The sequence below is a fragment of the Leisingera sp. NJS204 genome, assembly GCF_004123675.1.
In the GTDB taxonomy this organism is placed as follows: Bacteria; Pseudomonadota; Alphaproteobacteria; order Rhodobacterales; family Rhodobacteraceae; genus Leisingera.
Window position 1 is genome coordinate 1,051,006 of sequence record NZ_CP035417.1, and the last position, 57,671, is coordinate 1,108,676.

Below are 57,671 nucleotides of genomic sequence, written 5' to 3' on the forward strand. Positions count from 1 at the left end.
CGGAACGGAATGGGATCCCGACTCGGTTATGCACTATGCCTTTGCCGCCGGCCTGATCAACCAGCCGCCGGAGTTTCGCAGCGGGCTTGAGCCTGCACCGGGGCTTTCGCAAAAGGACATGGAGGTGATCCGCCGCTTCTATCCGCCAATCGGCGCGGCGGCGCTGCCGCAGCTCATCCCGTTCAAATCCGAGCAGCTGGCCCTGATGCCCGGCGAGCAGAAGAATTTTGCAGTGATCCCGGACCATTCGCGTGATTACACGTTTTCAACCTTCGGATTGTCCGACACGGTTATGGTGCTGTTTGAGGATATTGACGGCACCCCGGTCTATGTGGAGGGCGACGATGACAGCGGCTTTAACCGCAACGCCCGTTTCACCGTACGGCTGATAAAGGACCGGAGCTATAAGCTGCGTATCCGCCTTTACTATGACTGGGCTGCAGGCGATGCGGCTGTCATGATGTGGTGAACGCATAGGTTTTGTTTCTGCGCGCCCGGGGGTAAAGCCTGGGCGCGCAGCCTGTGCCGGCATTTGGGATGCGGTTATCGCGCGGCGGCCGGAAGCCATTGATCCGGCCCCGGTGAGGCGGAATTGCTTCTGTCTGGTTTATTCCTGCGCCGTCTCCGCCAGCTCCATATGACCCCAGCCGCGCGACAGAACACGGCGCAGGATCGGCTCGAAGAACTCCAGCGGCTTGGTGGGATACTCGGGGTCAAAGGCGCATTGGTCGTATTTTTCGCAGAAATACCGGCAGTCCTCCCAATGGGGGCTGCCGCGGTATTTGTCGCGGGCGTTGCGGTCACCGCCGAAATGATGGTTGTAATAGAAACCCTGGAACACGCAGTGATGTTTCAGAATCCAATAGGTTTTCTCGCGGACATAGGGTTTCATCATCGCCGCTGACAGCTCGCCATGGTTGTAGGGCGACAGGATATCGCCGGTGTCATGCACCAGTGCGGCGACGATGATCTCGTCATCGGCGCCGTCTTCATGCGCGCGGGTCGCGGCCTGCAGCGAGTGCTGGTACCGGTTCACCGGGTAGGGGGTCCAATCCTCGTCCAAAGAGCGGATCGCGTCCAGAATCCGGTCGGGCAGGGCGGCGTTGTATTCCTCCTCATATTTCTCCACCGCGGCCCAGTCTTCGGGCGTGGCGTCTTCGAAACTGGTCCAGGTGGGCTTGTGGCTTTTGTCCAGCATGTCGCGGGTCCTTTGGTTGATATGGTTTCAGCCTAGCGAAACGTAACCAAGCAGAAAAACGAATTGATTTGCTCGATCCGAGCAGAAATAGTGATCATCATGCAGATCAGCGCTTTTGAGACCTTTCTGGCTATCGAGGCCGCCGGCAGTTTTCATGCCGCGGCGCGGCGGCTGCACATCACCCAGACCGCGGTCAGCGCCCGCATCAAGGCGCTGGAGGAGGCGCTGGGCGCCAGCCTGTTTGAACGCGGGCCGGGCGGCACCCGGCTGTCTGCGGCGGGCCGGCAGTTTCTGCCCTATGCCGAGCAGATGATGCGGACCTGGGAGTTTGTTTCCGGCGATTTGCGGGAAAGCCTGGCAGGAAGGGTTTCACTTCGGTTGGGGGCGCAGCTGTCAGTTTGGGATCCTCTGCTGGTCGATGTGGCCGTCTGGCTGGAACAGGCGCAGGGCACCGTGCCGTTCACGCTGAACTATGATCACGGTCTCAACATGGGCGAAGCGGTGGCGCGCAGGCTGCTGGATCTGGCAATTGTGAACGAGGTTCCCGCAGGCACAAGGCTGGGGGTAGAGGAACTGCCGCCGGAGGAGCTGGTTCTGGTGTCGGACCAGCAGTTGCGGCTGGGTCGGGACGCATTGCCCCTGTTCATCAACCTGGAGTTCGGCAGCGAATATGCGGCGCAGGTGCAGCAGGTGCTGCCGCAGCGCAGCCGCCAGCATATCGTTTTGGGTAACGCGCCGATGGGTTTGCGCTATCTGATGAAACGGGGCGGCATGGGGTATTTTCCTGCCTATATGGCGGCGGGGGCGCTGGCGGCGGGACAAATCCACAGGGTCGAGGACGCGCCGACAATCCAACTGAGCTGCAAGGTGCTGTACCTGCCGGACAACCCGGCGCTGGAGCAGATCCGCCAGGTCTTGCAAGGGTTGCGGGAGGTGCGCACATAAAATCCCGGTGCGGAATTTCCGCCGGAAAACAGGTGGTCTCCGGGCTGAATTCCGCGTCGGAGGTCAGCGGGTCAGCTGATCGAAACAGTCCATCGCCTTGGCCGCATACATCATTGCCGGCCCGCCGCCCATCTGGATCGACATCGCCAGCACGTCGCCCACTTCCGCCCGGCTTGCCCCCGACTTGACCAGCGCCTCCACATGCAGTCCGATGCAATCCTCGCAGCGCAGGGCCACCGCGATGCCAAGGGCCACAAATTCCTTTTGCTTGAACTCCAGCACACCGCCCTGTTTCACAGCTTTGCCAAGTGCGCCGAAGGCCTGCGCGGCTTCGGGGATGGCGCCGTTCAGATTGCGCAGACCCTTGCGGGTCTCATTCAGTTTGCCGTGCCAGTCCATCTGCCTGTCCCTCAGAAATATATTCCAGTTTCAGAAGGTTTATGGGCCGCAGGGGCGGGCAGCATTGATCCAGATCAGAGGCGTGGTTTTTCCGCAATCAGCGCCAGATTGTTGGCGGGCATCTCGACCGCCTGCAGCAGCTCCAGCCCGTTGCCGTGCAGCCAGTCGATGGTGTCGAAATCGTCCTTGTAGCCTATCTGCGGGTCGTGGGCGGTGAGGCTGGCATGGAACGCTTTGTCGCCCTCGCTGGTCAGCTCGCCGCCACGCAGGAAGGGGCCATAGATCACAAAGCGCCCGCCGGGGGCGAGGGCGGCGGCGGCCTCGGCGATGAGGGTTTCTGCTTCATCTTCGCTGATCAGATGCAGGAGGTTGACCAGCACGATCAAATTCTGCCCCGGGTGATCTGCACCCCAGCCGGGGGCGGTAGCATCCAGCGGCACCGGCGGGGCGATGTTCGCCAGGCTCGCCCCTTCGGCATAGGCTTGGATACTGGCAAGCCGGACCGCCTCCGCTTCGCTGGGCTGCCACATCAGACCGGGCAGGCGCGCGGCATAGGCCGCGATATGCTGGCCGGTGCCGCTGGCCAGTTCCAGCGCGCGGCCTTGCGGCGGGGCAACCTCTGCCAGCAGATCGCACAGCACATCGCTGTTGCGGACGGCGGCAGGGGCGAACAGCTTGCCATCCTCAGGTGCCGCGACCGAAGCTGATCCGGGGACAGAGCGCACCGGCATCAGCGCAGCCTTGCAGGCGACAGGGCCGCGACGGCGGACGCATCCAGTGCCGGCGTGCGGCCTGCCGCCAGATCGGCAATCAGCTGCGAGGCGGCGGGTGCGGTCATGATGCCATAGCCGCCCTGGGCCGCGCACCAGATGAAATCCGGCTGCTGCGGGTCCGGGCCCAGAACCAGGGTGCCGTCGGCCACAAAACTGCGCAGCCCGGCAAAGTTGCTTTCGACCCGCGTCACCGGCTCGGTCACCATATCCTCGTAGCGCGCCAGTCCCTCGGCCAGCACCATGTCGTCGGCATAGGCGTCATGCGGGTCCACCGGGTCGGTATCGGCGGGGGAGACCAACAGCTTGCCCGCGTCGGGTTTGGCGTACCAGGTTTCACCGACACCGATCATCATTGGCCAGCCGCTGACGTCATGCCCGCCCGGCGCAGGCAGCCGCGCCATCGAGCGGCGCTTGGGCTGAAGGCCGATGGTTTCCACGCCTGCCAGTGCCGCAACCTGATCCGCCCAGGCACCCGCCGCATTGACCAGCTTGCGGGCCTGATAGGATTGGCCGCCTGCAGTGACCTCCCATCCAAAAGCCGTGCGGGTGATGGCGGTCACCGGCGCCTTGGTCACGATCTGACCGCCGCCGGCGCGCAGGGATTTGGCGAAATCCTGCAGCATCCGGTCGGTGTCGATATCCTCGGCCGCGCCGCTGACGGCGGCAAAGCCGACGGTATCAGGGTTCAGGATAGGGATCATGGCGCGGGCCTCGTCCAGCTCCAGCGTGGCCATCTGCAGCTCATCCACGTCGCGGGCAAAGCCCTCGGCATCCTCCTTGGCCCCCACCAGCATCAGACCGCGCGGCGACAGATAGCCGCCGTCGCGCAAATGTGCTGCGCTGGCGCGGTTCAGGTCGATGGTGGGGCCGTGGCCGTAGTTTTCCTCGAACAAGGCGGCGGAGCGGCCCGAGGAATGGTAGCCAAGCGCGTCCTCCATCTCCAGCAGGGTAACGCTGCCGAGGTCTGCAAGCCGGGCGGCGGCGCTGGTGCCGGCCATGCCGCCGCCGATGACGATGAAATCCTGCATGGGTCTAATCCTGTTCTTCCAGCCGGTCGGTCGCGGGTGCGGGCCGGGGGCTGAGTGCTTCAATTGCTTGGTAAAGGTCCGGCTCCATACCAAAATCCAGCGCTGCCAGCGAGGGTTGCAGCTGCTGGACCGTGCGGGCAGAGATGATCGGCACAGGGCGGCTGGGATGCGCTGCGGCCCAGGCAACGGCCAGAGTGGCCGGATCGGTTCCATGATCCGCTGCCAGAGCGGTCAGGGCTTGGGCGGCTTCATGCATGAAGGCCTGCCCGTAGCGGGTGCGGTAGCCTTTGTCCTCGGTGATGCGGCCGCTGCCGCCGGCGGCGTATTTGCCGGTCAGCAGCCCGCCGCCCAGCGGCGAATAGGGGACGGCGGCTATGCCCTGATCAGCGCACATCGGCAGGATTTCCACCTCGGCCTGGCGTTTCACCAGCGAATACATCGGCTGCAGGATGTCCACGGCGGTGCCCGAGGCGAGGCCTGCCATCTGCGCCTTCATCACCTGCCATGCAGCAAAGTTCGACAGCGCCGCATAGCGGATCAGCCCTTCGCTTTTCAGTGCCGCAAAGCAGTCCATGGTTTCGCGCAGGTCGGTATGCGGATCAAACCGGTGCAAATAAAGCACATCGACCATGTCGAGCCCCAGCCGGCGGCGGCTTTCGTCAAACTGAGCGCGGATATTCGCGGCGCCGGCCCCGCCGGTATAGCCGGCCTTGGTGGCGATCAGCAGCTGCTCGCGCTCCTCCCGGATCAGGCGGCCCAGGATCTCCTCCGAACGGCCACCCGTATAAATCCAGGCGGTGTCAAAGTGGCTGATGCCGGCGGTGCGGCAGGCGGCATACATCCGGGCCGATTGCGCTTCATCGGCGCGGCCGCCGAACTGCATGCAGCCAAAGGCAAAGCGGCTGGCGGGGGTGCCATCGGGGGTGGTCAGATTCTGCGTCATGCGCGGAGCTTGGCATAGGGGGCGCGGCAGGGAAAGATGGATTGCAGCCTTCGTGCAGCCCAGGTCTGGATGCCATAATGCGGCCCGGTTTTCTTGTCAGGATAGGGGCCGCAAAGCTACGGAGAGCAAACGTGAAACAGTTTCTGATGATCGGGGCGGCGGCGCTTCTGGCAGCCTGTGCGGGACCGGAGAAGCCCGATTACTGGTCGGCAACGCGGGCCGGTTCCAGCGCGCAGGCGGGAGGGCAGACCGGGGTGCCGGCCGGGGCAAGCGGCACAGATTACCGGGCAGCAGCCGAGGCTGAGCTGGCCCCCCATGCAGCGATGCGCCCGGGCCTGCACAAGACCCGCACCGGTGCCCCATGGCTGGTGGCCCATTCGGCGGGTTTCCAGGCAGGCGGCGCACGGCTGGCCGCCCGCGAAGCCGCCGGGGCTGCAATTGCCTACAAGGCGTCTGAACGCAAGTCGCCCTATGCGGCAAAGACCAACCTGGGGGATGCGCAGACCCGGTTCCGGATCGTTACAGTGGACGGCAGCAGCTTTGCAGTGCTGTTCGCCATCAGCATGCCCAGGGCCGGGCTGCAGACCGGCGGCAGTGCCGCGCTGCAGGAGCTGACAGCCTATGTCGCGCAGATTTCAGGCTGCGCAGTGACCGGCGCGCCGCTGGCTGAGCGGGATGGCGGGCAGGTGCGGCGGCTGGCAGCGCCGGTGCGCTGTTCCTGACCGGGGCCGGGGACACCGAATGAAAAAGGCCCGCCAACCGGCGGGCCTTTCCATCTCTGAGTGACGCGCAGGTTACTGCGGGATGTCGCCTTCCAGGCCTTCGACATAGAAGTTCATGCCAGCCAGGGTGCCGTCGTCTGCGGTCTCGCCCTCAGCCAGCCAGTCAGAGCCGTCCTGCTTTTTGACCGGGCCGGTGAACGGATGGTAAGAGCCGTCGGCGATCGACGCCTTGATCGCAAGGGCTGCCTCTTTCACATCCGCTGGAACCGCATCGGAAATCTCGCCGATGCCAACCATGCCGGCGCCGATGCCGTCCCAGGTGTCAACCGACTCCCAGTTGCCGTCGATCACTGCCTTGGTGCGGGCGATGTAATAGGGCGCCCAGTCGTCGATGATCGAAGACACCCGCGGCTTGGGACCGTATTCCGCCATGTCAGAGGCCTGACCAAAGGTGATCACGTTGCCTGCGGCCTGTGCGGCGGCCTGCGGCGCGGTGGAGTCTGTGTGCTGCAGGATTACGTCGGCGCCTTGTTCGATCAGCACCTTGGCGGCATCTGCCTCTTTCGCAGGATCGAACCAGGTGAAGGCCCAAACGATCTTGAACTGAACGTCGGGGTTCACCTTCTTGGCGTGGAGATAAGCGGAGTTGATGCCGCGCACCACTTCCGGGATCGGATATGAGCCGATGTAGCCGACTACGTTGCTTTCGGTCATGTGGCCCGCGATGGTGCCCTGTACTGCGCGGCCTTCGTAAAAGCGGGCGGAATAGGTCGAGACGTTGTCGGCGCGTTTATAGCCGGTGGCGTGCTCGAACTTCACATTCGGGAATTTCTTGGCGACGTTGATGGTCGGGTCCATGTAGCCGAAGGAGGTGGTGAAAATCAGGTCGGCGCCTTCCAGCGCCATCTGGGTCATCACCCGCTCGGCATCCGGGCCTTCGGCGACGTTTTCCACGTACACAGTTTCGACCTGATCGCCGAATTCGGCCTCAACCGCCTTGCGGCCCTGGTCGTGCTCATAGGTCCAGCCGCCGTCGCCGACGGGGCCGACATAGACAAAGCCCACTTTGGTGGTGTCCGCCATCGCCGCGCCTGCGGCGAGGCCAAGCGCCATCGCGGCGCTGGTCAGAAGTTTGGTCAGTTTCATCAATTTCTCCCCAGTTTGGATCTTTTTGGCCCCGGTCTGCCGGGGCAGTGAAAAGCCCCCCATGTTCAACGGGAGGCGTGGAAGTTGCGGCCAAGCGAGGCGGGTGCGCTGCTTTTGTCCGCCGAAAGGATAACAAGCACAATGATCGTAATCAGATAGGGCGACATTGCCAGATACTCGACCGGAATGGCAACGCCTGCCGCCTGCAGATTGAGCTGCACCACGGTGACCCCGCCAAAGAGATAAGCACCCAGCAGCGCGCGCCAGGGTTTCCAGCTGGCAAAAACCACCAGCGCCAGGGCAATCCAGCCGATGCCGGCGGTCATGCCCTCGGTCCATTGCGGAACACGGATCAGGCTGATGTAGGCGCCGCCAAGACCGGCACAGGCGCCGCCGAACATGATCGCCATCAGGCGGATCTTCAGCACCTTGTACCCCAGCGCATGGGCGGCGTCGTGGTTTTCCCCCACTGCGCGCAGCACCAGTCCGATGCGGGAATACTTCAACACCCACCAGACCGCGGCGGTCAGCACGATACCGAAGTAAAGGATGATGTCATGGCCGAACAGGATCGGGCCGACCACGGGCAGATCGCTGAGCACCGGGATATGGATATCGCCCATCTGCGGCGGTTTCACACCGACATAGGACTGTCCCAACAGCGCCGAAAGCCCCAGCCCGAACAGGGTCAAAGACAAGCCCGAGGCCACCTGATTTGCCTGGGCAAACTGGGTGAGGATGGCAAACAGGACCGACAGGGCGGCACCGGCAATGGCGGCGGCCACGAAGCCGAGGAGTGGCGAGCCGCTCTCTACCGCCACGGCAAAGCCAGCGATGGCGCCGGTGATCATCATCCCCTCGACGCCAAGGTTCAGCACGCCGGATTTCTCGACCACCAGCTCGCCTATGGCGGCCAGCAGCAGCGGGGTTGCCGCCACCATCAGCGAAGCGATGAGCAGGACCGGGTTGATTGCAGAAAGATCCATTACGCCACCTCCGGCTTGCTGAGTGCGATGCGGAAATTGGTCAACAGGTCAAAGGCCAAGAGGAAGAACAGAAGCATCCCCTGGAACACCTGAATGGCAGCGGCGGGCAGCTGCAGGTTCGACTGCGCGATGTCGCCGCCGATATATGTCAGCGCCATCAGCCCGCCTGCCAGCAGGATGCCTACCGGGTGCAGACGGCCCAGGAAGGCGACGATGATCGCAGTGAAGCCATAGCCGACGTTGAAGTCGATGCTGACCTGGCCGGAGGGGCCCGAAACCTCGAACATGCCGGCAAGACCTGCCAAAGCGCCAGAGGTGCCAAGGCAGAACAGCACCAGCCGGGTGGGGTTCACGCCGGCAAACTTGGCCGCGCGCGGCGCCTCGCCGGTCAGGCGGATGTGGTAGCCGGTCATGTGGCGGTTCAGCAGCACATAGGCAAAGATCACCGCAATCAGCGCCGCCACCACGCCCCAGTGCATGCCGCTGCCCGCGATCAGCTCAGCGTTATGGGCGGCGTCCCAGGACTGCAGGTTGCGCGATCCGGGAAAGCCAAATCCCTCCGGGTTCTTCAGCAGCCCCAATGAGACCGAGGCGAGGAACTGCTCGGCCACATAGACCAGCATCAGCGACACCAGGATCTCATTGGTTCCAAAGCGGGTTTTCAGCACCGCCGGGATCATCGCCCAGAGCCAGCCGCCAAAGGCGCCTGCGAGGACCATGAAGGGGAAGATGAGAAAGGATTCGGAAGGATAGAAGGCCAGGCCCGCGCCAGCGCCAAAGATGGCGCCCATGATGTACTGGCCCTCGGCACCGATGTTCCAGATCCCAGCGCGGAAACCCAGCGACAGGCCGATGGCGATCAGCACCAGCGGTGCGCCTTTCACCAAGAGCTGCGGGCGGTAATAAAAGGAGAATTCGCCAAACAGCGGTTCCCAGAAAATGGTGCGGATCGCCTCCACCGGCGGTTTGCCAAGGGCTGCAAACAACAGCCCGCCAAACAGCATCGTCGCCAGCACCGCCACCAGCGGCGTCGCCATCGACCAGGCGCGCGACGGCTGCGGCCGTTTCTCAAGCCGGATCATGTAGCGGCTCCCTGTTTCATCTTTCCAAAAATACTCCCGCCCTTTGCCCGGCAGACCGCTTTGCCGCCGAGAGGGGAGGTGAAATAACTGCGGGCGGGGTCAAACATGCGCCACCTCCATGCCATGGGCGCCGCCCATCATCAGGCCGATTTCGTCTACGGTCAGGCCCGCAGCCTCGCGCGGGGCGCTCAGGCGGCCCTCGTTCAAGGCGGCAAAGCTGTCGGAGATTTCCATCAGCTCGTCCAGATCCTGGCTGATGCAGATCACCGCCGCCCCCTTGGCGGCCAGATCCAGCAGCGACTGGCGGATGGCTGCGGCAGCTGCGGCATCGACGCCCCAGGTCGGCTGGTTCACCACCAGAACGTCCGGATCCTGCAGCACTTCGCGCCCGATCACGAACTTCTGCAGATTGCCGCCCGACAGTGAGCGCGCAGCATTGCCGGGACCAGGCGTGCGGACGTCAAAAGCCTTGATGATGCGCTCGGCAAATTCCTTGGTTGCAGCCCAATCCAGAAACCCGTTCTTTTCCAGCCCCTCACGCACCGATCCGGTGAGCATGGCATTCTCCGTCAGGCTCATATCAGGCGCCGCGGCATGGCCCAGGCGTTCTTCGGGTGCTGCCAGAACGCCCAGCTTGCGCCGTGCGGCGGGGCCAAGGCGGCCAATGGGTTGCCCATGCAGTTTTACTGCATCCGCATCGGTCAGGACCTCGCCGGAAAGCACACCCAGCAGTTCGTCCTGCCCGTTGCCTGCCACGCCGCCGATGCCAAGGATCTCGCCCTTTTTCACCGTCAAATGCACGTTCTTCAGTGCAGTGCCAAAGGCCGAAGGCGCCGGTACCGACAGGCCGGAGATATCCATCGCCACACCGCCGAATTCGCGGTTGCCGCGTTCCGGGGTCTGCAGGGTGCTGCCGACCATCATCTCCGCCATGTCGCGGGCCGAGGTTTCAGCCGGGGTGCATTCGCCGACGTTCTTTCCCAGCCGCAGAATGGTGGCGTGATCGCAGAGCGTGCGGATTTCCTCCAGCTTGTGCGAGATATATAGGATCGAGGTACCCTCGGACTGCAGCTTCTGCAGGGTCTTGAACAGGATCTCCACCTCCTGCGGGGTCAGGACCGAGGTCGGCTCGTCCATGATCAAGAGTTTGGGGTCCTGCAGCAGGCAGCGGATGATCTCGACCCGCTGGCGCTCACCTGCCGACAAATCACCAACGGTGCGGAAGGGATCCAGCGGCAACCCATAGGTTTCCGACACTTCGCGGATGCGGGCGGCGAGGTCGCGCAACTCCGGCGGGTTCTCCATCCCCAGCGCAATGTTCTCAGCCACGTTCAAGGCGTCAAACAGCGAAAAATGCTGAAATACCATGGCGATGCCGTCAGCACGTGCCGCACGCGGCTCAGCAGGGGCGAAAGGCTCCCCGCGCAGCAGCATCTGGCCGCTGTCGGGCTTCACGAGGCCATAGATCATCTTGACCAGCGTCGATTTCCCGGCGCCGTTTTCACCAAGGAGGGCATGCACTTCGCCCTCGCCGATGTCAAAGGAGACGGAGTCATTGGCCACAACCCCGGGGTAGGCCTTGGTCAGGCCTTGCAGGCTCAACAGTGGTACACTCACGCGCGCCGGTCCTTTCTCAATTCATCTTTTGCACTCAGCCGCAGCAACTGGGCCGTGACGCCGACCGCAATCATCTGCGGATGTTTTCCAAGTTGCGGATCGCCGATCGGGCAGGCGATCCGTGAAATCCGGTCCGGGCTGTGGCCCAGGGCGGCAAGACGCGACCGGAACCGCGCCCATTTGGTTCTGGAACCGATCAGCCCAGCGAAGGCAAAGCCGCGGCCCAACAGCGCGTGGCATAGCGCCAGATCCAGCGCATGGGAATAGGTCAGCACCAAATGCACAGCGTTTTCAGGCGCATGCGGCACCAGAAGCGCAGGGTCTGTGGCAGGAACCACTGTGACGCCGGAAGGCGTTTCTGCCGGAAATCGCTCTGCGCCGGTGTCCACCCAGGTGATCTCCAGATCCGGCAGCGGTGCCAGAACGTTCACCAGTGCGCGGCCCACGTGGCCTGCGCCCCAGATCCAGACCGGGCTGTTAGGTTTGTGAACAGGTTCGATCATCCAGCCGTCCACCAGCTGCGGCGCAAGGGGCAGGCCCTGGCTGCGGGCGGCAGCGAGGATGCGTTTCACCGCCATCGGCATCGGCGCCGGGCTGGCGGAGCGGGCGATGATCTCCTGGTCCAGCGCAGCCAGATCCGAAGCCTCATAAATCTCGCTGAGCAGGGTGACGGCGCCGCCGCAGCATTGACCAAGGTCCGGTCCCAGCGCGTGAGTGCTGACGTGTTTGGGGGAAGTCTGCTCCCGTGCGGCCTCTGCAGCTTCAAACTCCAATGTGCCGCCGCCGATGGTGCCGCTTTGACCGTCCTTCCAAACCAGCATGGCAGTGCCGGCCTCGCGCGGGGAGGAGCCGCGGACAGCCGCGATCACCACCCGCACCACGCGGCCATGATCCTCGACCGCCTTGCGGAGGGCCTGGACATCAAACCCCATCACGTACCCTCCGGATTGCGCACCAGACTTCTTCCGCTGTGGCGGGGGCATCCAGCGCCGGGTAGGCATCACCAAAAGCCGAAACCGCATCGCTGAGCGCCAGCCAGGCGGAGATGCCCAGCATAAAAGGCGGCTCCCCCACAGCCTTGGAGCGGTAGATGGTGTCCTCGCGGTTCTGCCCGTCGTAAAGTGCAACGTTGAACACATCGGGCCGGTCCGAGCAGGCAGGGATTTTGTAAGTTGAGGGGGCATGGGTGCGCAGGCGCCCGGCGCCGTCCCAGACCAGCTCCTCGGTGGTCAGCCAGCCGGCGCCCTGCACATAGCCGCCCTCGATCTGGCCGATGTCGATGCCAGGGTTCAGCGAGGCGCCGGCGTCATGCAGAATGTCGGCACGCAGGATACGGTTCTCGCCGGTGAGGGCGTCCACCACCACTTCGGTCACCGCGGCACCATAGGCGAAATAGTAAAACGGGCGGCCCTGGCCCTTGATCCGGTCCCATTCCACCTTGGGTGTCTTGTAAAAGCCGGTGGCAGACAGGCTGACCCGGCCCTGGTAGCAGGCCATGGCGGCCTGATCGAAACTCATTTCGTCCTGGCCAATGCGCACCATGCCACCTTCAAACACCACATCGCCGGGGCGTGCCTGATGCTGCTGCGCCAGATACCCGGCCATGCGGTCGCGGATGGTGTCGCAGGCCGCCTTCACCGCCATGCCATTAAGGTCGGACCCCGACGAGGCCGCGGTGGCGGAGGTATTGGGCACTTTGGCGGTGTCGGTTGCGGTGATCCTGACCTTCTCCAGCGGGATGCCAAAGCGGCTGGCGGCGACCTGCGCCACCTTCTGGAACAGCCCCTGGCCCATCTCGGTGCCGCCGTGGTTCAGATGCACCGAGCCGTCCTGATAGACATGCACCAGCGCGCCGGCTTGATTGAGATGCGTCAGTGTAAAGGAAATCCCGAACTTCACCGGCGAAAGGGCGATACCGCGTTTCAGGTGGGTTTGACCCTTGTTCCACTCCGCAATTGCTGCCTTGCGCGCCGCATAATCCGAGGAGCGCAACAGATCCGCCGTCATCCCTTGCAGCTCAAAATCCGTGACTTCCATGCCATAAGGCGTGGTGTTGTCTTTCCTCTTGCCCGAAATATCCCGGGGGGGCGGGGGGGCAGAGCCCCCCTCCTCGGGGGCCGCATAATAATTCCGCTGCCGCAGCTCCGCTGGGTCCATCCCGAGGTCATGGGCGATATGGTCCATCACCCGCTCGATCCCGATCATGCCCTGCGGTCCGCCAAAACCGCGGTAGGCGGTGGCGCTTTGCCGGTTGGTGCGCAGGCGGTGGCTCTCAATCCTGATACCGGGGATCAGATAGGCATTATCGGCGTGCAGCATGGCGCGATCAGCCACCGGCAGCGACAGATCTTGCGCCCAGCCGCAATCCACCAGATGCAGGAACTCGACCCCTTGCAGCTGACCGTCGCCGTCAAACCCGGCGCGGTAGGAGATACGGAAGGCGTGGCGCTTGCCGGTGATGATCATGTCGTCGTCGCGGTCATAGCGCATCTTGCAAGGGCGCCCGGTCAGCCGCGCCGCAACGGCACAAGCGACGGCCAAAGCATTGCCCTGGCTTTCCTTGCCGCCAAAGCCGCCGCCCATGCGGCGGGTTTCGACCCTGACACTATGCATTGGCAGACCGATGGCGTCCGCCACTTTGTGCTGAATCTCGGCCGGATGCTGGGTCGAGGAGAAGACATGCATGCCGCCATCCTCCTGCGGCCAGGCCATTGCCGCCTGGCCTTCGAGATAGAAATGCTCCTGTCCGCCGAGTTCGAATGTGCCCTCAATCATGCGCGGAGCGGCAGCGATGGCGGCAGCGGCGTCGCCCTTGGCATAGATGCGCGGGCCTTCCTCGAACCGGCTGTCAGCGGCAAGGGCCGCGTCCAGGGTCAGCAGGGCGGGTTCTTCGGCATAGTCCACCTGGCCCTTGCGGGCAGCGATGCGGGCATTGCGGTGGCTGTCGGCAACCACCAGGAACACCGGCTGGCCGACATAGTTGACCGTGCCCGCCGCCAGCAGCGGCTCGTCATGGAGCGAAGGGGAGACGTCGTTGGAAAACGGCAGCCCCCTGGCGGTCAGCACTGCCGCCACGCCGGGGCTGTGCTGGACCTCGCTCAGATGCATTCCGGTGATGTGGCCGCGGGCGATGGGGGAGAGGCCGAAGGCCAGATGCAGCGTGCCGGCGGGCGAGGGGATGTCATCCACATATCGCGCGGCGCCGGTCACATGCAGTTCGGCGGCGTCATGGGGGAGGGGTTTTGAAACGCTCATGGTTTCACCTCCAGCACCGAAACTGCCGCGCCGTTCACCTCTGTGAAATAGCGGATCAGCATGTTGCGCGCGGTTTCCAGCCGGTATTCGGCTGAGGCGCGCATGTCGCTCATCGGGGTGAAGTCCTGATCAAAGGCCGCGGCGGCGGCTTGGATCGTGGCTTCACCCCAGGGCTGGCCTGTGAGGGCGGCTTCGACGTTCGCGGCGCGCTTGGGGATACCTGCCATGCCGCCGAAAGCGATGCGGGCCGTGGTGATCCGGCCGTTCTCGACTGTCACGTTGAAAGCACCGAGCACGGCGGAAATGTCTTGATCAAAGCGTTTCGATAGCTTGTAAACCTTCAGCGTGCCGGGCTGGCGGGGAAAGCTGACGGTCTCGACAAATTCGCCGGGCTGGCGGTCCTGTTTGCCGTAGCTGAGGAAGAAATCCTCCAGCGGCAAATCCCGGCGATCATCCCCGTTGCGCAAATGCAGGGTGGCGCCGAGCGCGATCAATGCGGGCGGGGTGTCGCCAATGGGGGAGCCGTTGGCGATATTGCCGCCGACTGTCGCGGCGGCGCGCACCTGCTGGGAGGCGAAGCGGCGGAGCATTTCGGCGAAGGACGGGTGCAGCGGTTCCATTGCGGTGCGCAGGGCGTTCATGTCTGCCATGGCGCCAATGCGGACGGCGGTGTCTGTGACCTCAATGTCCTTCAGGTCTGTGCAGCCGTCCAGGAAGATCATCTGCGGCAGGTGGCGCAGATGCTTGGTGACCCAGAGGCCGACGTCGGTGGCGCCGGCCACGAGGGTTGCATCCGGGTTGGCGCTGTAGAGTTCGGCTAGTTCGTCTGCGGAGGCGGGCAGCAGCGGGGGCGTTGGCGCAGGGGTGCCGGAGGGGTGCGCTGCCCCCCGGCCTGCGGTCTCCCCCCGGAGTATTTCGGAAAAAGTGAAAGAGGTTTCATCCGCGATCCATTCCGGGACCGGGGCGCCGTTGGCGGCCTCGGCGGCGCGGATGATCGGGGCGTAGCCGGTGCAGCGGCAAAGGTTGCCGGCCAGCTGGTCGTCAAAATCCGCCGCACCGTTGGTGTGGGCGGTCACCATCGACATGATGAAGCCGGGCGTGCAGAAACCGCATTGGCTGCCGTGATGATCGACCATCGCTTGCTGCACGGGGTGCAGGCTGCCGTCCGGGCCTGCGGCACCTTCGACAGTGCGGACAGATTTGCCGTTGAGCTGGGGCAGGAACAGAATGCAGGCATTCAGCGCTTTCGATCCGCGCCCGTCGGTGACCATGACGGTGCAGGCGCCGCAATCGCCTTCGTTGCAGCCTTCTTTGGTTCCGGTGAGACCCTTAGCGCCGCGCAGCCAGTCCAGCAGCGTGGACGATGGGTCTGCGTGTTCGATCAGAACGTCTTCACCATTCAGACGAAAGGCGAGTGCCATCTTCCCGAGACCGGCCGCGTTACCCTGTTGACCCGGTATGCCTCCCTTCGATGCGGCGTAGAAGGAAAGGCGGGCTGTGTGTTGCTTGCTGATACCAGCCTAGGGAGCAGCCCCTTGGCAAAGCAAGGAAAACCGCTGCTGCGCTGCAGTATTCCGCGGCGCAATTAAATTCCAAATGCGGCGGCTATGCTGTTATTTTTTATGCCTTTTAGCTGTATGTTTAGGGCGGGTCTCTCTTTGCGGGGCGAAACAGCTTCAAATTAATCCTGAAAATGGCGGGTAATCCTTTCGCTAATCCGGGAAGCAGGCTTTGCAGTTCGCTCTTTCACCGTGCTGCGGCAATAAGATAGCGTGGCGGTATGACAAGCTCTCCCCGATTCATTCACCTGCGCAGCCATACCGAGTATTCCCTGCTGGAAGGCGCGCTGCGGCTGAAAAAGCTGCCGGACCTGTGCAAAAAACACGGGATGCCGGCGATTGCTGTGACCGATACCAATGCCATGTTCTCGGCGCTGGAATTTTCTGTGACGCTGTCCGGTGCAGGCATCCAGCCGATCCTGGGCTGCCAGGTCGATCTGACCTTTCAGCAGGCGGAGCCGGGCGGCAAGCCCAAGCTGCCCGCGCCCCTGGTGCTGCTGGCGCAGAGCGAAGAAGGGTATGAGGGCCTGATGCGGCTGTCGTCCTGTCTGTATGTGGACAATGGCGGACAGCTGCCGCAGGTCACATTGGAGGATCTGGAGGCCAACAGCGCGGGGCTGATCTGCCTGAGCGGCGGGCCGGACGGGCCGGTGGGGCTGTTGCTGCAGCAGGGACAGCGGCCGGCGGCAGAGGTGCTGATGCAGCAGCTGAAGCGGATTTTTCCGGATCGGCTGTATGTGGAACTGCAGCGCCACCCCGGCGAGCACGGCCAGCCGGAGGCGGAAAAGCAGACCGAACGCGGCCACGTGGAGATGGCCTATGCGATGGAACTGCCGCTGGTCGCGACTAATGACGTCTATTTCCCGAACACCGAAATGTACGAGGCCCATGATGCGATGATCTGCATCGCTGAGGGTGCCTATGTCGACCAGTCCGAGCCGCGCCGCCGGCTGACCGCGCAGCATTACTTCAAAAGCCAGGAAGAAATGGTGGCGCTGTTTGCCGACCTGCCCGAGGCGGTTGAAAACACGGTGGAGATCGCCAAACGCTGCGCGTTCAAGGCCTATTTGCGGGATCCGATCCTGCCCAAATTCGCTGATGATGAGGTTTCAGAACTGCGCCGCATCGCCAATGAGGGCCTGCAGAAACGCCTGGCGGTGATCCCGCACGCGGTGAGTTTGGAGGAGTACCAGGCACGGCTGGATTTTGAGCTGGGCATCATTGAGGGCATGGGATTCCCCGGCTATTTCCTGATCGTTGCGGATTTTATTCAATGGGGCAAGGATCAGGGCATTCCGGTGGGGCCGGGGCGGGGCTCGGGCGCGGGATCGTTGGTGGCTTATGCGCTGACCATTACCGACCTTGACCCGCTGCGCTATTCGCTGCTGTTTGAGCGGTTCTTGAACCCGGAGCGGGTATCGATGCCCGACTTCGACATCGACTTTTGCATGGACCGCCGCGAAGAGGTGATCCGCTATGTGCAGCAGAAGTACGGCCGCGACAAAGTCGGGCAGATCATCACATTCGGTGCGCTTCTGTCCAAGGCGGCGGTGCGCGACATCGGACGGGTCCTGCAGATGCCCTACGGCCAGGTGGACCGGCTGTCCAAGATGATCCCGGTGGAAGGGGTGAAACCGGTTTCTATCGAAAAGGCGCTGGTGGATGAACCGCGGCTGAAGGAAGAGGCGCGCAATGAGCCGGTGGTGGACCGGTTGCTGACCTATGGCCAGCAGGTCGAGGGGCTGCTGCGCAATGCCTCGACCCACGCGGCGGGGGTGGTGATCGGCGACCGGCCGCTGGATGCGCTGGTGCCGCTCTATCAGGACCCGCGGTCCGACATGCCGGCCACCCAGTTCAACATGAAATGGGTGGAGCAGGCCGGGCTGGTGAAGTTCGACTTCCTTGGCCTGAAAACCCTGACCGTCATTCAGAATGCGGTGGACCTGATCAAACAGTCTGGCCGCGATCTGCATACCGGCGAGGACGGCACGCAATTGTACGATCCGCCCGAAGGCGCGGTGAATGAAATCAACGCCATTCCGCTGGACGACAAGGTTACATACGAACTTTATTCGCGGGCCAAGACGGTGGCGGTGTTCCAGGTGGAATCCACCGGCATGATGGATGCGCTGAAGCGCATGAAGCCGACCTGCATCGAGGACATCGTGGCGCTGGTGGCGCTGTACCGGCCCGGCCCGATGGAGAACATCCCGACCTATTGCGAGGTGAAGAACGGGCTGAAGAAGATCCAATCGGTGCATCCGCTGATCGATCATATCCTGGAGGAAACCCAAGGCATCATCGTCTATCAGGAACAGGTGATGCAGATTGCCCAGGTGATGGCCGGCTACAGCCTGGGCGGCGCCGACCTGCTGCGCCGGGCGATGGGTAAGAAAATCAAGGAGGCGATGGACGCCGAACGCCCGAAGTTTGAAAAGGGCGCGGCGGAGAATGGCGTGCCTGCCAAGAAGGCCTCGGAAGTCTTCGACCTGCTGGAGAAATTCGCCAACTACGGCTTCAACAAGTCGCACGCGGCGGCTTATGCGGTGGTCAGCTATCAGACCGGCTGGCTGAAGGCGAACCACCCGGTGGAGTTCATGGGCGGCGTCATGAACTGCGATATCCATCTGACCGACAAGCTGGCGATCTACTTTGAAGAGGTGAAGAAAGGGCTGGGGCTGAAATACGTGCCGCCCTGCGTGAACCGGTCGATGGCGACGTTTAATGTGGTCAAGGGCGAGTTGGTCTATGCGCTGGGCGCGCTGAAGAACGTTGGTGTTGACGTGATGCGGCTGGTCACCGAGGCGCGCAATGAGAGCGGGTATGATCGGGTTTTTGTGAACCTGTTCGATTTTGCCCGCCGGGTGAATTTGAAGCGCGTCGGCAAGCGGCCCTTGGAGATGCTGGCGCGGGCAGGGGCGTTTGACCAGCTCGACCCCAACCGCCGCCGGGTGTTCGAAAGCCTCGGCCCGTTGGTGGATTACTCTGCCGCGGTGCATGACCAGCGCAATTCCAGCCAGGTGTCGCTGTTCGGCGAGGCGGGCGAGGATCTGCCCGAACCACGCCTGCCGAGCGTACCGGACTGGCTGCCGGCCGAGCGGCTGAGCGAGGAATTCAAGGCGATCGGGTTCTACCTGTCAGGCCATCCGCTGGACGACTACATGCCCGCGTTGAAGCGCAAGGATGTGATGACGCTGGACGAAGTGACGGCGAAGGCCGAGCGCGGCCCGTTCATGGCCAAGATGGCGGGCGTGGTGGCCGGGCGGCAGGAGAGGAAATCCGCCCGCGGCAACCGCTTTGCCTTTGCCCAGCTATCGGATCCTTCCGGTGCCTTTGAGGTGACACTGTTTTCCGAAGTGCTGGAGAAATCCCGCGAGTTCCTGGAGACCGGCGCCAAGGTTGTGATCACCGCCGAGGCGACGATGGAGAGCGATCAGCTGAAACTGCTGGTGCGCTCGGTTGGTCCGGTGGACAGCGCGATTGCCGATGCCGGGCGCAGTTCTTTGCGGGTTTACCTGAGTGATGCCGCGGCGGTTGGCACCGTGGCGCAAGTGCTGGAGGACGCCAAGGCGGCGGCCCGCAATGCCGCGCGCGGCGAGGTCTACATGTACCTGCAGGATCCGGGCCTGCCCGGCGATGTGGAGATGGATCTGGGCCAGGCGTTTCCGATCAACCCGCAGATCAAAGGGGCGCTGAAGTCGCTGGACGGGGTGCTGGATGTGGAGGAGATTTGAGGTGGTAATTTTTAGGAATAATGTAAATGGCAAAGTACAGTGTTCGGCATGATAAAACCGAAGTTCACGGAGGTTTTCTTTCCGATGGAAAAGTAGCGCTGGGTCTCACTATCGGTCTGTTAAGTGCGATCTTGTTTTTTGTTTTTGGGCAGCAGGAGATTTCCGGCTTTGGTGCTCAAAATAGCCTAAGGGTCATTCCCATTGTAGTTTCTTTGTTGGTTGCAGGGGCATCAACAACTCTAGCCGCGAAAGCACTCACTGAGCAAAGCAAAGCGCGGGAAGCGGCTACGGATCCAGTTCTCATCGCACACTTTGGTCAGCGAGAAGATGCTCGCGAAGTGATTACCTTCAACGTTTCAAATGTTGGCGCGGGCGCGGCACTTAACGTTGCACTGGACATTGAAGAGCCGGCCGACAATCTGCTGAAACGTGATTTATTTGTTAACATCTTTGATAAGCATCACATTTTCACGGTCATCCCGCATAACAAGTCGGTGAAATTCAGTTTAGGGGTGGGGTGGCGGCTGTTAGGGGAAAAACCTCTGCCTCCTTTTGCTGTTTCATTAGTGTATGAAGATTTAGCAGGAGGGGAATATCGTAGCAATTTTGTGCTCGACATACGAGAGATGGCAAAGCTTGGAGCGGATAAGTCTCCGGAAATGAGAATGGTGTCTGCACTTGAAAAAATTGCTTTGTCCGTAGAGCAAAAGAACAAGTCTGATGTGTACGCTAAGTGAACCGTCTTTGAGGATGTCTCCGGTAGTCTTAGAAACTTTTGCCCGGAACAACGGCGCGGAGCGCCCCGGGCCTGCGGCAGCCCGTCGGGCGGGCTGGCGCAATGGCAAGGCCGGGTGCTCCGCCGGAGAAGTCGTACGGGTTTGGCCGGGATAAACTGCTCCGAACACCTGTTGAGGCGCCAGCCCACGGGCTGCCGCAGGTCCGTCATGACGGGATTTTCTCAGTAGTGCGGCGGGCGTTCGTCGCCAAAGACTGCGCCGCCGGTGCTGTCCTGCTCGCGGGTGGCCTCGCGCTGCATCAGCATGGCGACGCGGCGGGTCAGGGTGTCGATCTCCTGCTGCTGGCGGGCGATCACGTCGCTCATCTCCTCCACGCTGCGGGTCAGATGGGCGATTTGCTCTTCCAGATGCTGCATGGGGCTCTCCTGTGCGCGGCTGGCCTGTCATAGGGGCATTGCCTGCCTGGGTCCATGGGGCGGCTGTTGCTGACGAGGGTTTTCTGGTGGAAAACCAGCGGGCCTCCGGCGGGGATGTTTCCGCCAGAAGAAGGCGGCGCGGCGCTAGGGCCGTTGGGTTCCTGCGTTCCTGTGTGCGCCCGGCTCCTTCTTGCTGTTGCGGCTGGCATCCGCTAGACCGCCGGGCAAGTGAAACCGCTACCCGTGAGGAGGCCGAACATGGCCAAAGTGAAGAAACAGCCCCGCCCCAAGGCACAAACGCCCAAGGGGTTCCGCGACTATTTCGGTGCGGAGGTGACCCAGCGCAGCGAGATGCTGCGGGCCATTGCGGGTGTGTATCATCATTACGGGTTCGAGGCGCTGGAGTCCGCGGCGGTGGAAACCGTTGAGGCGCTGGGCAAGTTCCTGCCCGATGTGGACCGCCCCAATGAGGGTGTGTTTGCCTGGCAGGAGACCGAGGACGATGGAAACGGTGACTGGATGGCGCTGCGCTATGACCTGACGGCGCCCCTGGCGCGGGTCTATGCCCAGCACCGCAATGATCTGCCGACGCCGTACCGCCGCTATGCGATGGGACCGGTCTGGCGCAATGAAAAGCCGGGACCGGGCCGCTTCCGCCAGTTTTATCAGTGTGACGCGGACACTGTTGGCACCGCCTCGATGGCCGCTGACGCCGAGATCTGCGCGATGCTGTCGGACACGCTGGAGACCGTCGGCATTCCGCGCGGCGACTATCTGGTGCGGGTGAACAACCGCAAGGTTCTGAACGGCGTGCTGGAGGTGATGGGGATCGGTGACGACCCTGCTGTACGTGACAACGTTCTTCGCACTATCGACAAGTTCGACAAGGTGGGTGAGGCCGGCGTACGCGAGCTGCTGACCAAGGGGCGGCTGGATGCGTCGGGTGCTTTCATCGACGGGGTTGGCCTGTCTGATGATCAGGCCGCGCCGGTACTGGCGTTTCTGACCTCAAAGGCGGCGGAGGCGGCGGGCACCATTGCCAATCTGCGTGCTGCGGTGGGCGACAGTGCGGTGGGTCAGGAGGGCATTGCCGAACTGGAGCAGATCGGCGAGCTGCTGGCCGCGGGCGGCTATGGCAAGGACCGGATCGAGATCGACCCGTCGGTTGTACGCGGGCTTGGCTATTACACCGGGCCGGTGTTTGAGGCGGAGCTGACCTTTGATATCCTTGACGAGAAGGGCCGCAAACGGCAGTTCGGATCGGTTGCGGGCGGCGGGCGCTATGATGGTTTGGTCAAGCGCTTTACCGGGCAGGAAGTGCCTGCAGTGGGTGTGTCCATTGGCGTTGACCGGCTGCTGGCGGCGCTGCATGCTAAGGGGCGGCTTTCGGCAGAGGCTGCCGGCCCCGTTGTGGTCACCGTAATGGACCGTGACCGGATGGCGGATTACCAGGCGATGGTGGCAGAGCTGCGCAATGCGGGCATCCGGGCGGAGGTTTACCTGGGCAATCCCAAGAATTTCGGCAACCAGTTGAAATATGCGGATAAGCGGAATTCGCCCGTGGCCGTGATCGAAGGCGGCGATGAAAAAGCCAATGGCGTGGTGCAGATCAAGGACCTGATCCTGGGTGCCAGGATCGCTGAGAGTGCGACCCTGGAAGAGTGGAAGGAACGTCCGAGCCAGTTTGAAGTGCCGCGCAAGGAACTGGCCGCCAAGGTGCGGGAAATTCTGGACGGGCAGGACTGATCATGGCGGCTCAATCGCAAATTCAGGCCCGCGCTGCGATGCTGCGGGTCCGCTTTGAGGCCGCAGGCGCGCAGGTGGTGGACACGCCGCTGCTGCAGCCGGCCGGCACGTTGCTGGATCTTTACGGCGAGGACATCCGGGCGCGCGCCTATGTGACCTCAGATGCGCTGCACGGCGAGCAGATGCTGCGCCCGGATTTCACTGTGCCGGTGGTGGAGGCGCATATGCGCCACGGGGCGGAGCCTGCGCGTTACACCTATTCAGGCGAGGTGTTCCGGCGGCAGGAGATCGACCCTGACCGGCCCAACGAATACCTGCAAGTCGGCTATGAGGTGTTTGAGCGCAACGATGCGGCGGCAGCGGATGCGGAGGTGTTTGCGCTGTTTGCGCTGCAGGTGCGCGGGCTGCCTTTGCGGGCGGCAACCGGCGATATCGGCATTCTGATGGCCGCCGTGCAAGGGCTGAAAACCAGTGAGAAGCGCAAGGCGGCGCTGATGCGCCATATCTGGCGGCCGCGCCGGTTCCGGGCGTTGCTGGACCGGTTCGCGGGCCGGGCATCGGTTCCGGAGAACCGCAAGAAGCTGCTGGAGACCGAGGGCGATCTGACCGGGTCGGCGGTGGAGCTTGGCAAACGCCGCGCGGCAGAGGTGCAGGCGCGGGTTGAAGCGCTGCGCGAAGATGCCAAGGCACCGCCGATTGCCGAGAATGAGCTGCTGGCGCTGGAAGCGCTGATGGCGGTACGCGAAACGGTTCCCTACGCGGTAGAGCAGATGCGCGACATCGCCGTGGACCTGCCGCAGATCAATCTGGCGCTGGACCGCCTGGATGAACGCACCGCGGCGATGAAAGCGCGCGGAGTGGATGTGGAGACCCTCGATTTCGAGGCCTCTTACGGGCGCACCTCGATGGAGTATTACGACGGGTTTGTGTTCGGCTTTTACGCCGAGGCGCGGCCTGATTTGCCGCCGATCGCCAGCGGCGGGCGCTATGATGCGCTGACCCGGCGGCTGGGCGGGGGCAAGGAAATCCCGGCGGTCGGCGGTGTGCTGCGCCCGGACCTGATGCTGCAGCTTGAGGAGGTGCGCGCATGAGTTTGAAGCTGGGGGTGCCGTCCAAGGGGCGGCTGATGGAGAAGACATTCGACTGGTTCGCCAAGCGCGGCGTGACGTTGGCGCGCACCGGGTCCGACCGGGAATATGCCGGCGCGGTCGAGGGTGTTGCGAACATGGAGCTGGTGCTGCTGTCGGCGGGGGAAATCCCGCGCGAGCTGGCGGCGGGGCGGATCCATCTGGGCGTCACCGGCACCGATCTGGTGCAGGAGAAGCTGCCGCGGTTCGAGCAGCAGCTAGAGAGCCTGGCCGAAATGGGTTTTGGCCATGCCGACCTGATCCTGGCGGTGCCGCAGTTCTGGATTGATGTGGACACGCTGGATGACCTGGATGCGGTGGCGTCTGCCTTTCGCTCCGCGCATGGGCACCGGTTGCGGATTGCCACCAAATACCACCGGCTGGTGCGGGAATTCCTGACCGATGCCGGGGTGGCGGATTACCAGCTGGTGGACAGCCAGGGCGCGACTGAGGGCACGGTGAAGAACGAGACCGCCGAGATGGTGGCCGACATTACCTCGACCGGCGAAACGCTGCGGGCCAACCATCTGAAGCTGCTGGCGGACGGGCTGGTGCTGAAGTCCCAGGCGACGCTGTGGCGCAGCCGGGTGGCGAAATACGGGCTGGATGAGAAGGCGGCTCTGAATACGCTGCTGGACCTGCTGGAAGGCCGAAAGCAGGCGGGACCGCCCGCGCGCTAGCGCGGGCTGCGCCCGCCGCCATTCGGGCATCTTTGATGCCTGCAATGGCGGCGGGAGATCCTCTTTTTTGAACCCAAAGCGGTCCCTGAGCCAGTGTTCTCCCGCCCGGCGCAGCGGCATCCAGGATGCCGCCGTTCCGGTTGGGCCGGGCGCCGGGCTGACGCCCGGCGCTGGCGAGGCACGCCGCGGGGGGGGCGGAAAGCCTCAGATCACTCCGATTTCCGCCAGTGCCTGCGAGAGTTCCAGCGGCAGCGGCTCTTCTTGGCTTTTGCCGGCAGGCAGGTCGGCGGGTGAGTCTTCAGTCTTCAGATAGCGCCAGCCCTGGAACGGGCGTTTCGGTGCAGTGTGGGTGCGGTGCAATTCCGGTTCCAGAATGATGGCGCAGCGGCGGATGCCGTCTTCGCCGGTCACCTCATCCATTCGCAGCACGCGCTGGCGGCATTGGATCAGCCCCTTGATCACCCAATAGATCGAGCCGCCATTGAGGATCTCCGCCTCGCGCTTGGGCCACATGCGGGTGACGTGGCGTGGCAGGCCCTCCGGCAGTTCCCGGCGGCGCATCTCCTGCCAGGCCATCAGGCTTTCAACGCTTTCGGTGCCAACCGAAAGCTTCACAAGGTTCACGCGTTTATCCACAGGTTCCCCACAGAGTCGTCCAGAGCGGCACCTTTATATAGTAGTTCGGAGTTTGGCGCTAGCAAGGTCTTGTGGTACACTCGGTAATAAATTCTCAACGATGTACGTTTTCAGCGTTGAGAAATCCGCCTTGCCTGTAGTATCGAAGCCGCCATTCAAGCTGCATTCGTGCTGCCACACGACTCAAAGGATTCGCCATATGAGCCGCTTCGCCGCCCCCATCGCCGAGCAAATCTGGGATATGAAATACCGTTTCAAGCAGGCCGATGGCACGCCGATCGACGTCACCGTCGAGGACAGCTGGCGGCGCATTGCGCGCGATTTGGCGCGGGCGGAGCAGGCGCCGGATGCCTGGGAGGAGAAGTTCTTTGCCGCGCTGGAAGACTTCAAATACCTGCCCGCGGGCCGGATTACCGCAGGCGCCGGCACCGCGCGTCAGGTAACCCTGTTCAATTGTTTTGTGATGGGCACCGTGCCGGACAGCATGTCGGGGATTTTCGACATGCTGAAAGAAGCAGCGCTGACCATGCAGCAGGGCGGCGGCATCGGTTATGACTTCTCGACCATCCGGCCGCGCGGTGCGGATGTGAAAGGCGTGGCGGCGGATGCCTCCGGCCCGTTGTCGTTCATGGATGTGTGGGATGCAATGTGCCGCACCATCATGTCGGCGGGCTCGCGCCGCGGTGCGATGATGGCCACCATGCGTTGCGACCACCCGGATGTTGAGGCTTTCATCACTGCCAAATCCGATTCTGCCCGCCTGCGCATGTTCAACATGTCGGTGCTGATCACCGATGCTTTCATGGACGCGGTCAAGGCCGACGGGTCCTGGGAACTGGTGTTTGACGGCAAGGTCTATCACACCGTGCAGGCGCGCGATCTGTGGAACAAGATCATGCAGGCGACCTATGATTATGCCGAACCCGGCGTTATCTTCATCGACCGGATCAACAAGGCCAACAACCTCTCCTATATCGAAAACATCTGCGCCACCAACCCCTGCGGCGAGCAGCCGCTGCCGCCCTATGGTGCGTGCCTTTTGGGTTCGGTCAACATGGCGCGGCTGGTGGCCAGCCCGTTTGAGAAAGACGCGCATCTGGACCAGGAGGCGATGCAGGAGCTGGTCGCGACCGCGGTGCGGATGATGGACAACGTGGTCGATGTCTCCAAATTCCCGCTGGAGGCACAGGCGCAGGAAGCCAAGAACAAGCGCCGGATCGGCCTGGGGGTCACGGGTCTGGCTGATGCGCTCTTGATGCTTGGTCTGGAGTACGGCTCCGACGAAGCGGCGCGTCAGACCGACGAATGGCTGCATAGCATAGCCCGCGCCGCCTATCTGGCGTCGGTGGATCTGGCCAAGGAAAAGGGCGCCTTCCCGCTGTTCGACGCCGAGGCCTATCTGAACTCCGGCAACATGCTGAACATGGATGACGATGTGCGCGACGCAATCCGCGAGCACGGCATCCGCAACGCGCTGCTGACCTCGATCGCGCCGACCGGCACCATTTCGCTTTATGCAGGCAACGTATCCTCAGGCATCGAGCCGGTGTTTGCCTATGCATACACCCGCAAGGTGCTGCAGAAGGACGGGTCGCGCACCGAAGAGGAAGTGGTCGATTACGCAGTGCAGATGTACCGCGAGAAATTCGGCGCCGATGCCAAGCTGCCCGGTTACTTCGTCAACGCCCAGACCCTGCCGCCCGCGGCCCATGTCAAGATGCAAGCAGCGGCGCAGAAATGGATCGACTCGTCGATCTCTAAGACCATCAATTGCCCGGAAGACATCTCCTTTGATGACTTCAAGGACGTTTACATGCAGGCCTGGGATCAGGGCTGCAAAGGCTGCACCACCTACCGTCCGAATGACGTGACCGGCTCGGTTCTGTCGGTCAGCGAAAGCGCCGACACCGCGCCGGGCGAGACCGCCCAGGCACCGCATGAGAGCGATAGTGCCGAAGTGGTCTACATGTCCGAGCCGCTGGACCGCCCGCAGTCGCTGGAGGGCCATACCTACAAGCTGAAGTGGCCGGACAGCGAGCACGCGATCTATCTGACCATCAACGACATCATCATCAACCACCACCGCCGCCCGTTCGAAGTGTTTATCAACTCCAAGAACATGGAGCATTATGCCTGGACGCTGGCGCTGACCCGGATGATTTCAGCCGTGTTCCGCCGCGGCGGAGATGTGTCCTTTGTGGTCGAGGAGTTGAAAGCGGTATTCGACCCGCGCGGCGGCGCCTGGGTTCAGGGCAAGTATATCCCGTCGATCCTGGCTGCAATCGGCGGCGTGATCGAGACGCATATGGTCAAGACCGGCTTTCTGGAAGGTGAGGGCATGGGCCTGAAATCCGACCCGCAGGCGCAGGTGGTGAACCTGAACGCCCCGCGCGGCAAGGCCTGCCCGAGCTGCGGCCAGTTCGACATGCAGATGGTTGAAGGCTGCATGACCTGCCGCAGCTGCGGCCACTCGAAGTGCGGCTGAGGGGGCATGGGGGCTTTTTTGTCGGTTGACGTCCGACAGCGGAACTGCGTCTTTGCGACAAAAAACGGGTTTTTGATCTAGGCTTCTACGGCGCTGTAGAACTGTCCGTTTGGGCGGCAAAGTACCTCACCAATCAGAGAAGGCGGAGCTAGTGCTCCGCCTTCCTCGCTTTCTGGGTGGGTACTTGCGAAACTGGACTGCTTTCCGCAGTCATTTGCAATTCCTTGAGCCCAATATTGTTTGCCGCTCAACCCAGTATGACCTCCTGTTGTCAACGCGACCTAGCCTGAAGTTCAATGCTCAAGAAGGGCCGACAGCGTCCTTTCAGTGAGGTCTTCCGCAAAGTGCAGGTCCAGTTCGACCCGGGCGTTCGACGCGGTGTCTTCCGCGAACCTGCGGACCATTGCGCGCTCCCAGCAAGACAGCTTGCCCAGGATCATTAGGTCAATGTCCGAGTGCTCTCGGAAGTCCCCCTTAGCGAGGGATCCGAAAAGCTCATGTGCGATCCCTTTGCGTGCCAATTCCGAATGAATCGTCTGCCAGGCGGCTTTTGCCGCCTTCAGATGCAGTTGCCTGCGCTGCTCCTGCAAAACTTCGAAACGTGTCATCCGGGTCTCCCTGCCCCCAAAATATAGGCTGCTCCGGTAACTGTCATGGGAAAGGTTGATTTGGGGCAGCTGCATGGCCACAAGCGAAAGCTTGATTCGGGAAATGGCAAAGGGTCGTTCGCGGTACTCGTGTAAACAGGGCGGGAATCGGACCTTCTCCGCAGGCGCGAGCCGAACATGGTGAAACGTTGGAAGCCGACCTTCAGGCAACGCCGCATTAGGTTTCTGTTCTGCATCGCCGCAGGTCAACAGCCCCATATCGGCTGTTAGCACCTGGCAGCCTCTCGCCGGTGCAGCATGCCGCGAACGGCGCTAAGCGGCCATTGCAAGGTCCATCACGGAAAGTAGCCGATCCCAGTCCAATCTTCATGATGCGCTCGTTCACTACGGATTGACATGCAGCGGCGCGTGTGCAGCATCGATCCAAATTCACCAAGGGTTGCATTATGTCAGAAGTCATTGATCAGGGAGCTACAGTTGAGGAAGGTCAGAACCTTAGAGTAGCGTTCTCTACAACGGATAAGGTCAATTTCTCCTCTGCCCAGAACGGTGTTTCGATCCTGCGCAAGATTACCTTGATCAATGGGACAGATGCGCCGCTGGAAAACCTCGCTATTTCCATCGAGAGTAGCCCCTCCGTCATCAAACCTAAAACTTGGACGATGGATCGGCTCGGCCCCGGCGAAGAGAGGAACCTGTCAGACCTCGAAACGCCCTTGAATGACACGCTTCTATCCGGGCTGAACGAAGCGGAATTTGGCCAGTTGACCTTGAAGGTGTCCGCCAATGACACCGAGTTGTTTCGCGAAGAGCGCCGGATCGAAATGCTGGCCCGCGATGAGTGGGGCGGGATCGGTGACATGGCGCATCTGCTGGCCGCTTATGTCTCGCCCAATGATGCCGTGGTGGCGGCGATCCTGAAGGAAGCGGGTCGGTTGCTGGAGCGTGGCGGGCAGAGTGGCGCAATTGACGGCTACCAGTCGAAAGACCCGGGACGGGCGTGGATGTTGGCAGGAGCGATCTGGTCTGCGACAACGGCGCTCGGGCTCACTTATGCTTTTCCGCCGGCCTCTTTTGAGACCCGCGGACAGAAGGTACGCAGCCCTGCGCGCATCAAGTCCGAGGGGCTGGCTACCTGCCTGGACAGCGCCTTGCTGCTGGCAGCGTGTTTCGAAGCTGCCGGCCTGAACCCGGCGGTCCTGTTTTCCGAGGGCCACGCCTGGACGGGCGTATGGCTCACGGAGCGCGATTTCGGCCAGGTGACGGAACCTGACGTGATGACCGTGCGCAAGGCAATTGACGCGCTTGAGTTCGTCACGATGGAAACTACGCTTCTGACAAAGCGACCGACAATTGGCTTTGAACAGGCGGTCAGCGCGGGCCGAGATCTGACGGCGGAGCGCAACGAACACACGTTCCAGCTGGCTGTCGATATTCGCCGGGCACGCGTCGCGCGTATTCGGCCTCTTGCTTCCCACAACACCGAGACAAGCCAGGACGCCGAGCAGATCGAGGCCGCGCCGCCAGCCCTGCCGAAACCGCTGGCTTTCGATTTCCTGCCGGGTGATCTGGTGGACGAAGAGCCCCAAACGCCGCAGGATCGGATTTCCCGCTGGCAACGCAAGCTGCTCGACCTCTCCCTGCGTAATCGCCTGCTCAATTTCCGTGATACCAAGCAGACACTTCCGTTCATCTGTCCTAACGTATCGAGCCTCGAAGACCAACTGGCCGACGGCAAGAAATTCAAAGCCCTTGCACTCAAGGACGAAGACCCGGTTGGGCAGCGTGACCTGCTCAACAAGGAAGAACCGAAGCTGCTCGAAGAGGTCGCGCGTGATGCCTTCGCCAAGGGACAAGTGGCGGTTCCGCTGACGGGAAAGGATACCAACAACCGCCTCCTGGCATTGTTTCGCAAGGCCAAGAGCGACATGCAGGAAGGCGGCACCAATACGTTGTTCCTTGCGGCAGGTTTTCTGCGCTGGAAAAAGACCGAAACCGATACGCGCAGCTACCGCGCACCTTTGCTGTTGATTCCCGTCAAGATTTCGCGCCGCTCGGCCCAATCCGATTTCATTATCGAGCATCACGAGGATGATGTCCGCCTGAACGCGACCTTGCTCGAATTCCTTAAGCGCGACTTCGACCTGCACATCCCAGAACTTGAGGGTGAGTTGCCGCGTGATGACAGCGGCTACGACCTGCCGCTGATCTTCGAAATCATGCGACGCAAAGTGCGTGACGTGGCCGGGTTCGAGGTGGTGGAAGAATTGGCCATGTCCACCTTCTCCTTTGCCAAGTTCCTGATGTGGAAAGACCTGGTCGACCGGACGGACAGCCTACGCAACAGTGCATTGGTGCAGCACCTCGTCGACAATCCCACAGAGCCGTTCCTTGCCGAAGGCGCAGCGACCCTACCATCTGCCGTAGATGTGGATCGACGGGTGGCGCCCCGGGATCTCTTCACGCCATTGCCTGCGGATTCGTCGCAGTTGTCGGCAGTGCTTGCCGCACAGGAGGGGCACGACTTTGTCCTGATCGGCCCGCCTGGTACGGGTAAAAGCCAGACTATCGCCAACATCATTTCGCAGTGCCTTGCAGTGGGCAAGACGGTGCTTTTCGTTGCCGAGAAATCCGCTGCGCTGGACGTGGTTCATCGCCGTCTATCGGCGCACGGGCTGGGCGATGCAGTGCTGGAGCTACATTCCAACAAGGCGGACCGAAAGTCCGTTCTTGACCAACTCGGGCGCAGCTGGAACCGGCAGGGCGAGGTGTTCGAGGCAGAATGGATTCGCGTGACCGACGATCTCTCGATCACACGCACTCAGCTGAATCAATACGTGGCCACGCTACACCGCAAGGGAACCCAGGGGTTCAGCGTCTACGACGCCGTGGGCCATGCTGCTCGCGCCGAGGTGCCCTTTAGCCTGGCCTTCGACAACAAGGATGCCCACGATGCCGAGAGCTATGCGCATTTGAACAACTTGGCCGAGGCGGTCGGGCGGTGCCATCAGATTGTCCAGGATCGCCCCGACTTGCCGCTGGTCGGTGCCGAAGAGTGGTCCTTTGGCTGGCAGGCGGAACTGTTACAGCGGGCTGAGAATTTGCGCAAAGCCTCCCGCGACCTGGCAGAGGGCGCAGCCGCTCTGTCTACACTGTGCGGGTTGCCTGATGATGCGCTGACCCGGGATCGGCTCGGAAAACTCGTGGCGCTCGCCGGATGGCCGGCAAGCGGGTCCGATGTCAGCTGGGGCCTGGATGCGGACCTATCGAAAGCGGAGCAGGAGAGCGAACGACTTGGCCCACTGCTGGACGCGCATCGGGACACGACCGGGGCGCTGTCGGCAAGCTATCCTCTGGATCGGCTTGGCTCGATACCGCTCGATCAGATGGACGCCGACTGGCGGCGTGCCCAGACAAAAATCTGGCCATTCTCGATCTTCGCCAAGTCTGCCGTGCGGAAGCTGCTTCAGACCTATGCCACGGACGGAAAGGCCGATCCGGCAACGGACATTACCGCCTTGGATACCTTGCGTCGGATCAACGGCGATATCGACACCATTGCACTGTCCGGCTGTCCTGCTTTCGACAAGGCTGCAACGGACGCCATCCGATTGACGCAGCTCATCGGAGAGGCGCAGCAGTTTCGTGCGGTGACTGACCCGCTGACACCGCAGGTCTCGGATCACTCGCGATGGACGAAGGCCAAAGCCGCACTGGCCCGCCGCGAGGCTGGCGACTTGCGGGCAGCCCTGGATCGTTTCCGCGTGCTTTTTCAAAGCTGGGCAACGCAGGCGAATGCGTTCCGGGACACTGCAGGAACCGACCCGACACAGCATTCCCTCAATGACCTCGCCCAGCTCCTTGATCAGACGCTACAAAACCGCGAAGCCTTGGAGGATTGGACGCGCTGGATGAACGTGCGCAATCAAGCCTGCGGGGCGGGAATGACCTCCCTGGTCGAAGCTGTTGAAGCCCGAACTATGGCTGGCCCGGCGGAAGAAGCGTTCACCACGGCCTACGCTCAGTGGTGGCTGCCGCAAGCCATGGACGCAGAACCCGTGCTGCGGGGCTTTTCCCATTGGTCACACGAGGACGCGATCACCAAGTTCCGCGCCCTCGACGATCGCGCTACCGAGATGGCGGCAGAGCAAGTCCTTCACCGCATCCGGCATGGACTGCCAGCCCGCGACGGCGTGGCCCGCAAATCCGAGTTGGGAACCCTGCACCACCAGCTCGGCCTGCAACGCCCCAGCATGCCGATCCGAACGCTGATCTCTGAGATGCCGGATACCTTCACCAAACTCGCACCTTGCGTGTTGATGTCGCCTCTGTCTGTCGCGCAATACCTGCCCGCCGGGCAAGCCGCCTTTGACGTGGTGATCTTCGACGAGGCTTCTCAGATCACGACCTGGGACGCGATCGGGGCTATCGCACGGGGACGGCAAGCTATCATCGTCGGCGACCCCAAGCAGCTGCCCCCAACTAACTTCTTTGGCCGCACCGAAGACACCGAAGTAGACCTGCCGGAAAGCGAAAAAGACCTCGCCTCGATCCTTGACGAGGTGGCTGCCGCTGGCATCCCGACCCAGCAACTCGACTGGCACTACCGCAGCCGGGATGAATCCCTTATCGCATTCTCCAACTGGCATTACTATGGCGGAAGACTGGTGACCTTCCCGTCTCCAACCACAGAGTCGCAGGCGGTGCAGTTGCACCAGGTCGATGGCACCTATGCCCGTGGTATGGGGCGCACTAACGAGGACGAAGCCCGCGCGATCACCCGCATGGTAGTGCGTCGCCTGACGGAATGGCTCGCCTTACCCGAAGAAGAGCGCCTTACGCTCGGCGTCATCACTTTTAACGGTGAGCAACAAGGGCTGATCCTCGACCTGCTGGACGAAGAACGCCGCAAGAACCCCGATCTGGAATGGTTCTTCGAGGATGATCGCGAAGAACCCGTCATCGTTAAAAATCTGGAAAACATCCAAGGGGATGAACGCGATGTCATGCTGTTCTCGATTACCTTCGGTCCGGATCACGCGGGCAAGCTGTCCATGGCCTTTGGCGCGCTCAACGGTGATGGCGGGGAAAAGCGGCTGAACGTAGCGATCACCCGCGCCCGGCAGGAGTTACACATCTTCGCCTCGATCCGCGCGGATCAGATCGATTTGACCCGCACGAAGGCGCTTGGCGTCAAACATCTCAAGGGCTTCCTCGACTTCGCGGCGCGTGGGCCGGTTGCACTGCCCTCGCAAGACGATGGATCGCTCGGCCCTGTGGAGAATGTCTTTGAGGCGGCGATCAAGGCGGCCATCGAGGCAAAGGGCTGGGAGCTGCGACCACAAATCGGCGTCTCCGGTTTCCGCATCGACTTGGGCGTCGTGCATCCGGATCATGCGGGCGTCTACCTTGCAGGGATCGAATGCGACGGGGCGACTTATCACGGCTCTGCCACGGCACGAGACCGGGACAAGGTTCGGCAAGCCGTTCTGGAAAACCTCGGCTGGAAGATCTTGCGCATCTGGTCTACCGACTGGTTCAAGAACCCAAAAGCCGTCGTGGAGCGCATCCATGATGCGCTGACGGAGCATCTGGAGGCAGATAGGGAAAGGCGCGCGGAAGAGCGCGGCGCTCGAACTGCATCGTTCGAAGAGGCTTTTCCAGCCGACGATATCCTACCCGCCGAGCGGCGTTTTGCAGCCGAAAGGGCAACGGTTCCGGTGGAAATGGAGCAACGGCCTGAACCAGGCATGCCTGCGCCTGAACACCGCGAGGGGCCTCTTGTTGCAGGAGTGATAGCACCGGAACATGATGAAACAGACGTAGCCGCCATCACGCAATCGGATGACCTTATCCCCGACCCGGTGCAATTCTACGAACCTTCCTACATCCCGCGTCTTGAGCGTTTGATTGCGGACATCGTCAGAACCGAAGGGCCACTTCCAGTGACGCTCCTTTCGCGGCGTGTTGCCCAACAACACGGGTGGCAACGTACTGGCCGGCGTATCGTTGAACAGGTGTGCTCGGCTTTAGCGCGTATCGATATCCATGACGAAAATGGCGTCGATTTTGCCTGGAGCAAGGGCAGCCACTCAGACCGTGTGCCGTTCCAGATTGATCTGAGTCGCAGCATCCGCGACATTTCACGAGCCGAGATCGCCTGGCTATGCGATGCAAATGCCAAGGCGCTCGATGAAAGCGATGATCCGGCTCGCGATTTGTCACGTCTGGCAGGCATTAACCGCTTAGTGGCCGACAGCCGAAGCTACCTCGAAACCTGTATTGAATGGCGAAGAGAAACTGCTTCAATGGCAGGTGCTGACGCTTCATAGGCAATTCCACATTCCGATCCCAAATTTGCCATAGCAGAAGCACACAAGAGCTATGGTGAATTCGACCCCGATGTCAGACTCAAGACCCGCTTACATTCACTCTGCGACGTCTTCTGTAGAACCGTTGGGGCGCAATCCTTGCGTCGGCTGCAGTGAGTGTAGATGGATGGAAGAGCCTATGCAGCCTTGGCCTCCCGGCTCGGATGCTGTGGGCGAAGAAGATCACTCGCAACCCAAAGCGGCCCTATGCCTGGTGGCCAGCCAAGCGGGTCAGCACATGCAGGTCGGGTGGGAAACAACCATTCGCCGCGGGGGCATTCCCACATCCTGGAGTAAAAGCGAACTTTGATCGCGTTCGACCCGGAAGAAGAGCGCGTGAAAAGTCTGGACGATGAACAAGTTTAGATTGATAATTCCACATCTGATTCAAAAATATTTGATCGTCCTGAAGAATTGTTTGAGCGTTATGAATACACCACCCACTCCCAAACCCACCTTGAAAATATCGGCCACGCACATTGGCCCGATCATGTCTTTGGATGCACCGCTTTCCAAAAACAAGCAAAACTTGATTTTTGCACGGAATGGGACCGGAAAATCGTTTCTGGCACGTTCCCTTCGCCTCTTGGATGAAGCTTCGTTAGAAGGAGTTACACCCGAAGAGATGCCTGAGCTTCTCGTCTCAGAGGAAGCGCACGCCGGGCAGGGCACGTTCCTGCTCTACGAGGATCAGGATTGCATCGGTAGCATTGGCTTGAACTGTCTTAGTCAGTCTGTCAGCTTTTCAGTCCCGCGCTACATTTTTCACGTGTTCTCAGAGGACTACATTGACTTTCACCTAAGGCAGAATTCCTTCGAGTTAGACGGGGAAATCACGCATGAGATAATCGTTGGTCAAGAGAACCTAACGCTGGATGCGAAAGAAAGCGAAGTGGTTTCGAAGAAACAGAATCTGGAAGTAGCCCGAAGGAATTTTGATGAGGACTTCGCGGCGCAAAAAAAGAAGCTGCAGGATGATTTTAGCATCAACGCTTCTTTAGGCGGCTTTAAGTCTCTGACCAGTAATGTGTTTCTTACCCCGTCTCAATCTTCAGATGAGCAACCATCAAAGACCTTGGTTGAGCTGCTCGCGGACTTCAACAAGTTTAAATCGCTTCCAAATGATCCCAAAATGCCCTTGGCAACCGAGCTGGATGGACTTGGATTGGATTGGGTTGCGATAAGTTCATCCTTAGAGAAAATCACGAGCCCATCGAGTGTGGCGGAGGAAGTGAAGTCCAAAATAGCAGCCGACCCAAGCTTTTTTCGTTCGGGCCTAAAGCTCACAACTACTAGCGCGAACGCCTGCCCATTTTGTACGCAAAGTTTGACAGAAGCTGCGCAGCTGGCTCTGTCAAAGTACCAAGAGTACTTTGAAGATGCAGAAGCAACGGAAAAAGACACTCTTGCACTACTGGAACGAAGCGTAAAGACCGCTCGCTCGAAGTTGACAGCTTGGAGGACACTGTACCTGACGGCGAAATCGAACTTTGATGATTTGAAGGCCTTCTTTCCATCGTTACAGGATAAAAACGTAGAAGACGAAAGCGCTGTGCTCGAAGTAATCGATGCGATTCTCGTTTCGATACTAAAGGCTTTGGCGTCTAAGCAGTTGGATTTGTCATGCGATCAAACGATACCTATCGAGAATGCTGCATCTGAATATGATCGGCTTGTTAAAATTTGTGGACGCAATAGAAAACTTTTCGCAGACTTATATAGCCTAGTGAGTAATTCTTCCAGCGAGCGGAAATCAATTCAGAACGAGGCGTGCAAAGCGTTTTCAATTGAATTTGGCAAGAACAAATCAGCAGATATCGACGCCATCATACTTCTCGGTCAACAGGCTCTGAACCTACAAGACGAGATCGACGAACTCCGGCGAACACAGGGCGATAAAGCAGACGCGCGAACTCGGGTGGCAGAAACCTTCACACTGCTCCTGAAGCGGTTCTTTGGGGTCAAATACTCATTTGATGCCACAACATTCAAAGTTTTACGCGAACAGAAAAATATGGTACGCGGAGGCGATAGAACCTTGAGCGACGGCGAAAAGTCCGTGATGGCATTTTGCTATTTCATTGCACAGAGTCACCTGAGAGTAAATAGCAACGATGACTATGAACGGCTGTATTTTGTCTTTGATGATCCAGTAACTTCGATGTCGTCCGACTATGTTTATTCAATTGTACAAACGCTAAAACTCTTGAGGATCAGCGCGGCTGGAGAAATCGAGTTCAACCCTAAATCGGGGAATCCAAGACCTCGAATGCTGATCCTGACCCATAACAACTATTTCTACAATGTTGCTAGCAGCAACGGTGCAATACCTAAATCTGGCCTTTTCCAACTGGTGCCCGGGACAACTCAGCATACGTTGGCGAGTCAGAAGGGCTTTGCTACGCCGCATCAACAACAGCTCAAGCATGTTCATGATGTTAGTATTGGGAAAGTAGAGCCCGATTTCATGACCCCAAACTCAATCCGGTCTGTCGTCGAAAGCATGTGGAAGTTTTGCCGACCAGATGTAGTTGATTTTGGATCGTTTTCTGAATTTCTAATCGACGAATGTGAGATTGAGTTGAAAAGCGTACTCATCAACGACTTATCGCATGGCGGGAAATTTGATGATCAGCCACACAAATCAGACGATATCATTGAAGCTGCGCGAGAGGCTATCACTGTAGTGAGGCGATTTGCTGAGGGTCAACTCAAGCACCTCTAGGAGTATTTTAGGTAATGTCTGAATTAAAAATCCAGTGTCCGAAGTGTTCCAATGAAATTGAGCTTACTGAGCAGTTGGCGGGCCCAATGTTGGCGGATCTGCGAGCATCGTTCGATAACGAACTGGCCAAGCGGGAAGAGCAAGCTTCAGAAGCGCTGGCTATTGCGCAGGCGCAAGCCAAAGAGGCTGCACAGGCTGAAATTGCGGCTGAGCAAGCGGCTTTGAAGCAGCGTCTTGATGCCCAGGACGAAAAGTTGAGACATGCCCAGGCAGCACAAGCTGTTGCGATAAAGCGTGAGCAAGAGCTTAAAGACAAAGAAGCGGAGATGGATTTAACGCTTCAAAAGATGCTTGCCGAAGAACGACCGGTGTTGGCTGAGAAACTGACCCGCGAGGCGGATGAAAGAGCGGCGTTGAAACTTGCGGAGCAAGCGCAAGTAATGGAGGGCATGAAACGCCAAATCGAAGCCCTTAAGCAGAAGTCCGAACAAGGTTCCATGCAAACCCAAGGGGAAGCAGCTGAGATAGTTCTTGAAGAAACTCTAGCGGCTGCATTTCCTATGGATGGTTTTGTACCGGTTGCGAAGGGAGTCAGCGGAGCGGATGTCCGCCAAAATGTAACCGGATCCAACGGAATCGCGGGGAGCATCCTTTGGGAAAGCAAGCGCACTAAAAATTGGACCGCCGGTTGGCTCGCCAAACTGCGCGACGACCAGAGGACATCGGGATGCGAGGTAGCGGTTATCACGTCTCAAGCATTACCCGAGGGAGTTGAAAGTTTCGGGATGGTAGATGGCATTTGGGTTTGCGCGCCACGCTATGCAGTACCGTTAGCATCATCCTTGCGGCAGGGTTTGATCGATGTGGCGGGAGCAAAGAGCCGCGCTATGGGGCAAGAAACCAAGATGGAGATGATCTACGACTATTTGACTGGCACTCAATTCAAACAGCGTGTCGATGCGATTGTTGAGCGTTTCGAGGACATGCAAGACAACCTACGCAAAGAACGCGTATTCATGGAAAAGCAATGGGCCTTGCGGGCAAAACAGATTGATCTGGTAATTATATCTACTGTTGGGATGCATGGTGACTTGCAAGGAATCGCAGGACGTTCCATGCCCGAAATTGAGAGTGTTCAAGGGCTGATGATTGGCAAAGACGACTAATGTCATGCCGCGCAATTCTAGTACGAAGAATGTCTGGTATCGAGATGTAGGCCTGTAAGATATTGATCGCTTTGGATGTTCGGTTTAGGCCGACGAGGTTCCGAAGAGCGCCCTCAGTTCATAACTTTGCACTGGCAGCTTCCTGCGCAAAGCGAACGCGGGAGGACGTCTTGGCTGCACCTGCGACGAAAGTCCGGCTAGTCCCGCGGAGGCCTTGCTTGGGATGAAATGCTGCATTCGGTTGCCAATGGCCGCTCTAGCGACCGCTGCATTGCGGTGGAGGGTTGTGACGAATGTCCGCAAAGGGCCGACTATGTCTTTGGTGAGCACAAGGAACTACGAACCATAGTAGCCTCGCTTCTCAAGCTTAGCGGCAGAGAGGCAGAGCATGGCATTTCGTAAGTTGTAGTGGTTCCGATGTGATCTGACAGTTGGCCGTTTTTCCGGCGGCGTCTGTCAGGTCAAGTTTGGTTCAGGAACTTTTCCTTCCAGATTTCTTTGCCCTCGATCATGGTCTGAAACGGCGTTCTGCCGCAACACATTTTGCCCTGATGAGTGCGCTCGTGGTTGTAGTGGTGCAGCCATTCGTCCAGATCGGCCTGCAAGGCTTCGATGCTGTCGTAGAGCTTCTTGCGGAACGCGACCTGATAAAACTCCTGCAACACCGTCTTGTGAAACCGTTCGCAGATGCCATTGGTCTGCGGTGATTTCACCTTGGTTTTGGTGTGGTCGATATCGTTGATCGCCAGGAAGAGCTGGAAATCGTGTTTGTCGACGCGCCCGCAGTATTCCGTCCCGCGATCTGTCATGATCCGCAGCACCGGCAGGTCGTGCTCGTCATGGAATGGCAGCACTCGGTCATTGAGCAGGTCGGCTGCGGTGATCGGTGTTTTGGTGGTGTAGAGCTTGGCATGCGCCACCTTGCAATAGGTGTCCACGTAAGTCTGCTGATAGACCCGCCCGACGCCCTTGAGGGTGCCGACATAAAACGTGTCCTGTGATCCCAGATAGCCGGGATGGGCTGTTTCCACCTCGCCGCAGGCTTCATCGTCGAGCTTCTTCTTCTCCAGCGCCTGCACCTGGGCCTCGGTCAGGATCATGCCGTCCTCGGCCACCTTGGCTTCCAACGCCCTCAGCCGGGCCTTGAAGTTCGCCAGATCGTGCCGCAGCCAGATCGACCGGACACCCGAGGGTGAGACGAAGACACCCAGCTTACGCAACTCGTTCGAAGTGCGGGCCTGACCGTAGGCCGGGAAATCAGTGGCGGATTTGATGACGGCCTGCTCGGTCGCGTCGTCCACCCGGTTTGCCAGATTGGGCTTGCGCCGGGTGCGCTCAAACAGCGCTTCCACGCCGCCTTCTTCAACGGCTGACTTGTAGCGATAGAAAGTATCCCGGCTATAGCCCATCACCTGACAGGCTTTCGAGACATTCCCCAGTTTCTCGGCCAGATTCAGCAGGCCGGTTTTGTGTTTGATGATCTTGTCGGTAGTATTCAACATCGTGGTTTCCTCGTTTCGATGGTTTGGTTGGCACCACCATCAAAACGGACAACCATCTCCCTTCAAGGGAACCACCGCCCCCAATCCAATTTGAAAAAATGGGGGCGGTGTCAGATCACATCGAGGCTAATTCACGTAAGTAGCGGTTCACAGGTTGTACCCAGGTTCCACCGCATTCCAGTACTGGTTTACAGGCAACCTTCGGGCCCGTTGCTCAATCTCTGGCAGGCTCACCGGTTGGAAATCCCAAGCGTCGACACCCACGTTTATGCTGTTGCGCGTACCTTGCCAGTTATTGTGGACGTGGCCGAACAATTGGAGCGCTTTGCGGCGGGCGCTCGGGAAGGTGATCATTGGGTAATGGCATAGGAACAACCTCCGGCCATCAACCAGAATCTCAGCCATGTCCCTGACGCTGTCCCATTGCAGCCTTCGAACCCAGGGACGGTCATGGTTCCCCGTGATCAGGTGCTTTTTGCCCGGGATCTGCTCGAATAATTGGCGCAGTCTTTCCCGTTCCTGGTTGGTGACCTTCCCAACGGCAAAGTCGCCCAGAATCCAAAAGTCATCATCGGGCTGCACGCGCGCCCGGTACCTCTCAAGGATGTGCGCATCCATTTCTTCAGCACTGGCATAAGGCCGGTTGCAGAAACGAATGGCGTTCTCATGGCCAAAGTGCGGGTCAGCGGTAAACCAAACAGCCATGTGATCCCCTCGTTCTCAGCGCAGTACTGCCTGCCTGTTCTGGAAAGGCTGCCGTTTTCCGCCGCGAGACACAAGGAATAAGTTAGCCACTTCAAGTGCTTGTCAGAATTTCCCGTTTTCGCAAAGTCAGCGCACCATGGGGCTGTGGCTCCTTTTCAAAGCTGCTCGCTTGCCGTGATTTCCGCTTCGCCATTTTCCTCAACGTGTGCCGTGGCAGGAGTTGCCGATACACTTGAACCCCGTTCCAGGATCGAATTTTGCTTCCACCCCTCTTAGCAGGAACCGGCTGCAGCGAAGATCTGGCACATAGTTTTTCCGTCGCTGGAATAGAAGTGAGCCCAGCCTATTTGAGGCCGTGTTGAAGCCCCGGCGTCCAGGCAAATGGCCCGGTAGTCATCGATCCCGTCCATCTCTCCCATGGACTCCACCCGCAGGTTCAAATCCTCTCGCACGGCCGGTGTGTGTCCATGGACAACGACAGTTGCCCCCTTGAAATAACCCTCTTCGTCATAGTCCCATCCGTCTGTAAAACATAAGAACTTGTGACGGATCCCTGCCCAGTGGCTATCAGAGAGAGGCCGGTGCCGGTCCAGATGCTCTTCCGGAGAGGCATCCGGATCCAGACCGGCATGCACCATGAGGAGATCACCGATCCTCACATGCGATGGTGCGGAATGGATCGCGCGAATGAATGCCTCCGGAATGGAAACGGCAAGGCGCTCCCTCACATCCGAAAATGGCTCTGGAGCCATGTCCGGGGCGATTTCCGCCAGGAGTGACCGGCCGCCATTGGCCAGCCAGAGATGATGATCGCCGCCGTTCAGAACATTGAGGAGCGCCAGCTCATGGTTGCCTGGCAAAATGAGCTTTTCGTCTGCGCCTGCCAGGCTTCCCGCTTCTAGTGCCAACCGGATGGCGCGCAAGCTCTCAGGGCCGCGGTCAATCAGGTCACCGAGAAAGACCAGCACCCGCTTCTCAGCAGTTCTGTCCATGACGCGAATTGCCTCAAGGATCGCTGCAAGCTGGTCCGCTCTCCCATGCACATCTCCGATGACAACAAGCTCGATACCTTGCGGAAGGGTGCCGGGCAGAGGGCGCTGCGGAAGGCTGAAATTTCGGGTCTGCGGCATGTTCGATCACGGTGGTTGATTGTTGTTTTTTGGGGACGGAGGTGAATGACCTGAGATGTTTTCCTGGCACGGTCCTAGCGGTTCTTAGGGGAAACTATTCCATCCTCCAATTTCACCCTGAAGCACCCGGCAACGGGACCAGGCACAGCTCCTCGGGCGGAAGCTCTTCTGGACTGTGCTTTTCATAGGGAAAGCCGACAGAGACATTGCGTACGGCGGTGCTTCCGATTTGGGCCGCCAGCCGACGGTGAGAATGCCCGAAGTACCATCCGTGAATTCGGCACCGATCGAGTAGAGGCGTGAGGTCAGGGTGAAACGCCGGGGTGAGGCCGTCGATCTGGCTGGCGGCGTCGGGATGGGGGCCGTGGTGCGTGATCACGAAGTTTCGTCCGTTTGGCGCCCAGTGAGGTTTAGCAAGCTGGTCCTCCAGCCAACGCCGCTGGGCCTTGTGCAGTGCCAGGATATCCTCTGGAGTTATGGCAACGCGTTGCGGGCGCCCAAGCAATTCGGATCGCGAGAGCGGGTCAACTGCTAGCAGTTTGGAAATCTGCGCATAGTCGTTCATGTGCTGGTGCGCCACGTTCATGGCAATTTGGACGTCGCCGAGCAGTGCTAAGTCTGTCCAGAGCGTCGTGCAGATATACCGATCATCGCCATGACGCACCTCGCGCTGTTGCGCGAAGTGGCCTCCGGCCGCGATTGCCAGCTTTTCCAACTCGTCATCAGCGTTCAGATATTCAGCGTAATAGTCGTGATTGCCTGGGAAAATGATCGTCCTGGATGGGTCTACGAAGCAGCGCAGATAGGCAAAGGCTGTCGGCCAGTTTGTGAATGGAGCGTTTGCCAGGTCTCCTGCAATGATCAAGGCATCGAGTTCAGCCCAAGGCAGGCTGTTATCCAGGCCATGCGACTCAAATGGCCCCCTGCCGATTTTCTTGTAGCTGTCGTGGTGGAGGTCGGCGAGAACTGCGACCTTGCCCGTCTTCCGGGAAATTTCGATCGGGGTACGGGTGGTGGTCATGTTTCGGTGCTTCGGCTCTGGCTGGCTTTCTTGGATCGCCCTTAACATCCATGCACGTTTCCGGGGTGGAGTCTAGGCGCCTGGTTTTTAATGATTTTTCGCAAAAGCCATTTCCGTTCTCAGATCGGGTGGAATGGAAAAGACCGCTACCGAGAGCATCTCGGCGAACTGGCTTCAGCTCAGGCTTCGTCGAGCAGGAGGTCAATCTCTGATCTCTCAAAAATAGCCCCATAGTCTTCGCCATCCGGACTGAACGGAAGAACACCATTCTCTTTCAATCTGACCCGCAGGGACTGCCAAGTCATTCCCTTTTCGACGGCGAGGCCGCGCAGCGTGACGAACCTTTTGTGGAATACCTCGATATCTGCTGGCGATAGAAAGCGTTGCATTGCGCCCGTTTTGGGGTTCAACCCTTCGGTTGAAGGGGTGTGGCCTCTCCTCACCAAACGAACCGCGGCAGCCCTCACGAGACCGCATTGCTGTGCAAACTTTTCCAGGCTGATGCCTGGTGCATCGGGTCGCTGCATTAGGCGTTCAACTTCATCAGTCGTAACGAGAAGAGAAAGATAGCCGTCCTTGGTCATGTGTTTGCCAATGCGGCGCAGTTGGCCAGTTTCAATCATTTGGATGATCGCGCCAGGCCTGATCTGAAGACGCTGTCCAGCCTTTGGAATGTCAGACCATTGGTGCATCGGCACATAGATCGGTTCTGCTCCGGTCAACAGTTTTTCGATGAAGGCCCGGCCAGCCCGAACATCCCACAGGGGCTTATGATCCGCCCCATCGAGACAGGGTTGAAAATAGCCGTCTTCTCTAAGAAGTTCGATCTGATACCTTGGAATACTCAGTGCGGTCTGGAATTCACCTGCTGACTTTAGTGAATTCAAACCATCAAGGAATGGTTTGGCCGCAGCAGCGTCAAATACCTCCCACTTGCCCTTGTCGCCAGCTTCCCTAGGCCGGACGTATCCGGCTTCGACAAGGAGCTTGCGCAACCGGCGGGGGTCCATTCCCACCTCCCGCGAAGCCGTGATAACCGAGTGGACGCGGCGCTCCAATACAGGTTCGCCCATGAGATCGTCTCCAGGCCCCAACGGCCAGGTTGTCGCAATGTGGTCACGCAGAATAGCTCTGAATTGTGAGTACTCTTCAGAACGCAAATCGAACGCCAACCGGTCGTAGAGGTCTCCGAACTTCTTCTTGGGGCCCTCTGTCGGTTCTCCAACCTGGTCCTGGATCTGGCCCAGAGCATCGCGTATGCGTTCTTCGCCGCAATATGTCCACTGGAATCCTGCGCTAAAGACGAGCCAGGCATCTTCAGGTGGGAATTTTCTCCATTTCGGCCACTTTTGGGTCCAAAGGGTTCTACCCAACAACTCGCAGAAATGTGCGGCAGGATAGAGGGAAAACTGATCCAGCCAGATGCCGGATTTCTCGCCGCGCAGCCGCGCTCCAATCCATTTGTCGAAATCACTGGGTTCACGCGTGGGTTCGTCCAGTTCGCCTGAAAAGATGGCTGGAGCGATTTCTGCCATGCGAGCAGCTACATCGTACCTGTCTGATTTGGATGCAGCCTTCCAAAGCGGGACAAGCGGGTGAAGGTGATCAAGGCAAAGCATGACAGGCCGGAAAAGCCAGTCCCCGCGTAGATGCATTGCCTGTTCTGGCGGCACATCCTGACCTTCTGCGTCCTCGCGCAGGCATAGAGGGCAGCCGCGAACTGTCGTTTCTCTGATCGCCTTGGCATGCATGTCCTGCCCGCGGAACCGATGCCGCCTGGAGCCAAGGTATTTCGGAGACCAGGCTTCGATCGCCTCCGCGGACTGGCTGCAGAGTATCGCAAGCTGCGCCAAGTCCTTTGTTGCCCCGTCGATGATCCTGGTGAAAGAAAGCCCCATGTCGGCAGTGAAATCCTGGGTGCTGACGCCATTGTAGGCAGCAACACGGGAAGCGAAGGAAAAGGCTGGCTCGCGGTTGCCAAGCTCCGGGACAAGGGACAGGTGCTGGTTCATATCACTTGGATACCAAATGCTACAGGTGGTGTAAGGCGCGATTTGACTGGGAAAGCTGGGAAGTAAGGTAATCTAGATTGTGTCCGCGCTAGGCCTCAATGGAGAAGTAGTGCGTTGTAATCAGGGCTTGTATTTAAGCGTTGGGAGGGGCGGAGCTGACAGATGCTAGCCGCATCCGCCAGATTTGGTTCAAGTGGCCTGCCTCGAATGGTGTGTTGGGTCTTGAGCAGTCAGTGCCCTGATGCTTGGCACCCTATTTCGAATAGTACTTCTCCGCTTCAGGATGATCCTTGAGTTGTTCCGGCCGGTAGGCACGCATCTCACCGAGATGAGAGACGGTTTCAGCTTCCAGCCGGGTGATTACTGAAGGATGTAAGGGAAAAATGGGGTTCACAATCCGTGGCTTTTTAGGCCAGCGTTTTTTCAGCGGGCCAAAACTGAACATGAAAGCCTCTTCGTGCTGCATACCGAGAGGATCTGGCATAACGTAGAGCTTGTCGGCATTGATCTGGACTTCTGGTACGCATTCCTCCAGTTCTTCAAGCATCCAGCCAAGGGCAATATCGCTCAACCGGGATTCCGGTTCGGGATAGCTTCCACCGACGTCGCTGTGGCAGCCTGGGAACCAGACCTGCTTCAGCCATGGCGGGTTACGTCCTTCTGTCTTTTTTGCCTCTGCTTGCATTGCCCATTTCACGCGCGGAAAATTTTTCCTGTGCTCGTCGATAGCGAGCGCGTGCCGGGCAAAGCCGACATCTGAGTCCAGCCACTTGTCATAATTCTTCAGGTTCCATTTGGCGTAATGGCCATATCTCCAGATCAACGGCCAGTCCGCTATCCTGGAGAGCCTCAATGGGCGATCCTCGTCAGGCGAGAAAAATTTCCACTGCGACCACTTCAGCTTGCCGTACCAGTAAGCAATGACGCCCAGAAGAATGACAAGTGGTGCCCATACGATCCACGGCCAGGAGAGCCACAGTGCCGTTACTAGTGCAGCCAATAGAGCGACTACCGCCGTTCCAGCCGCAATTCCTACTTGCGCATTGCCTAGGGCTGCTACTGTATCGAAGACACCAATGAATGTTGGCTGCACGTTGCCTTGCACATCCTTTTCCGTATCCGGAACGTAGCTGCCGTACTTTTGCCGGAACCGGCGCCCGAGCTCTTCCCTTCTCTCGTAATACGGTTGCTGCCCCCGGGGAAAGCCGTTGCCGTGATTGTAAACGTAGTTGACGGCATCAGAGGCGAGCTTGCGAAGTCTTGGCCCGAACCGAGGTACCTGTGAACCGTCTGGCATCTTTGTGGGAATGCCGCAGAGGTTCATTACATTGGCTACAGCACGGACAGTGTATGCTCCGCGTGAAAAGCCAAAGAGCAGGATCCTGTCGCCAGGTTCGTAGTACGAAATGATCTTCTCATAGCAATCAATGACGTTTTCATCGATACCGGTTCCGACAGCGGCAGACAGGACATTGCGAAGCCGCTTCAGAGTAAAGCCGCCAACTTCCCCCGCGCCCAGGCCGGCGTCGTAGAAACAAACCTGCTCGCTTGGCTTGATTGGTGAGGATGGGCAGGGGCGCATCGCCCGATACATTTTGTAGATGTTTGAAAGGCGCTGGTCTGGACGTAGGCCGCCCACTTGTCCTGTTCCATCTGAGAAGATCAAAATGTTCTTGGGCATCAGAACGCTCATAGAATTCCGGGGGCGGTTAAGTAACGGATAGCGGTATTCTTGCTTCAAATCACCACTAATAATTGTGCGCCTGAAACTGAGTTGGGTATCCGCCCCTTAACCTGCTCCCGGAAGCCGACTTTTGTGCCGCCTGCAGCTGACGGACGGTTCGGGCCCATAGCGGTCTTTATCGCGTGCCAACTCTTCGCAAGGGCAGCACGACGCGAGCCGCGCTAAGCGGCCATTGGAAGACCCGTCTAGGAAAGGCGGCTGACTGGAATTTCCGACCAATCGCCGTAGCTGCAATAGACGCGACAAGGAACGGCTGTCTCAGGCCCGGCGAGCGGGAAGCTGACACTCTACAACGCGCTATACACTACTAGCCTTCAAGTAGAAATCAGTCTTCTAAGCGTAGAGGGATGCGCGAAGAGCTCTCAATACCATCTTCGCGAGGATTGCTTTGATGATTAGGTCTTTGCGGTTAAAATTTTGGTTTGTAAAGAAAAATGGAAAAGTTGCAGCCCCGCATTGTGCAGTTTTTGCGAGTGGCAGAGACAATGTCACCTGCCACTCACCTTTCTTCTTACTCAGGCATGATAGCGCCGATCTCGTACATTCCGTTGTTGTTCTTGAGCAGCATCAGCGTGACCAAAGCACCGTCTGATATGTCACCCATCATTTGAACATTTGAGGCTAGAGTGAGATCCATTGTCATTGCAGGCCAACCGATTTCAGGGATCGGCTCGTGGCTGACGTTTGCAGAGTTTTCGTCAATCGAATTGATGGTCGCCTTTGTATGAACAGCACCTTCCATTTGAGCATCGCTCATCCCCATGTTGGAATGGTCCATAGTGCTATGGCTCGTCTGAGCGGAAGCGATTGGTGCAGCCAAAAGCGAGGCGGCAAGGGTTACAGCAAGTTTTTTCATTGAATTGTCCTCTTGGGGTGATTTCACATTTCTGACTATTCTGCCGGTACTGGTGATGCCTCTCGGCCGGGTTCCTGCAGCAGGGTTCGGTTGACCCGGGTAAGAGCCAATCGCTTCCAGATCACAAAGATTGAAGGAATGACGAAAAGGGTTAGCAGCGTGGCAGTCGCCATCCCGCCTACCATCGGGGCTGCAATGCGCTGCATGATCTCCGAACCGGTGCCTTGGCCATACATGATCGGAATTAGACCGGCGAAGATTGTCGCCACCGTCATCACTTTGGGGCGTACTCGTAGAAGTGCGCCTTCGAATACCACCTCTTCGACATCATCGGTTGTCAATTTGCGCTGTGCCTCAGCCGCGAGGTTTTTTCGCTTTTCCCAAGCTAGATTGAGATACAGCAGCATAACAATCGCGGTTTCAACCGCGACACCGGCCAGCGCAATGAACCCCACCAGAACAGCGACAGAGATGTCGAAGCTTAAGTACCACAGGAACCAGACACCTCCTGCGAGGGCAACCGGCAAGGCAGCAAGGATGATCCCAACCTCGATTACTCGATTGAAGGCCAAAAATAACATCAGTGTGATGATAAGCAGCGTGGCCGGTGCTACCAGCTTCAGCCGCTCCTGCATGCGCTCAATGTACTCGTACTGACCGGACCATGTGATCGAGTAGCCAGGCGGCAATTCCACTTCGTCGACGACCAGTTGACGGGCTTCGGTTACGTAGCCTCCCAGATCCCGGCCCGCGATGTCGATGAAGACAAAACCAGTGCGGCGTGCGTTTTCAGACCGGATCATACCGGGCCCATCCACCACTTTAACCTCTGCTAGGTTGCCAAAGGGGATATGCGCACCGGACGGTGTGACCACCGGAAGGTCGCGCAGGCGTTCGGGACTGTTTCGCCACTCCTGGGGGTAGCGAAGGTTTATTGGAAACCGCTCGAGACCTTCCACGGATTCCGACACCTGCATCCCGCCGATGGCGGTCTGAACGACATCCTGCACTTCACGCACGCTCATCATATAGCGCGCAGCGGCATCGCGGTTGACGTCGATCTCCACAAAGCGTCCTCCAACTGGCCGCTCTGCATAGGCTGATGCCGTGCCGTCGATACCTGCAACCACGCGCTCGATATCGACACCAATCTGCTCGATGACGCTCAAATCAGCGCCGGAGATTTTGACGCCGACGGGTGTCTTGATCCCTGTGGCAAGCATGTCGATGCGGTTCTTAATCGGCTGAATCCAGACGTTGGTCACACCAGGAATTTGCACGGCGCGGTCGAGCTCGCCGCGTATGCCTTCCATCGTCATGCCCTCGCGCCATTCGGATTCAGGTTTCAGCTGAATCGTCGTCTCGATCATTGTGAGCGGAGCGGGATCCGTGGCGGTATCGGCGCGTCCAAGCTTACCATGCACCGTCGCGACCTCAGGGACCGTAGCAATCAGCCGGTCAGATTGCTGCAGCACTTCGCGTGCCTTGCCGATGGAAACACCGGGATACAGTGTCGGCATGTAGAGGAAATCGCCCTCGTTCAGCTCTGGCATGAACTCGGTTCCGATACGCTGCAGCGGCCACCACATGGAAGCGACGAGCACACCGGCAAGCAACGTCGTGGCCCAGGGCCACGCGACAGCAGCATCCAGAAAGGGTCGATAGATCCAGATCACGATACGGTTCAGAGGGTTCTTGTGCTCCGAAAGAATCCGGCCGCGCACAAAGTATCCCATCAGAACTGGTACTAGCGTGATGGAAAGGATCGCCGCCGCTGCCATTGCGTAGGTCTTTGTGAAGGCCAGCGGCTTGAAAAGCCGCCCTTCCTGGCTTTCCAGAACAAAGACCGGCAAGAAGCTCACGGTGATGATTGCCAGGGAAAAGAAAAGTGCTGGCCCTACTTCGGTTGCGCATTCGGTGACGAGGCGCCAGCGGTTCTGATTGGTCAGCTTTTCCTTCTCTAGCCTTCGATGCATGGCTTCGATCATGACGATGGCCGCATCCACCATCGCGCCGATGGCGATGGCAATCCCGCCCAAACTCATGATGTTGGCATTCACCCCCTGCAGCTTCATGATGATGAAGGCTGCAAAGATGCCGAGAGGCAGTGACAGAAGGATCACCAGGGACGAGCGAATGTGCAGCAAGAAGGCTGCACAGACCAGAATGACAACGATAAATTCTTCGGTCAGCTTTGTTTCGAGATTCTCGATTGCACGCTCGATAACGCCCGCGCGGTTGTAGGTCGTGACAAGCTCAACGCCTTCAGGCAGGTTTGCCCGCAACTCTTCGATACGCGCCTCAACAGCCTTGATCGTGGCCAGGGCGTTCCCGCCCCACCGCAGGATGACGACACCGCCAACGGCATCGCCTTCGCCGTTAAACTCCCCGACGCCGCGCCGCATTTCCGGCCCAAGGCGGATGTCTGCCACGTCGCCAACTGTCAGTGCTGCACCGCGTTCGTTGACCATAAGCGGTGCTTTGGCCAGGTCCGCCAGTTCATCAACATAACCAGTAGAGCGGATCATGAATTCCGCCTCGCCCATTTCGATCACAGAACCGCCGGTCTCGCGGTTGGCGTTTTGAATGGCACTGCGGATTTGCGGCAGGGTGACGTCAAAGGCTCGCAGTTTGTTCGGGTCCACAACGACCTGATACTGTTTGACCATCCCGCCTATGGTTGCGACCTCGGACACACCATCGACGGTTTGCAGCTCATACTTTAGAAACCAATCTTGGAGTGTCCGCAGCTGGGCCAGGTCGTGCCCGCCTGTCCGGTCAATAAGCGTATATTGGTAGATCCAGCCGACACCGGTTGCATCCGGCCCGAGCTGGGGCGAAACCCCTTCTGGAAGGTTCGCAGTAATCTGACCCAGATATTCGAGAACGCGGGTGCGAGCCCAGTAAAGGTCCGTGCCGTCCTCAAAAACGACATAGACGTAGCTGTCGCCGAAAAAGGAAAACCCCCTCACGTCACTGGCTCCGGGCACAGAAAGCATGGCAGTGGCAATGGGGTAAGTGACCTGATCTTCAACGACCTGGGGGGCTTGCCCGGCATAAGGCGTGCGGACAATGACCTGAACATCCGACAAGTCGGGAATAGCATCTACGGGAGTTTCGCGGACCGCCCAGACACCGATCACGCCCATCATGACTGCAAGTGCTAGAACTACGAAGCGATTTGCAACAGAAGCCCGTATTACAGAAGCGATCATTGAGTCACCTCAACCGGCTTTGTGCCTACCAGGGTCATTGAGAAGTCTGCATTCTGGGTGAAAAGCAGAGTCACTTCTTGTCCATCCGGCAATCCAGTTAAGTCGAGGGCTGGATCAATCGAGAAGTCCATGGTCATTCCCGGCATGCCAATCTGCGTCACTGGACCGTGGGTGATGTTCACCGTCCGCGTTGCGGAGTCGACACTATTGATCTTGCCCAACACCTCCATCGGCGGTGAGACCGTTTCCACCCCGGTGAGCACCAGGGTCATGCCGTCCGGCCGCGCAAAGGTCAGCGCCAATTCTTTGCCGACCGGAAGGCTGGTAATCTCCAGCTCTTCACCCACTTGGAAATTCATGGTCATGTCTGGCATGCCAATTTCCATGATAGGGCCGTGAGTTATCGTGACCATGCGGGTTTCCGCGTCGACCTGGTCAATGGTTCCTGAAACGAGAACCTCTGAAGCTCCCTCGGAGGTGTTTGGCTCATTGGTCTCTGGAGGTGTGTCTGCAATGGGCTGGAAGCCTGCAGCCCGGACAGCGGTAATGGTGAACATCCCGTCATCACTTTTTGAGAGATCGAACTCGACTGGCACATCCAGGGGTACTTCGGCAGTGTCTAGGCCTGCCACTGGCATATCCATTTGCATTGCAGGCCAGCCGAGTTCCGGAATAGGTTCATGTGAGAGCGACAGCTTTCCGTCCGTTGTCACGCCACTCACAATGCCGGTGCCTGTGGCAGCAACACTGTCGTCTGGACCAAGCTCAATGAGCCCGAGCAGGCCATCTGCTCCACGAGACAGCCGAAACGACACCTGTTGACCTTCAGCCAAACGCGAAAGAGAAACATCAGCCCGGATCGGGAAACTAGACGTCATTTCCGGCCAGTCGAGGCTGTCCAGGGCTCCGTGCCGGATCTGTGCGGTCCGGGCCTCAGGATCCAGCGCAGCCAGCTCGCCTGACCCACGTGCAGGGGCCTCGTCAGTCGGCGCCATGCGCATGAGCCCGGCGCTCAGTGCGCTTTCGCTGTCGATCAGGAATTGGGCCGAGGCAACAACCTCTTCCCCCGGCGCCAGCCCTTGTGCGACTTCTGTCCGCCCGCCGCCGCCGAAATTGTCACGCAGCCCCGCGGTGATGAGACGGGGTTTGAAAGTGCCGTCGCCGGTTTTCAGTATCACCCGTTCTGCGGCGCCGGTTCGGATAACAGCCTCGGTCGGGACCGTGAGCGCCATGCGGTTTTCTGACGGGATCAGGCTGACCGTGCCGAACATGTTCGGGCGTAGCAGCATGTCGGAGTTGTCAAATTGCAAGCGAACGGGAAGAGTCCGGGTTACTGCGTCAAGTTCAGGGTAGATGTAGTCAACTGAACCTTTGAAAACACGGCCGGGCAGATGCTCGAAACGCGCTTCAGCAAGCATATTGTCAGTCAGCTTTGCAATGTCGCGCTCAAAAACATCGACAATTAGCCAAACGGTTGAAAGCTCTGTCAGCGATGCAGCGCGTGTACCGGGCTGCAGAAACATTCCGTCCGCAGCCTCAAGTGAAATCACAACGCCGTCCTGAGGAGCCTCGACTTCAATGTTGCGCTCGGGAATGCCGCTGGTTGCAATACGCTCGATTTGCCTGTCAGACATGCCGTGACTGCGTAGTTTGTTACGGGCAGCATCAATGATCTGAGGGTTTCCCGCCTCAATGGCGCGAACCAGATCACCGGCTGACGAGCCGATCTGAGGAGAGAACATCTCAAACAAGACATCGCCCTTTTGAACGGGGTCTCCAACAGCGCGCACATTCAGCATTTCGATCCAACCGTCCACGCGAGTGTGAACATGGCTTGTCCGGTGCTCGTCATAGCCGACGAAACCAACGGTTTCGATCTTGCCGGAAACCTCGGACATGCGTGAAATCGCGGTACGGACGCCAATGGCGTTAATCTCTGCCGCAGATAGCTGCACTTCTGCAGGATCGCCGGAAGGCTCTTGGCCTGCATATACAGGGACAAGATCCATGCCCATGGGGGACTTACCCGGCCCCGGTTGCCGGAATTTCGGATCCATCGGTGCAACCCAATACAAGATTTCGGCCTCGTTTGCCCCGGTCATTGACGACGGGTTGAGGAAAAGTCTTTCGAGAGAGATGCCTCCAGCAACCCCTGCAGCAAGCGCAAGAATACCGAGAGCTAAATAGCGTCCACGCATGGAAAACCTCGTTTTGGCTTGCGACATGCAAGCCTTGTCTGATCAGAAACAGATGGCGCACTCGATTGAGCGCCAAGCGGATTCAATCAGATTGAACGGGGAGGACGATCATGCGGGAGCTCTGACCTGGAAAATACTCCAGCCGAGCTCGCTATCACGAGTTGAACAGATACCAGGCGGCGCTCAACAGACAGAATTGGTGCTGCGTTGAATTCATGAAAACAGCAGACAGCCACTGAACAAGTGGCATTCCGTTCTTCACCAAGGGTTTCACAGTCGCCATTTTGATGGTGCCCGTGCTGCATTCGTTTTGCCACTTTGTGCAAAGTGCAATTCTCGTGCTGTGCGTCAGAAACAGCTAGGGTGGTTTTTGCGGGAGGCGATGCGTGAGCAGAAATTGCTGCAAGCGTGTTCAGGAAAACCACAGCAACAAGGATGGTTGACGCAACGGTGCGTATCAACCGACCAAAGTCACTCCTGAACCCAGTAACTGCCATAGCGTGGCACATAATGAAAATTTTCTTCGGCGCAACCCCTCCCCGTGCGAAATGAAGGCCTCCAGGTTCCTTAGTTCTGAGCTGATAATACTGGAGTAATTCATTGGGCGCGTTGTCTCCCAAGCCTAGGCAATCGCTTCCCTGCACATCATCTAGGCTCTCTTCAGCAGTTCGTCTTCTTAGAAACACTGATGATCGCTCTCTGCTCAGAAAGGCCGCAAAGGTACTGAACGTTTTGTGGCGAACTGACGAAAGCGCACCCGGTTCGCAAATGTATCAAAACGTATCCTTGAGTTGGAGACCCGCACTGGCTAGCTAGATAGAGCGAAAGCAAACGGAGCTGTTTCATGCGCTCAAAAGCGGGAAAATTGTGGACATCGTTGACGCTGGTATTGTTGCTGGCGCTGTCCGCGTTTTTCGCGCCCCTGACTGCAGAAGTAGACAATCGGGCTGAAGCTGTTCCTGTTGCCCAGCATGAAACGGCAGACGGGCACAGCCATTCCAGCCCTGGCCTATGCCACAAGGCTGCGGCCTGTGAGGTGCCGGTTGCACTGCAGCCCTGTCAGCAAGTTTCCATCACCGAAAAAGCAGGAAAGCTGGCGGTCGCCCTGAATGATTCCGGCTTGGCTTCTGTGGCGCCTGAAGCGCACCTTCCACCTCCCAAAACGTGATCCCAAGCACCTGAGCCCACTACTTGCCATTCCCTTCGCTTGAGAACTGCAGAAGCGTGCAATTGCACCGTTCTATGAGTGAATGCTGCTTCGGGTGATCCTAGCGAGTAAGAAGCTGCGCTTGCGGATGCCTGCAGGGGCCAACTGATCAACATCTCAACAGACCAAAGGACTGACGATGCCACCCATCGCACCTTGGCGCGCGGCCGTTGCCGGCGCCGCCCTTGCCCTGTCCGCGGCTGCCGCCGCCCAGGCCGCGACCTATGACATCACCGTGGACAAGATCCGCATTAACGCCGGGGACTTCCGCAAGTCTGGTGTCGGCTACAACAACAGCCAGACCCCGACCATCCTGCGCTTTAGGGAAGGCGAGGAGGTCACGTTGAACGTGACCAACAACCTGCGCGAAGACACCTCGATTCACTGGCACGGGCTGATCCTGCCGTTTGACCAGGACGGGGTGCCGAAGATCAGCTTCGACGGCATCAAGCCGGGCGAGACCTTCACCTATAAATTTCCGATCGTGCAGGCGGGCACTTATTGGTTCCACAGCCATTCCGGGTTCCAGGAGCCGGACGGGGCCTATGGCGCCATCGTTATCGAGCCGAAACGCGGCGAAACGGTGCGGGCGGACCGCGACTATATAGTGCAGCTGACTGATACACATCCGCACCGCGGCAAGCGGATCATGCGGAACCTCAAAATGTCGGCGGATTACTACAACCGCTCGCAGCGCACGCTGCAGGACTTGATCCAGGATTCCGGCAGCATGGGGCTGAAAGCGGCGCTGGAAGACCGCAAGATGTGGGGCCGGATGCGAATGATGCCGACCGACATTGAGGACGTTCAGGGCTTTGCTCCGATGATCAATGGCCAGAGCACCGCGCAGAACTGGACTGGCCTGTTTAAGCCAGGCGAGAAAGTCCGGCTGCGGTTGATCAACTCGTCTGCGATGGCCTATTTCGATGTGCGGATTCCCGGTCTGAAAATGACCGTGGTGCAGGCAGACGGCAATGACGTGAAGCCAGTCGCAGTGGATGAGCTCCGTATCGCGGTGGCTGAGACCTATGACGTGATTGTACAGCCCCGGGAAAACCGGCCCTACAGCATTGTCGCGGAATCCATGGGCCGCACCGCGATGGTGCGCGGCACCCTGGCGCCGCGCGAGGGGCTGGTCGGACCGGTCCCCGAAATGCGCCCCAAGCCGCGGCTAACTATGGCCGATATGGCCGGCATGATGGGTGACATGGGCATGGAAGGCCATGTGATGCGCAGCGACACCGGCATGTCGGACAGTGTCATGATGATGCCGGGCATGGATCACAGCCAGCACGAGATGCCGGCCGCCTCTGACAGCCCGTCCATGGCCGGAATGGACCATGGCCAGCACAACATGGCTGCGCCGACCAAAGCTGAACCGATGGCTGAAATGGACCATAGCCAGCACAATATGAGCGGGGCCAAGAAATCCAAAGGCGGCGCAATGGCCGGGATGAACCACGACGGGCATCAAATGATGATGGCTGGCGAACAGGAAGGCTTTTACGCGGCGGGCAGCGGGCTGACTCCCAGCGCGGCAAACGGTGGAAAATTCCTGTCCTATGAAGATCTCAGCGCCCGCCGGCCGTTCTATAGGGACCGTCCGGCGACACGGGAGATCGAGCTGCGCCTCACTGGCAACATGGAGCGCTACATCTGGTCGATCAACGGCAAGAAGCTGTCCGAGGCCGAGCCGCTGCGGCTGAAGTACGGCGAACGGGTCCGGTTCAAATTCGTCAATGAAACCATGATGGCCCACCCGATGCACCTGCACGGCATGTGGACGATTCTGGATACCGGCAAAGGCCGCAGGGATCCCATCAAGCACACCGTCAGCATCGCGCCAGGCACCACCGTCTACACCGAAACCGAAGTCGATGCGACTGGCCAGTGGGCCTTCCACTGCCACCTCTCCTACCACGCCGACGCGGGCATGTTCCGCAAAGTAATCGTCGAAGGCGGCCCGGCTTGACCCTGCAAGATCAGAAAGAGACGCAAACATGAGCAAAACACGCAACGCGGCCTTTGCCGCGGCCGGCGCGGCGGCACTTTGGTCCGCCCCTGCCGGAGCAGAGCAGCAGATCTACGGCTTTCAGGCAGAGCAGCTGGAATACCGGAAAAGCGACGGCGCGGACACGTTCGTCTGGGATTTCGACGCCCTGATCGGCAACGATGAGCTGAAGCTTGTCTGGCGCAGTGAAGGCGAGCGGATTCAGGGCGCAGGCGGGTTCGAGGCCCTGGAAAACCAACTGCGGCTGCAGTTCCCGGTTTCCACCTTCTTTGATGCGGTGGCCGGGGTGCAAGCCAGCATGCCGGAAGGTCTTCCGGACCGCTACAATGCGGTTCTGGGCCTCAAAGGGCTGGCGCCGCAGTGGTTCGAAATCGACGCCGACCTGTACCTCTCGGACAACTCATTCTTCCGGTTCGAGGGCGAGTATGAGGCTGCGCTGACCAACCGCCTGATCCTGTCTCCGAACCTCGAGCTGACAGTGCCGCTGCAGGATGATCCAGCCTACGATCAAGCGGCTGGCGGCGCCACGGTCGAAGCCGGGCTTCGGCTGAGCTACGACCTGATCGACCGGGCGGTCTCTCCCTACATCGGCGTCAACTACGAGGAATCCTTTGGCGGCACAGCGGATCTGCTGCGCGCCAGCGATGAAGAGAACGGCGTGTTCTCAGTCGTCTTCGGGACCAGACTAATGTTCTGAAGCTACTACGCCCGGCCGGGTCAGCCTGGCCTGGCTCAAACCCTTCCCGCCACTGTTTCGGCGGCAGAAGGGCAACTCCCCTTCTCTAGATCAAGGAGATACCAATGAAGAAGCTTTTCCTTTCCGCGGCGCTGGCCGCCCTGGCCAGCACCCCTGTTCTGGCCGGTGTATCAGGCCACGGCGACGGCCATGGCGCCCATGGCAGCCATGGCGAACAGATGGCGGCCGGCATGCCGGGGAACCGCAGCAAGGTCAACCGCACAGTGAAAGTGATTATGAAGGAAACCGACGACGGCGAGATGATCTTCACGCCCTCTGCCATGGAGTTCAAGCAGGGCGAAACCATCCGCTTTTTGGTGGTAAATAAAGGCGAACTGGACCACGAATTCGTCCTGGACACGCCGGAGCGCAACGCCATGCACAAGCAGGCCATGTCGGAGCAGATGGAAATGCACAACACGCCGAACGCCGTCACCCTGGCCCCCGGCAAGCGCGGCGAAATCATCTGGAACTTCAGCAATGGCGGAACATTCGAATTCGCCTGCCTGATCCCGGGCCACTATGAATCCGGCATGTACGGCCAGGTTGCAGTCCAATGATCTGCTGAGTGCCGCTGCCTACCCCCTCAGGCAGCAGCACCGCGGCGCGGCAGCTCCAATGGGGCTGCCGCATTTCCCTCTATCTCAGCAGACTTATTTCAATGCCGCCCGAGCACAGGTTCCCGCACTACCATTCTTTTGCCCATGAGACCGCGAATTGGCTGGGCTTCAGCTACGGTGAAACCTCTCCGGAATGGGTGCATCCGGCGATGCATCTCGTATTGCTGCTGGCCCCGGCTCTGCTGGCAATCTCCGCGGCTACGCTGCTTGGCCGGGCGCTCCATCTGCGGCTTGCGCGTTCCTCCGCTAGCCTGGTGCCTCCTACGGCCGTGTCCATCGCTGGTCTAGACCGGAACCTAATTACCCACATTGCCCGGACCACGCGCCGGCAGCAGTTTTTCCTGCTGCTTCTGAGCCTGTCTTTATTGCCTGTGTTGTATCTATCGTTGGAACTGCCCAAGCAGATAGTGAACAACGTATTGAGCAAATCGCACGCACCGCTGAGCCTGTTGGGATTTGACCTGACTGCTACACAGCATCTGGCAGTTCTGAGCGGTGTTTTTCTGCTGGCAATCACGCTGAACGGTGTCGGGAAGTACCTGCTGAATGTGCTGAAAGGGCGGCTTGCCGAACGCTGTCTCAGACGTCTCCGGCTGCTCATCTATTGTCGTTGGCGCAAACAAGCCGGTC

Annotated in this window: 41 protein-coding genes (2 of these 41 only partly in view); 17 read left to right on the forward strand and 24 right to left on the reverse strand. The window is 59.5% G+C overall.

The features are described from left to right. Nucleotides 1-469 carry the end of a matrixin family metalloprotease gene (locus tag ETW24_RS05265; RefSeq protein ID WP_129370063.1) on the forward strand. Its footprint begins 683 nt before the window's first position, so 469 of the gene's 1,152 nt are visible here — the last part of the coding sequence; the start codon falls outside the window, past its left edge; its stop codon occupies nt 467-469. A gap of 138 nt (nt 470-607) precedes the next feature. On the opposite strand, the gene ETW24_RS05270 is transcribed toward ETW24_RS05265, so the two are convergent. Then, a complete protein-coding gene (locus tag ETW24_RS05270; protein WP_129370064.1) occupies nt 608-1,198 on the reverse strand; it encodes an HD domain-containing protein in 591 nt (196 codons plus the stop codon). Nucleotides 1,199-1,297: 99 nt separating this feature from the next. On the opposite strand from ETW24_RS05270, the gene ETW24_RS05275 reads away from it, so the two are divergent. After that, nucleotides 1,298-2,143 carry a LysR family transcriptional regulator gene (locus tag ETW24_RS05275; RefSeq protein ID WP_254695704.1) on the forward strand — a complete coding sequence of 282 codons (846 nt, stop codon included), beginning with the start codon at nt 1,298-1,300 and terminating at the stop codon, nt 2,141-2,143. Nucleotides 2,144-2,206: 63 nt separating this feature from the next. On the opposite strand, the gene ETW24_RS05280 is transcribed toward ETW24_RS05275, so the two are convergent. The 4 genes from ETW24_RS05280 to ETW24_RS05295 form a co-directional block, all read right to left on the reverse strand. Further along, on the reverse strand, nt 2,207-2,542 hold the full coding sequence (locus ETW24_RS05280; RefSeq protein ID WP_129370066.1) for a carboxymuconolactone decarboxylase family protein: 336 nt from the start codon (nt 2,540-2,542) through the stop codon (nt 2,207-2,209). A 74-nt stretch (nt 2,543-2,616) separates the two neighbouring features. Then, entirely contained in the window at nt 2,617-3,273 is a 657-nt protein-coding gene (locus ETW24_RS05285) for a DUF938 domain-containing protein (RefSeq protein ID WP_129370067.1), read from the reverse strand. Further along, a complete protein-coding gene (locus ETW24_RS05290) occupies nt 3,273-4,343 on the reverse strand; it encodes an NAD(P)/FAD-dependent oxidoreductase (RefSeq protein ID WP_129370068.1) in 1,071 nt (356 codons plus the stop codon). Before ETW24_RS05290 ends, ETW24_RS05285 begins: the two co-directional genes overlap by 1 nt. A 4-nt stretch (nt 4,344-4,347) precedes the next feature. After that, entirely contained in the window at nt 4,348-5,286 is a 939-nt protein-coding gene (locus ETW24_RS05295) for an aldo/keto reductase (RefSeq protein ID WP_129370069.1), read from the reverse strand. 131 nt (nt 5,287-5,417) lie between these two features. Here ETW24_RS05295 and ETW24_RS05300 point away from each other — a divergent pair, with 131 nt between their 5' ends. Continuing rightward, the gene (locus ETW24_RS05300) at nt 5,418-6,008 is read left to right on the forward strand and encodes a hypothetical protein (RefSeq protein ID WP_129370070.1); all 591 of its coding nucleotides are present in this window, start codon (nt 5,418-5,420) and stop codon (nt 6,006-6,008) included. A 72-nt stretch (nt 6,009-6,080) separates the two neighbouring features. Here ETW24_RS05300 and ETW24_RS05305 read toward each other — a convergent pair whose 3' ends face one another. The 7 genes from ETW24_RS05305 to xdhA all read right to left on the reverse strand — a co-directional run bounded on the left by ETW24_RS05305 (nt 6,081) and on the right by xdhA (nt 15,515). Further along, entirely contained in the window at nt 6,081-7,154 is a 1,074-nt protein-coding gene (locus tag ETW24_RS05305) for a BMP family ABC transporter substrate-binding protein (protein ID WP_129370071.1), read from the reverse strand. 65 nt (nt 7,155-7,219) lie between these two features. After that, the gene (locus ETW24_RS05310; RefSeq protein ID WP_129370072.1) at nt 7,220-8,140 is read right to left on the reverse strand and encodes an ABC transporter permease; all 921 of its coding nucleotides are present in this window, start codon (nt 8,138-8,140) and stop codon (nt 7,220-7,222) included. Beyond that, on the reverse strand, nt 8,140-9,222 hold the full coding sequence (locus ETW24_RS05315) for an ABC transporter permease (protein ID WP_129370073.1): 1,083 nt from the start codon (nt 9,220-9,222) through the stop codon (nt 8,140-8,142). The genes ETW24_RS05310 and ETW24_RS05315 overlap by 1 nt, the downstream gene beginning before the upstream one ends. A 99-nt stretch (nt 9,223-9,321) precedes the next feature. Then, nucleotides 9,322-10,839, reverse strand: coding sequence for an ABC transporter ATP-binding protein (locus tag ETW24_RS05320; protein ID WP_129370074.1), 1,518 nt, complete (start codon nt 10,837-10,839; stop codon nt 9,322-9,324). After that, the gene (gene xdhC, locus ETW24_RS05325) at nt 10,836-11,771 is read right to left on the reverse strand and encodes a xanthine dehydrogenase accessory protein XdhC (protein WP_129370075.1); all 936 of its coding nucleotides are present in this window, start codon (nt 11,769-11,771) and stop codon (nt 10,836-10,838) included. The genes ETW24_RS05320 and xdhC overlap by 4 nt, the downstream gene beginning before the upstream one ends. Next, nucleotides 11,761-14,094 (reverse strand): xanthine dehydrogenase molybdopterin binding subunit, encoded by a 2,334-nt coding sequence (gene xdhB / locus ETW24_RS05330; RefSeq protein WP_129370076.1) that lies wholly within the window; start codon nt 14,092-14,094, stop codon nt 11,761-11,763. The genes xdhC and xdhB overlap by 11 nt, the downstream gene beginning before the upstream one ends. Next, nucleotides 14,091-15,515 (reverse strand): xanthine dehydrogenase small subunit, encoded by a 1,425-nt coding sequence (gene xdhA / locus ETW24_RS05335; RefSeq protein WP_129370077.1) that lies wholly within the window; start codon nt 15,513-15,515, stop codon nt 14,091-14,093. The genes xdhB and xdhA overlap by 4 nt, the downstream gene beginning before the upstream one ends. A 359-nt stretch (nt 15,516-15,874) precedes the next feature. On the opposite strand from xdhA, the gene dnaE reads away from it, so the two are divergent. Together dnaE and ETW24_RS05345 are read left to right on the forward strand one after the other, a co-directional pair. Continuing rightward, nucleotides 15,875-19,387, forward strand: a complete 3,513-nt coding sequence (gene dnaE / locus ETW24_RS05340; RefSeq protein ID WP_129370078.1) for a DNA polymerase III subunit alpha — start codon at nt 15,875-15,877, stop codon at nt 19,385-19,387. A gap of 26 nt (nt 19,388-19,413) precedes the next feature. Beyond that, complete coding sequence (locus ETW24_RS05345) at nt 19,414-20,124, forward strand: hypothetical protein (RefSeq protein ID WP_129370079.1); 711 nt, start codon at nt 19,414-19,416, stop codon at nt 20,122-20,124. 221 nt (nt 20,125-20,345) lie between these two features. Here ETW24_RS05345 and ETW24_RS05350 read toward each other — a convergent pair whose 3' ends face one another. Continuing rightward, nucleotides 20,346-20,540, reverse strand: a complete 195-nt coding sequence (locus tag ETW24_RS05350; protein ID WP_024089107.1) for a SlyX family protein — start codon at nt 20,538-20,540, stop codon at nt 20,346-20,348. A 258-nt stretch (nt 20,541-20,798) separates the two neighbouring features. On the opposite strand from ETW24_RS05350, the gene hisS reads away from it, so the two are divergent. Genes hisS through hisG form a run of 3 tightly spaced genes read left to right on the forward strand, consistent with a single transcriptional unit; the run spans nt 20,799 to nt 24,093 of the window. Further along, nucleotides 20,799-22,286 carry a histidine--tRNA ligase gene (hisS, locus tag ETW24_RS05355; protein ID WP_129370080.1) on the forward strand — a complete coding sequence of 496 codons (1,488 nt, stop codon included), beginning with the start codon at nt 20,799-20,801 and terminating at the stop codon, nt 22,284-22,286. 2 nt (nt 22,287-22,288) lie between these two features. Beyond that, a complete protein-coding gene (locus ETW24_RS05360) occupies nt 22,289-23,377 on the forward strand; it encodes an ATP phosphoribosyltransferase regulatory subunit (RefSeq protein WP_129370081.1) in 1,089 nt (362 codons plus the stop codon). Further along, entirely contained in the window at nt 23,374-24,093 is a 720-nt protein-coding gene (hisG, locus tag ETW24_RS05365) for an ATP phosphoribosyltransferase (RefSeq protein WP_129370082.1), read from the forward strand. The genes ETW24_RS05360 and hisG overlap by 4 nt, the downstream gene beginning before the upstream one ends. Before the next feature lie 204 nt (nt 24,094-24,297). Here the strand turns inward: hisG and ETW24_RS05370 are convergent, their stop codons facing one another. Then, nucleotides 24,298-24,729 carry a DUF1489 family protein gene (locus ETW24_RS05370; protein ID WP_129370083.1) on the reverse strand — a complete coding sequence of 144 codons (432 nt, stop codon included), beginning with the start codon at nt 24,727-24,729 and terminating at the stop codon, nt 24,298-24,300. A gap of 199 nt (nt 24,730-24,928) precedes the next feature. Between ETW24_RS05370 and ETW24_RS05375 the strand changes: the two genes are divergently transcribed. Beyond that, nucleotides 24,929-27,214, forward strand: coding sequence for an adenosylcobalamin-dependent ribonucleoside-diphosphate reductase (locus ETW24_RS05375; protein ID WP_129370084.1), 2,286 nt, complete (start codon nt 24,929-24,931; stop codon nt 27,212-27,214). Nucleotides 27,215-27,507: 293 nt separating this feature from the next. Here ETW24_RS05375 and ETW24_RS24715 read toward each other — a convergent pair whose 3' ends face one another. Next, nucleotides 27,508-28,080, reverse strand: coding sequence for a nucleotidyltransferase domain-containing protein (locus ETW24_RS24715; protein WP_254695705.1), 573 nt, complete (start codon nt 28,078-28,080; stop codon nt 27,508-27,510). A 188-nt stretch (nt 28,081-28,268) separates the two neighbouring features. Between ETW24_RS24715 and ETW24_RS05385 the strand changes: the two genes are divergently transcribed. The 3 genes from ETW24_RS05385 to ETW24_RS05395 all read left to right on the forward strand — a co-directional run bounded on the left by ETW24_RS05385 (nt 28,269) and on the right by ETW24_RS05395 (nt 38,084). After that, the gene (locus ETW24_RS05385; RefSeq protein ID WP_129370085.1) at nt 28,269-34,154 is read left to right on the forward strand and encodes a DUF3320 domain-containing protein; all 5,886 of its coding nucleotides are present in this window, start codon (nt 28,269-28,271) and stop codon (nt 34,152-34,154) included. A 391-nt stretch (nt 34,155-34,545) separates the two neighbouring features. Next, on the forward strand, nt 34,546-36,918 hold the full coding sequence (locus ETW24_RS05390) for an AAA family ATPase (protein ID WP_129370086.1): 2,373 nt from the start codon (nt 34,546-34,548) through the stop codon (nt 36,916-36,918). Between the two features lie 14 nt (nt 36,919-36,932). Then, on the forward strand, nt 36,933-38,084 hold the full coding sequence (locus tag ETW24_RS05395; RefSeq protein ID WP_129370087.1) for a DUF2130 domain-containing protein: 1,152 nt from the start codon (nt 36,933-36,935) through the stop codon (nt 38,082-38,084). A 461-nt stretch (nt 38,085-38,545) separates the two neighbouring features. Here the strand turns inward: ETW24_RS05395 and ETW24_RS05400 are convergent, their stop codons facing one another. From ETW24_RS05400 to ETW24_RS05440, 9 genes are all read right to left on the reverse strand, one after another. Then, nucleotides 38,546-39,586: an IS481 family transposase gene (locus ETW24_RS05400; RefSeq protein WP_129370088.1), complete on the reverse strand. Its 1,041-nt coding sequence runs from the start codon at nt 39,584-39,586 to the stop codon at nt 38,546-38,548. A 147-nt stretch (nt 39,587-39,733) separates the two neighbouring features. Then, nucleotides 39,734-40,291, reverse strand: a complete 558-nt coding sequence (locus ETW24_RS05405) for a metallophosphoesterase (protein WP_129370089.1) — start codon at nt 40,289-40,291, stop codon at nt 39,734-39,736. A 272-nt stretch (nt 40,292-40,563) separates the two neighbouring features. Then, on the reverse strand, nt 40,564-41,421 hold the full coding sequence (locus ETW24_RS05410) for a metallophosphoesterase family protein (RefSeq protein ID WP_129370090.1): 858 nt from the start codon (nt 41,419-41,421) through the stop codon (nt 40,564-40,566). Between the two features lie 112 nt (nt 41,422-41,533). Beyond that, the gene (locus ETW24_RS05415; RefSeq protein WP_164982697.1) at nt 41,534-42,442 is read right to left on the reverse strand and encodes a metallophosphoesterase family protein; all 909 of its coding nucleotides are present in this window, start codon (nt 42,440-42,442) and stop codon (nt 41,534-41,536) included. Nucleotides 42,443-42,621: 179 nt separating this feature from the next. Further along, nucleotides 42,622-44,454 carry a TniQ family protein gene (locus ETW24_RS05420; protein ID WP_129370092.1) on the reverse strand — a complete coding sequence of 611 codons (1,833 nt, stop codon included), beginning with the start codon at nt 44,452-44,454 and terminating at the stop codon, nt 42,622-42,624. Nucleotides 44,455-44,707: 253 nt separating this feature from the next. After that, entirely contained in the window at nt 44,708-46,135 is a 1,428-nt protein-coding gene (locus ETW24_RS05425) for a phospholipase effector Tle1 domain-containing protein (RefSeq protein WP_129370093.1), read from the reverse strand. A 574-nt stretch (nt 46,136-46,709) separates the two neighbouring features. Continuing rightward, entirely contained in the window at nt 46,710-47,054 is a 345-nt protein-coding gene (locus ETW24_RS05430; RefSeq protein ID WP_164982698.1) for a copper-binding protein, read from the reverse strand. Nucleotides 47,055-47,089: 35 nt separating this feature from the next. Beyond that, nucleotides 47,090-50,269, reverse strand: coding sequence for an efflux RND transporter permease subunit (locus ETW24_RS05435; protein WP_129370094.1), 3,180 nt, complete (start codon nt 50,267-50,269; stop codon nt 47,090-47,092). Next, complete coding sequence (locus ETW24_RS05440; RefSeq protein WP_164982699.1) at nt 50,266-52,467, reverse strand: efflux RND transporter periplasmic adaptor subunit; 2,202 nt, start codon at nt 52,465-52,467, stop codon at nt 50,266-50,268. Before ETW24_RS05440 ends, ETW24_RS05435 begins: the two co-directional genes overlap by 4 nt. Nucleotides 52,468-53,311: 844 nt before the next feature. On the opposite strand from ETW24_RS05440, the gene ETW24_RS05445 reads away from it, so the two are divergent. The 5 genes from ETW24_RS05445 to ETW24_RS05465 all read left to right on the forward strand — a co-directional run. Next, nucleotides 53,312-53,635 (forward strand): hypothetical protein, encoded by a 324-nt coding sequence (locus tag ETW24_RS05445; RefSeq protein WP_129370095.1) that lies wholly within the window; start codon nt 53,312-53,314, stop codon nt 53,633-53,635. A gap of 178 nt (nt 53,636-53,813) precedes the next feature. Beyond that, nucleotides 53,814-55,646 (forward strand): copper resistance system multicopper oxidase, encoded by a 1,833-nt coding sequence (locus ETW24_RS05450; protein WP_129370096.1) that lies wholly within the window; start codon nt 53,814-53,816, stop codon nt 55,644-55,646. A gap of 28 nt (nt 55,647-55,674) precedes the next feature. Beyond that, a complete protein-coding gene (locus ETW24_RS05455) occupies nt 55,675-56,382 on the forward strand; it encodes a copper resistance protein B (protein ID WP_129370097.1) in 708 nt (235 codons plus the stop codon). Nucleotides 56,383-56,486: 104 nt separating this feature from the next. Next, nucleotides 56,487-56,981 (forward strand): cupredoxin domain-containing protein, encoded by a 495-nt coding sequence (locus ETW24_RS05460; protein WP_129370098.1) that lies wholly within the window; start codon nt 56,487-56,489, stop codon nt 56,979-56,981. A 101-nt stretch (nt 56,982-57,082) separates the two neighbouring features. Further along, nucleotides 57,083-57,671, forward strand: the start of a protein-coding gene (locus ETW24_RS05465) for an ABC transporter transmembrane domain-containing protein (RefSeq protein WP_254695706.1). The gene runs 641 nt beyond the window's last position; only the first 589 of its 1,230 coding nucleotides appear in the window; its start codon is at nt 57,083-57,085; its stop codon lies off the right edge, out of view.

Coding starts and splice junctions, on each gene's coding strand:
- ETW24_RS05310 (WP_129370072.1), bottom strand. CDS start 8,140: ATGGATCTTTCTGCAATCAACCCGGTCCTGCTCATCGCTTCGCTGATG.
- ETW24_RS05315 (WP_129370073.1), bottom strand. CDS start 9,222: ATGATCCGGCTTGAGAAACGGCCGCAGCCGTCGCGCGCCTGGTCGATG.
- ETW24_RS05275 (WP_254695704.1), top strand. CDS start 1,298: ATGCAGATCAGCGCTTTTGAGACCTTTCTGGCTATCGAGGCCGCCGGC.
- hisG (WP_129370082.1), top strand. CDS start 23,374: ATGAGTTTGAAGCTGGGGGTGCCGTCCAAGGGGCGGCTGATGGAGAAG.
- ETW24_RS05395 (WP_129370087.1), top strand. CDS start 36,933: ATGTCTGAATTAAAAATCCAGTGTCCGAAGTGTTCCAATGAAATTGAG.
- ETW24_RS05345 (WP_129370079.1), top strand. CDS start 19,414: ATGGCAAAGTACAGTGTTCGGCATGATAAAACCGAAGTTCACGGAGGT.
- xdhA (WP_129370077.1), bottom strand. CDS start 15,515: ATGGCACTCGCCTTTCGTCTGAATGGTGAAGACGTTCTGATCGAACAC.
- dnaE (WP_129370078.1), top strand. CDS start 15,875: ATGACAAGCTCTCCCCGATTCATTCACCTGCGCAGCCATACCGAGTAT.
- ETW24_RS05460 (WP_129370098.1), top strand. CDS start 56,487: ATGAAGAAGCTTTTCCTTTCCGCGGCGCTGGCCGCCCTGGCCAGCACC.
- ETW24_RS05410 (WP_129370090.1), bottom strand. CDS start 41,421: ATGCCGCAGACCCGAAATTTCAGCCTTCCGCAGCGCCCTCTGCCCGGC.
- ETW24_RS05455 (WP_129370097.1), top strand. CDS start 55,675: ATGAGCAAAACACGCAACGCGGCCTTTGCCGCGGCCGGCGCGGCGGCA.
- ETW24_RS05405 (WP_129370089.1), bottom strand. CDS start 40,291: ATGGCTGTTTGGTTTACCGCTGACCCGCACTTTGGCCATGAGAACGCC.
- ETW24_RS05435 (WP_129370094.1), bottom strand. CDS start 50,269: ATGATCGCTTCTGTAATACGGGCTTCTGTTGCAAATCGCTTCGTAGTT.
- ETW24_RS05425 (WP_129370093.1), bottom strand. CDS start 46,135: ATGCCCAAGAACATTTTGATCTTCTCAGATGGAACAGGACAAGTGGGC.
- ETW24_RS05415 (WP_164982697.1), bottom strand. CDS start 42,442: ATGACCACCACCCGTACCCCGATCGAAATTTCCCGGAAGACGGGCAAG.
- hisS (WP_129370080.1), top strand. CDS start 20,799: ATGGCCAAAGTGAAGAAACAGCCCCGCCCCAAGGCACAAACGCCCAAG.
- ETW24_RS05270 (WP_129370064.1), bottom strand. CDS start 1,198: ATGCTGGACAAAAGCCACAAGCCCACCTGGACCAGTTTCGAAGACGCC.
- ETW24_RS05450 (WP_129370096.1), top strand. CDS start 53,814: ATGCCACCCATCGCACCTTGGCGCGCGGCCGTTGCCGGCGCCGCCCTT.
- ETW24_RS05285 (WP_129370067.1), bottom strand. CDS start 3,273: ATGCCGGTGCGCTCTGTCCCCGGATCAGCTTCGGTCGCGGCACCTGAG.
- ETW24_RS05400 (WP_129370088.1), bottom strand. CDS start 39,586: ATGTTGAATACTACCGACAAGATCATCAAACACAAAACCGGCCTGCTG.
- ETW24_RS05290 (WP_129370068.1), bottom strand. CDS start 4,343: ATGCAGGATTTCATCGTCATCGGCGGCGGCATGGCCGGCACCAGCGCC.
- ETW24_RS05360 (WP_129370081.1), top strand. CDS start 22,289: ATGGCGGCTCAATCGCAAATTCAGGCCCGCGCTGCGATGCTGCGGGTC.
- ETW24_RS24715 (WP_254695705.1), bottom strand. CDS start 28,080: ATGGGGCTGTTGACCTGCGGCGATGCAGAACAGAAACCTAATGCGGCG.
- ETW24_RS05280 (WP_129370066.1), bottom strand. CDS start 2,542: ATGGACTGGCACGGCAAACTGAATGAGACCCGCAAGGGTCTGCGCAAT.
- ETW24_RS05430 (WP_164982698.1), bottom strand. CDS start 47,054: ATGAAAAAACTTGCTGTAACCCTTGCCGCCTCGCTTTTGGCTGCACCA.
- ETW24_RS05375 (WP_129370084.1), top strand. CDS start 24,929: ATGAGCCGCTTCGCCGCCCCCATCGCCGAGCAAATCTGGGATATGAAA.
- ETW24_RS05385 (WP_129370085.1), top strand. CDS start 28,269: ATGTCAGAAGTCATTGATCAGGGAGCTACAGTTGAGGAAGGTCAGAAC.
- xdhB (WP_129370076.1), bottom strand. CDS start 14,094: ATGAGCGTTTCAAAACCCCTCCCCCATGACGCCGCCGAACTGCATGTG.
- ETW24_RS05445 (WP_129370095.1), top strand. CDS start 53,312: ATGCGCTCAAAAGCGGGAAAATTGTGGACATCGTTGACGCTGGTATTG.
- ETW24_RS05440 (WP_164982699.1), bottom strand. CDS start 52,467: ATGCGTGGACGCTATTTAGCTCTCGGTATTCTTGCGCTTGCTGCAGGG.
- ETW24_RS05305 (WP_129370071.1), bottom strand. CDS start 7,154: ATGAAACTGACCAAACTTCTGACCAGCGCCGCGATGGCGCTTGGCCTC.
- xdhC (WP_129370075.1), bottom strand. CDS start 11,771: ATGGGGTTTGATGTCCAGGCCCTCCGCAAGGCGGTCGAGGATCATGGC.
- ETW24_RS05295 (WP_129370069.1), bottom strand. CDS start 5,286: ATGACGCAGAATCTGACCACCCCCGATGGCACCCCCGCCAGCCGCTTT.
- ETW24_RS05390 (WP_129370086.1), top strand. CDS start 34,546: ATGAACAAGTTTAGATTGATAATTCCACATCTGATTCAAAAATATTTG.
- ETW24_RS05350 (WP_024089107.1), bottom strand. CDS start 20,540: ATGCAGCATCTGGAAGAGCAAATCGCCCATCTGACCCGCAGCGTGGAG.
- ETW24_RS05420 (WP_129370092.1), bottom strand. CDS start 44,454: ATGAACCAGCACCTGTCCCTTGTCCCGGAGCTTGGCAACCGCGAGCCA.